At 43.2% G+C, this 57671-nt stretch carries 46 protein-coding genes, 2 pseudogenes and 2 riboswitches (1 of these 50 running past the window's edge); of the genes and pseudogenes, 29 read left to right on the top strand and 19 right to left on the bottom strand.

Going from position 1 to position 57671, the window contains the following annotated elements; translation table 11 throughout:
* From AAHF22_RS14765 to AAHF22_RS14750, 4 genes are all read right to left on the bottom strand, one after another.
* Positions 1-486: the 5' portion of a hypothetical protein gene (locus AAHF22_RS14765; RefSeq protein ID WP_347325786.1), read on the bottom strand. The gene continues 186 nt to the left of window position 1, outside the view; 486 of the gene's 672 nt are visible here — the first part of the coding sequence; its start codon is at positions 484-486; its stop codon lies beyond the left edge, outside the window.
* A gap of 123 nt (positions 487-609) precedes the next feature.
* Positions 610-2259: a DUF6138 family protein gene (locus AAHF22_RS14760; RefSeq protein WP_347325785.1), complete on the bottom strand. Its 1650-nt coding sequence runs from the start codon at positions 2257-2259 to the stop codon at positions 610-612.
* A gap of 142 nt (positions 2260-2401) precedes the next feature.
* Entirely contained in the window at positions 2402-2770 is a 369-nt protein-coding gene (locus AAHF22_RS14755) for a hypothetical protein (RefSeq protein ID WP_347325784.1), read from the bottom strand.
* A gap of 368 nt (positions 2771-3138) precedes the next feature.
* Entirely contained in the window at positions 3139-4716 is a 1578-nt protein-coding gene (locus AAHF22_RS14750; protein ID WP_347325783.1) for a methyl-accepting chemotaxis protein, read from the bottom strand.
* Between the two features lie 312 nt (positions 4717-5028).
* Here AAHF22_RS14750 and AAHF22_RS14745 point away from each other — a divergent pair, with 312 nt between their 5' ends.
* Positions 5029-5421 carry a hypothetical protein gene (locus tag AAHF22_RS14745; protein ID WP_347325782.1) on the top strand — a complete coding sequence of 131 codons (393 nt, stop codon included), beginning with the start codon at positions 5029-5031 and terminating at the stop codon, positions 5419-5421.
* A gap of 490 nt (positions 5422-5911) precedes the next feature.
* A complete protein-coding gene (locus AAHF22_RS14740) occupies positions 5912-6343 on the top strand; it encodes a hypothetical protein (RefSeq protein ID WP_347325781.1) in 432 nt (143 codons plus the stop codon).
* 214 nt (positions 6344-6557) lie between these two features.
* Here AAHF22_RS14740 and AAHF22_RS14735 read toward each other — a convergent pair whose 3' ends face one another.
* Complete coding sequence (locus AAHF22_RS14735) at positions 6558-6839, bottom strand: hypothetical protein (protein ID WP_347325780.1); 282 nt, start codon at positions 6837-6839, stop codon at positions 6558-6560.
* A gap of 323 nt (positions 6840-7162) precedes the next feature.
* Between AAHF22_RS14735 and AAHF22_RS14730 the strand changes: the two genes are divergently transcribed.
* The 11 genes and pseudogenes from AAHF22_RS14730 to AAHF22_RS23895 all read left to right on the top strand — a co-directional run bounded on the left by AAHF22_RS14730 (position 7163) and on the right by AAHF22_RS23895 (position 15025).
* Positions 7163-8284: a low temperature requirement protein A gene (locus AAHF22_RS14730; RefSeq protein WP_347325862.1), complete on the top strand. Its 1122-nt coding sequence runs from the start codon at positions 7163-7165 to the stop codon at positions 8282-8284.
* Between the two features lie 171 nt (positions 8285-8455).
* The gene (locus AAHF22_RS14725) at positions 8456-8893 is read left to right on the top strand and encodes a hypothetical protein (RefSeq protein ID WP_347325779.1); all 438 of its coding nucleotides are present in this window, start codon (positions 8456-8458) and stop codon (positions 8891-8893) included.
* 115 nt (positions 8894-9008) lie between these two features.
* Positions 9009-9332, top strand: coding sequence for a hypothetical protein (locus tag AAHF22_RS14720; RefSeq protein ID WP_347325778.1), 324 nt, complete (start codon positions 9009-9011; stop codon positions 9330-9332).
* A gap of 226 nt (positions 9333-9558) precedes the next feature.
* Positions 9559-9939, top strand: coding sequence for a hypothetical protein (locus AAHF22_RS14715; protein WP_347325777.1), 381 nt, complete (start codon positions 9559-9561; stop codon positions 9937-9939).
* A 430-nt stretch (positions 9940-10369) separates the two neighbouring features.
* Positions 10370-10837, top strand: coding sequence for a hypothetical protein (locus AAHF22_RS14710; protein WP_347325776.1), 468 nt, complete (start codon positions 10370-10372; stop codon positions 10835-10837).
* A gap of 64 nt (positions 10838-10901) precedes the next feature.
* Positions 10902-11426: a hypothetical protein gene (locus AAHF22_RS14705; RefSeq protein WP_347325775.1), complete on the top strand. Its 525-nt coding sequence runs from the start codon at positions 10902-10904 to the stop codon at positions 11424-11426.
* Between the two features lie 59 nt (positions 11427-11485).
* Entirely contained in the window at positions 11486-11866 is a 381-nt protein-coding gene (locus AAHF22_RS14700) for a hypothetical protein (RefSeq protein ID WP_347325774.1), read from the top strand.
* A gap of 34 nt (positions 11867-11900) precedes the next feature.
* Positions 11901-12737 (top strand): alpha/beta fold hydrolase, encoded by an 837-nt coding sequence (locus tag AAHF22_RS14695; protein ID WP_347325773.1) that lies wholly within the window; start codon positions 11901-11903, stop codon positions 12735-12737.
* Positions 12738-12992: 255 nt separating this feature from the next.
* A complete protein-coding gene (locus AAHF22_RS14690; protein WP_347325772.1) occupies positions 12993-14048 on the top strand; it encodes an ankyrin repeat domain-containing protein in 1056 nt (351 codons plus the stop codon).
* Positions 13991-14425, top strand: a pseudogene (locus AAHF22_RS23900) (GNAT family N-acetyltransferase); the annotation flags it as partial. The gene AAHF22_RS14690 and the pseudogene AAHF22_RS23900, both read left to right, overlap by 58 nt.
* 117 nt (positions 14426-14542) lie before the next feature.
* The gene (locus tag AAHF22_RS23895; RefSeq protein WP_371834075.1) at positions 14543-15025 is read left to right on the top strand and encodes a helicase; all 483 of its coding nucleotides are present in this window, start codon (positions 14543-14545) and stop codon (positions 15023-15025) included.
* Between the two features lie 733 nt (positions 15026-15758).
* Here the strand turns inward: AAHF22_RS23895 and AAHF22_RS14680 are convergent.
* Positions 15759-16991, bottom strand: a complete 1233-nt coding sequence (locus tag AAHF22_RS14680) for an FAD-dependent monooxygenase (protein ID WP_347325770.1) — start codon at positions 16989-16991, stop codon at positions 15759-15761.
* A 237-nt stretch (positions 16992-17228) separates the two neighbouring features.
* Here AAHF22_RS14680 and AAHF22_RS14675 point away from each other — a divergent pair, with 237 nt between their 5' ends.
* The 3 genes from AAHF22_RS14675 to AAHF22_RS14665 all read left to right on the top strand — a co-directional run bounded on the left by AAHF22_RS14675 (position 17229) and on the right by AAHF22_RS14665 (position 18730).
* On the top strand, positions 17229-17444 hold the full coding sequence (locus tag AAHF22_RS14675) for a hypothetical protein (protein ID WP_347325769.1): 216 nt from the start codon (positions 17229-17231) through the stop codon (positions 17442-17444).
* A gap of 129 nt (positions 17445-17573) precedes the next feature.
* Complete coding sequence (locus AAHF22_RS14670) at positions 17574-18002, top strand: NUDIX hydrolase (RefSeq protein WP_347325768.1); 429 nt, start codon at positions 17574-17576, stop codon at positions 18000-18002.
* A gap of 170 nt (positions 18003-18172) precedes the next feature.
* Positions 18173-18730, top strand: coding sequence for a hypothetical protein (locus AAHF22_RS14665; protein ID WP_347325767.1), 558 nt, complete (start codon positions 18173-18175; stop codon positions 18728-18730).
* A 233-nt stretch (positions 18731-18963) separates the two neighbouring features.
* Here AAHF22_RS14665 and AAHF22_RS14660 read toward each other — a convergent pair whose 3' ends face one another.
* Both AAHF22_RS14660 and AAHF22_RS14655 read right to left on the bottom strand, forming a co-directional pair.
* Positions 18964-19755, bottom strand: a complete 792-nt coding sequence (locus AAHF22_RS14660; protein WP_347325766.1) for an SDR family oxidoreductase — start codon at positions 19753-19755, stop codon at positions 18964-18966.
* A 119-nt stretch (positions 19756-19874) separates the two neighbouring features.
* Positions 19875-20255, bottom strand: a complete 381-nt coding sequence (locus tag AAHF22_RS14655; RefSeq protein WP_347325765.1) for a winged helix-turn-helix transcriptional regulator — start codon at positions 20253-20255, stop codon at positions 19875-19877.
* Between the two features lie 322 nt (positions 20256-20577).
* On the opposite strand from AAHF22_RS14655, the gene AAHF22_RS14650 reads away from it, so the two are divergent.
* The 3 genes from AAHF22_RS14650 (at position 20578) to AAHF22_RS14640 (ending at position 23328) form a co-directional block, all read left to right on the top strand.
* Positions 20578-21123 (top strand): NAD(P)H-dependent oxidoreductase, encoded by a 546-nt coding sequence (locus AAHF22_RS14650; protein ID WP_347325764.1) that lies wholly within the window; start codon positions 20578-20580, stop codon positions 21121-21123.
* A gap of 472 nt (positions 21124-21595) precedes the next feature.
* The gene (locus AAHF22_RS14645; RefSeq protein WP_347325763.1) at positions 21596-22117 is read left to right on the top strand and encodes a hypothetical protein; all 522 of its coding nucleotides are present in this window, start codon (positions 21596-21598) and stop codon (positions 22115-22117) included.
* A gap of 281 nt (positions 22118-22398) precedes the next feature.
* Positions 22399-23328 carry a VanZ family protein gene (locus AAHF22_RS14640; RefSeq protein WP_347325762.1) on the top strand — a complete coding sequence of 310 codons (930 nt, stop codon included), beginning with the start codon at positions 22399-22401 and terminating at the stop codon, positions 23326-23328.
* Positions 23329-23555: 227 nt separating this feature from the next.
* On the opposite strand, the pseudogene AAHF22_RS14635 reads toward AAHF22_RS14640, so the two are convergent.
* A pseudogene (locus tag AAHF22_RS14635) lies at positions 23556-23828 on the bottom strand (sulfurtransferase); the annotation flags it as partial.
* Positions 23829-23991: 163 nt separating this feature from the next.
* Here AAHF22_RS14635 and AAHF22_RS14630 point away from each other — a divergent pair.
* From AAHF22_RS14630 to AAHF22_RS14620, 3 genes are all read left to right on the top strand, one after another.
* A complete protein-coding gene (locus tag AAHF22_RS14630; protein ID WP_347325760.1) occupies positions 23992-24564 on the top strand; it encodes a hypothetical protein in 573 nt (190 codons plus the stop codon).
* Between the two features lie 150 nt (positions 24565-24714).
* Positions 24715-26187 (top strand): SIR2 family NAD-dependent protein deacylase, encoded by a 1473-nt coding sequence (locus AAHF22_RS14625; RefSeq protein ID WP_347325759.1) that lies wholly within the window; start codon positions 24715-24717, stop codon positions 26185-26187.
* A 196-nt stretch (positions 26188-26383) separates the two neighbouring features.
* The gene (locus tag AAHF22_RS14620; RefSeq protein WP_347325758.1) at positions 26384-27169 is read left to right on the top strand and encodes a hypothetical protein; all 786 of its coding nucleotides are present in this window, start codon (positions 26384-26386) and stop codon (positions 27167-27169) included.
* 278 nt (positions 27170-27447) lie between these two features.
* On the opposite strand, the gene AAHF22_RS14615 is transcribed toward AAHF22_RS14620, so the two are convergent.
* Positions 27448-28668, bottom strand: coding sequence for a hypothetical protein (locus AAHF22_RS14615; protein WP_347325757.1), 1221 nt, complete (start codon positions 28666-28668; stop codon positions 27448-27450).
* Between the two features lie 410 nt (positions 28669-29078).
* Entirely contained in the window at positions 29079-30011 is a 933-nt protein-coding gene (locus AAHF22_RS14610) for a sulfurtransferase (RefSeq protein WP_347325756.1), read from the bottom strand.
* Between the two features lie 894 nt (positions 30012-30905).
* Between AAHF22_RS14610 and AAHF22_RS14605 the strand changes: the two genes are divergently transcribed.
* Both AAHF22_RS14605 and AAHF22_RS14600 read left to right on the top strand, forming a co-directional pair.
* Positions 30906-32537: a hypothetical protein gene (locus AAHF22_RS14605; protein ID WP_347325755.1), complete on the top strand. Its 1632-nt coding sequence runs from the start codon at positions 30906-30908 to the stop codon at positions 32535-32537.
* A 442-nt stretch (positions 32538-32979) separates the two neighbouring features.
* Complete coding sequence (locus AAHF22_RS14600; RefSeq protein WP_347325754.1) at positions 32980-33603, top strand: restriction endonuclease; 624 nt, start codon at positions 32980-32982, stop codon at positions 33601-33603.
* A gap of 75 nt (positions 33604-33678) precedes the next feature.
* Here the strand turns inward: AAHF22_RS14600 and AAHF22_RS14595 are convergent, their stop codons facing one another.
* Complete coding sequence (locus AAHF22_RS14595) at positions 33679-34866, bottom strand: macrolide family glycosyltransferase (protein ID WP_347325753.1); 1188 nt, start codon at positions 34864-34866, stop codon at positions 33679-33681.
* A gap of 469 nt (positions 34867-35335) precedes the next feature.
* Here AAHF22_RS14595 and AAHF22_RS14590 point away from each other — a divergent pair, with 469 nt between their 5' ends.
* Together AAHF22_RS14590 and AAHF22_RS14585 are read left to right on the top strand one after the other, a co-directional pair.
* Complete coding sequence (locus AAHF22_RS14590; protein ID WP_347325752.1) at positions 35336-36331, top strand: ABC transporter substrate-binding protein; 996 nt, start codon at positions 35336-35338, stop codon at positions 36329-36331.
* The gene (locus tag AAHF22_RS14585) at positions 36328-38376 is read left to right on the top strand and encodes an iron ABC transporter permease (RefSeq protein WP_347325751.1); all 2049 of its coding nucleotides are present in this window, start codon (positions 36328-36330) and stop codon (positions 38374-38376) included. The genes AAHF22_RS14590 and AAHF22_RS14585 overlap by 4 nt, the downstream gene beginning before the upstream one ends.
* Before the next feature lie 161 nt (positions 38377-38537).
* Here AAHF22_RS14585 and AAHF22_RS14580 read toward each other — a convergent pair whose 3' ends face one another.
* On the bottom strand, positions 38538-39542 hold the full coding sequence (locus AAHF22_RS14580) for a DMT family transporter (protein ID WP_347325750.1): 1005 nt from the start codon (positions 39540-39542) through the stop codon (positions 38538-38540).
* 85 nt (positions 39543-39627) lie between these two features.
* Positions 39628-40329 carry a response regulator transcription factor gene (locus AAHF22_RS14575; RefSeq protein WP_347325749.1) on the bottom strand — a complete coding sequence of 234 codons (702 nt, stop codon included), beginning with the start codon at positions 40327-40329 and terminating at the stop codon, positions 39628-39630.
* Positions 40330-40907: 578 nt separating this feature from the next.
* On the opposite strand from AAHF22_RS14575, the gene AAHF22_RS14570 reads away from it, so the two are divergent.
* The 3 genes from AAHF22_RS14570 (at position 40908) to sdaAA (ending at position 45697) form a co-directional block, all read left to right on the top strand.
* The gene (locus AAHF22_RS14570; RefSeq protein WP_347325748.1) at positions 40908-43715 is read left to right on the top strand and encodes an ATP-binding protein; all 2808 of its coding nucleotides are present in this window, start codon (positions 40908-40910) and stop codon (positions 43713-43715) included.
* A 95-nt stretch (positions 43716-43810) separates the two neighbouring features.
* A riboswitch (glycine riboswitch) is annotated at positions 43811-43921 on the top strand.
* Positions 43922-43924: 3 nt separating this feature from the next.
* A riboswitch (glycine riboswitch) is annotated at positions 43925-44004 on the top strand.
* Positions 44005-44123: 119 nt separating this feature from the next.
* A complete protein-coding gene (gene sdaAB / locus AAHF22_RS14565; RefSeq protein WP_347325747.1) occupies positions 44124-44789 on the top strand; it encodes an L-serine ammonia-lyase, iron-sulfur-dependent subunit beta in 666 nt (221 codons plus the stop codon).
* 14 nt (positions 44790-44803) lie between these two features.
* Complete coding sequence (sdaAA, locus tag AAHF22_RS14560; RefSeq protein WP_347325746.1) at positions 44804-45697, top strand: L-serine ammonia-lyase, iron-sulfur-dependent, subunit alpha; 894 nt, start codon at positions 44804-44806, stop codon at positions 45695-45697.
* Between the two features lie 322 nt (positions 45698-46019).
* Here the strand turns inward: sdaAA and AAHF22_RS14555 are convergent, their stop codons facing one another.
* From AAHF22_RS14555 to AAHF22_RS14535, 5 genes are all read right to left on the bottom strand, one after another.
* Positions 46020-46994 (bottom strand): ring-cleaving dioxygenase, encoded by a 975-nt coding sequence (locus tag AAHF22_RS14555; RefSeq protein ID WP_347325745.1) that lies wholly within the window; start codon positions 46992-46994, stop codon positions 46020-46022.
* 609 nt (positions 46995-47603) lie between these two features.
* Positions 47604-50315 (bottom strand): right-handed parallel beta-helix repeat-containing protein, encoded by a 2712-nt coding sequence (locus AAHF22_RS14550; protein ID WP_347325744.1) that lies wholly within the window; start codon positions 50313-50315, stop codon positions 47604-47606.
* Positions 50316-50769: 454 nt separating this feature from the next.
* Positions 50770-53022: a right-handed parallel beta-helix repeat-containing protein gene (locus AAHF22_RS14545; protein ID WP_347325743.1), complete on the bottom strand. Its 2253-nt coding sequence runs from the start codon at positions 53020-53022 to the stop codon at positions 50770-50772.
* A gap of 450 nt (positions 53023-53472) precedes the next feature.
* Positions 53473-55782, bottom strand: coding sequence for a right-handed parallel beta-helix repeat-containing protein (locus AAHF22_RS14540; protein ID WP_347325742.1), 2310 nt, complete (start codon positions 55780-55782; stop codon positions 53473-53475).
* A gap of 1037 nt (positions 55783-56819) precedes the next feature.
* Positions 56820-57671: M42 family metallopeptidase (locus AAHF22_RS14535; RefSeq protein ID WP_347325741.1), on the bottom strand; the 852-nt coding region annotated here is incomplete at its 5' end.

Below are 57671 nucleotides of genomic sequence, written 5' to 3'. Positions count from 1 at the left end.
CTCTGCCAGCGATGCTGCTGCAAGTGCAGGCTTACCCGTGTCATACGCGACATAGATGGGTGTGCCGGGTGCAGACGTATCGGCAATGACGGGATCATCATTAAACGTAGCGATGACAACATACTCAGCACGCCAATTTTCCGATTCCTGTAGCTGATCCGGATCGCCCATCCCCACCCAGCGACGTCCTAATTGTAAATCATATAGATCCTCTGGAGCGGCAAAGAAAAGCAGGATACCGTCCCCGATTAAGACTGCCGCATTTTTCCGTGGATTCGCTCCGGGTTCCTTAGGATCGATCATCTCATAATGACTGTACCAGTATGTCAGCTCAGCGGAGAGCGGAATACGCTCATCGCTCTGAAAGGATGCAGCTTCTGTAAGAGCGACAATCCCATTTCCTTTAAATAATCCATACTTCTCATTGTATAGCTGATGCTGCTGAACAAAGGCAGAAGCAGCATCCTGTAGTGTCAACTGATTCATAATGGGACTCACTCCTTCGCCATAGATAGGATTATTTAGCCATAGACATCGTTGTACGGTTTATATTGGGTTAAATGTATTGGCAATTCTCGTCTCAAAATTTCAGTTTTCGCTTGCTATAACTTACGACTGTTCCGAACGTAATTGCTCCACAAATTTCGCATATTTATTCTGTTTGTTACCTTTGCCGAAAATCAAGTACAATAGCTGCTCACGTTCATAGGACTCATACTGTTGTAGCTGACGATCCAGTTCAACTGCCAGTTCGGGTTGCTCAAAATAGTCCGCCAGCCCTTTAACCGGCTTAGCGGATTGACCGCTCCCAGCGAGCGTGATCAGCAGAACCGGCACTAGTTCCGAAGCCAGTGGATACGTATCGATAAATGCCGTTACAAATCCATCATGCGCAGATTGATGCTCCGTATCGACAAGCCGCATATAATCGATCAATAGCGGAAAATACTGCTGATCCTGTAATGCAAGCCCCAGCACTGCATATGTGCCTGTCATGACTGATTTCTCACCAGGTTCCACATCGTTATAAAAGGCAAATTCCTTCATCGCCAGCCGTGCATAGTGTTCCAGCAAAGGGTGCAGCTCTCGATATTGCAGTGCATTGGCAAAAAAGCGATGTAGCGCTGATCTGGCAAGTGCTCGGACAGGAAGGAAGCACTTGATCTTGCTACCACTGAGCTTAAGTGTATACTCAACCGGGAAACCGTGCTGTAACAGATCACAGATGTATTGCAAACTATCCCGATAGCTATCGACTGTATCACCGGTTAATTTCAACTGAATCGTTTGCAAAATATCGTTTGCCTGTCCAAGCAAATGGGGTGTTTTGCGCTTACTTTCGATCTGTCCGCTGCCTTCTTTTAGAAACTGGATCGCCTGCTGCGAGCCAAGCTGAGCCGCACATTCCAAAAACTTCTGCCGCGTATACGTATCCTCACCGCCAATACGTAGTGCCGCATACACAAACAGTTCCAGTTGCTGTTCATCTGGCTGCGGACGCTGGTTCGCCGGCTTGAGTGGTAAATGGTACATATCGTCATCTGCAACATAAGGTGGCAGGAACTGCTCCTGCGCCCAAAATTTAAGCCCCATCCGCAAACTGCGTTTCCATTCCGCAAATAGCTTCGGTATAACACCCAGCTTCCGATCGGTTTGCTCACAAAGCTGGATGCGCTCTGCTGTCGATACAGGATTCACATCGGCATTGAGCACCAAGCGGCTATAAAAGAACAGATCGTTCTGCGCTGGATAATGGGGAAGAGGGGAAGCGATTTTATCAGCGATGAATTGCTGGAACACACGCTGAAGCTGTTCCAATTTAAACTGGTTGATCCAATTTTCCTGTGCCTCCAGATGATCCTTCACCTGCTCACGCTCGATCCATAGTCGGAACTCTAACCGATAATCGAAAAAGTGATCTCCATAGTGATCAGCTTCAAACGCAGCTCGTACACGCTGCCCCAGCGCAGGCCACCATTCGTACAGTAACTGTTCATCGGTAAGCTCGGTCAGATCCACCTCAGATTCCCATGTGTACGCGCTATCGCTCCATGAAAAAGGACGATCAATCTCTACAAACATTAGCCCTGCGCTGCTGCTGAATTTGCCTTTGCGATAACCAAAACGAATATAGTCATGCGGCCCTGCCTGTAGTTTACTTCGCTCACCGATCTCTTCCAAACGTTGTTGCTCGCGGCGACAAATCTGTTCGAGCTGTGCCCAACACTCCGTGAGTAGAAGGGTTACTGCTTCATTCATGAATAAACGCCCCTTTATATTATTCATATCGTTCATCAGCAGGTCATGCATTGCGCATTAGCATAGCTGATTTGTGATATATACGGTTCAGCTAATTTGTATCATTTATTGTAAATGTAGCCACTGAGGGTATACACACCACTCAATCTATAATATGTGTCTCTACAAATGTAAGAAAATCGCGCTGCATCGAGCCAAGTGTCAGGATCGTCCACATGATCTGGAATCGCCAGCTCGATCCGTTTACTTTAAACGACCATACCGCTCCCAGACCAACGCCAGATTTGAACTTCTGCTCTTGCAGATCGGCGATGGCGAGTTCGGATTGATGTACGACACGAGTAGAGAATAGATTTAGAAACAGAACGACCAGCTTTTCCTGATTTACGAGCAATAGGGCGCGAGTCGAATACGTATGCAGATGCTGTGGTGTCGCATAGCACATCAGCATACCTGGCTCACGATATGGCTCCGCCAGTCGGTTCAGTGCTTTTTTTCTAATGAATAGCATGTTGTGTGACCTCTCTTATGTAGGATAGTTGGATCATATATTCCTCATCAGTATACTAAATTTTGCCTGTAATCTGTAATAGGTGGCGTGGATAGCATCACCATTCTATAAAACTGTGCACATCGATACTCGCGTGAATGAGCAATGAATGAGCAGTGGATGAGCAATAAGAGAGCGGTGATAGCACGATAAAAGAGCAATAAACAAACAATAAACAAACAATAAAAAACAGTAATAGAGCAACAATAGCATAGCAAAAAGCCGCTCCTTTCAACGAAGCGGCTTCGAAAAAGTATATTTTAACTGTGACGCAAAACGACGATTTTGTTTAAAGCGTAGGCTATAGCCTATAAAGTGCCTGCTATAATTTACGCTACAGTTACGGTAGAAGAGGAATCGGGTTGAGCTACAGAGGTGCTATTCTGCTTACGACTCATAGTAGCATCCGCCTTCAGCTGGGGTGAAGCAGCAGTTGCTTTTGCCTGCGCATGATCTTCAGTCAGTACAAGATCATTCAATCCTTTAAACAAAACTTCAAGCTCGGCAAAGCTATTGACCATCTGTTGTGTCAAATGTTGCTGTTGCTCCATGCTTGCGAGAATTTCTTCAGCCGCTGCGCTTGATTGCTGGGTCATGCTGGAAATTTCGGTCACCTCATTCACTACACGTGACGATGAATCTTTCATCGTAGCCGAACTGCTCTCAATATCGGCGGCCTGGCTTAATACTTGCTGGGAACTCGTATTCACATCGCGGAATACATCAGCAGCAGATTGTACCGATATGCGACCTTCTTCCAGTGAGCTTTGAATACTATTAAAACGTTCGTTCAGATCGCGTGTACGAGCTTGCAGACGACTCAGAATTTCTGCAATATGCGTTGCGGATTGCCCTGAACTTTCTGCCAGCTTGCGCACTTCATCAGCGACTACGGCAAAGCCTTTGCCATGTTCACCAGCACGAGCCGATTCAATCGCTGCATTTAATGCGAGCAGGTTGGTCTGGCGTGCAATATCAGAAATGCTGTTTAGCATCGAACTCATCGACTGGCTTTCTTCATTGAACTTGTGCATATCCTGAGTTGCCTGATTGGTCATGTCATGCAGTTGACCCATCTGTGCGTTCAACTGCTCCATCCGCTGGCTACCGGATTCTGTACTGGTCGTCATCGTATCGGATAACTGCTTCATCTGGTAGGAGTATGCGGCCACATCCTGAATATGACGATCCGATACAGACAGCGATTCGGAAATTTCAAATACATTGCTGGCCTGTTGTTCCACACTGCGAGCGACTTGATTGAAGCCGGCAGTGACTTCGGTCGTGATCGTTCCCGTCTCATTCACCTTTTGCTTAAGCTGCTCGGTAAAGCGAGCTAGACCGCTCACCGACTGCTTCACCTGCTGCATCACAAGCTCCATCCGTGACTGAGATTGTTCAATTTCCACGCGGCGAACTTCACTCGCATGAAACAGCTTCCGATTGACATTAGATACCATAATGAAAATAATACCTGCCACCAAAAACATACTCAGGTTGATCAGATCCGTCATGACAAGTGTTGGTGTAGCTTCCGGAGCAACAATCGTGTGCAAAATAAAATAAACGAGCAAGGTCGAAAATGCAGTATTATAATAGCGGCTGTTCGGATAAAGCAGGAGCGGAGCAATAATCAGCAAGCCTTGCATCGTGCTAATCGATTCCAGACTTACATAAATACCGCTCGCAATGATGCTCACCGTCACAAACCACGGGATGAAATGGACTCCTCTTTTAGCAATCGTTAAGCCAGTAATAAGTAGTGCGACGATAATAGAAAGAAGAGTGGATATCCATAAAGTTGGAATCAGGAATGTAATGCCTGCACTAATGGCGGTAATGGCCCATAGCATATAGTTAATTAATTTGTTACGTTGCCAGAGGATCTCGGTGTTAGGGTTATTCATGTGTAGGTTGTCCTTTCTGTAAGTACGGTTAGGATGAAGTGGCTAGTGTGCTTAAAAAGGTGATTTAGCTACTGGTTTGATAAAATAGGTATATAGTAGCAATATCAACTAAATTTATATCGGACATAATTCCTAAAAATGAATAGATTATCAAAATTAGTTACTTAGTAGAAAATATGTTATCTAATGTGATTGAAAAGTAAGATTTTTGTTGCGATTAAATGGATATTCTTTTACGATAAAGTAAGCTGTGTAGCTATATAGCAAGCAATTGTTTTGAAATATATTTCGTTTAGGATAAGGAGTGTATATGTGGTTAAAAGACCGTGGATGATAACATTACTTTCGATCGTTCTTATGGCAAGCTCAGCGCTTCGGCTGATTCTTTATCTGCTTATACTGATACAGTCGTCTCTTACTCAAGGAACATCTAGCGAAGTCATTTCATCTGCTTTAACCATTACCATTATACTGGCTGGCGCATGTGTCTTATTAGCAGGTGGCGTATTATGCTTTATGGGGATAAACCTGGGCCGCTGGCTTATTATTGGTTGGGCCATCGTTGCGTTCATATTGCATCAGGATTATGTGATCTTTAGAATAGTTTGGTTGATTGTTGGTCTACTTATGCTATTCAACAAACCAGCCAATCGATTTTTTCGAGCTAAACGGGCAAAGCTAAGTTACCTGGAAGAAGTTCATTAACAGCTAACTTCATACATATCAACAATGAAAAAGGCTCTTTCACAGTGGCATAGGTATATGCTCTACTATGAAGAGTCTTTTTGTTTTTGATTGTATTATGGTACGTTCAAGTTACGCCTATATGGAAATAGCTCAATGTTGCAGGGATGTGTTTTTATTAGGCCATGTATGTAAACTGTTGTTGCTAGGATAGATACCACTCTAAGAGGGGATAAGCGGACGTCCCTCGGTCTTGCACAGGAATCTACGAAGTAGGAGATCATGGTAGATCTCGTGCTCAGAAGAGGAAAGATATATAGCTTTCGCAAAAATCACTTTTTCATTACACCCTGTCACCCTATGTTAGAAAATCGCTAACACTGGAAGTCGTCTTGTTCCCCTATATCCTTTACTCCATTCTTTACTGTTCAAGCCAGGGCATACTATGACTTGGATCATGCTCCATGTAAAATAGGATGTATCCCAACAGAGATGAGTTCCTGTTGTAATCATGGAGGTGAACCTGATTTCTATTTCAGCAATCATTACTGAGATTGAAACCGCCGCAGCAACTGGCCAACTGACAGACATAGAACGTTTCATTAACATGCTGGATGTATCGGATCAGCTAGAGCTACATAGTCATTTGAGCATGAACACGTTGCAAATAATCAAAAACCATCGACACGAACTGACGATCAGCGATGCCGTCAAAGAGCACATGCTATGGTATTACCTCAGCCAGCAGGAATGGTCAGACGATGTGCTAGCAGAAACGATAGCGATTTACATAGAGTCATCATTTATCGCGATGGAAAGTATCGTTATCGTTGCGCTGAAACAAAATCGAGTGACAGAGCAGCAGGTACAGCGTATTCGACAGGCGTTTGCTAGCAAAGAAGTAACCAGGCAGATCGAGCAGTGGAGAGAACGCTTCACTTGATGAAGCACTTGATAAAGTAAGATTCCGTTTGCATAAAGAAGGTGTATGAAAACAGCTATCGGATGGTGCAGTATGCTGTTATGTGGATTCGTTACTGCTTATGACAACGGTAATTCGCAGACTCCAGCTTCTAATCTATCTGTTACTGTGGATAGAATGAGTCCGTATAGTTCAGAGACAACATTAACTCCAGTTGCAACCGAACCATTCCATCCTATGCAGGCGGATGAGCCGAATCATAATCAATTAGTACCAGAAAGAAGCGTGGTGATACCGACACACTGCTTCTTTCGCCGCCCGGATTTTGTATGATCGCAGTATAATTGCCAAATGCGCCTACATATTCAACGTCTATAATACTTCGGTGCTCCTGTTGTCGTGCAAGGTAAAGCCATACACTTGTGTAGGCGACTTTCTTTTGCAAATAGGAACTTTGTGATACGATCCCTATCAGGATAAGGATGATGAATACGAACCGAATTGCTTTTCTTTTCATAGGGTGCTCTCCATATAGGTAGTATGTAAGTTTATAGCTCCATTTGTGTTAGCGATTTCTTAACCCGGAGTTCAATAAAAAGTGATGTTGCACAGTAACATATTTTACAGCTAAAGTATACAAATATAGCTTATCTGCGAACAACTATTGCGGATATCACAATTCTTCATAACGGCAAAATCGCAGCAAACACAACAGTAACACATGAAACGAATAGTATAACAAAAATAGCATTACTGCTCTACAATATCCCCTATAAAAACAGTAACGAATAACCTTCAAATTAGCTATAATGGGAAATAAAACAAAGAAGGTGACTTCAGATTACACACCACATTGCCCATAAAAAAGTAACCTGGCTCGAACTGTTCTACGATCTGATCTATGTGGCGGCAATCTCCATTACCGCGCATGTCCTCACCCATGCTCACCACGGCGCGATTGACGCGTCGATTATTTTGAAATACACACTGATTTTCGTACCGCTATGGTGGGCCTGGACGGGCTTTACCGTATATGTGAATCGTTTTGGCAAAGATGATACGGCGCAACGTATTAACTATTTTGTACAGATGGCATTTGTAATTGTGATGGCGGCGAGTATTAATGTCGATTTTGAAGCGTATTACCTGTATTTTATGATCGGCTATGTGGGGATTCGGCTGTCCACGGTATGGATGTATGCCCGTATATGGAAAAATGGAAAAAGTGAACCGAGGTCAATCGCGCGCTTTCTGACGTTGAGTTTTCTGGTCGGTGCGTTAATTAGCTTTAGCTCGGTGTTACTACCTGATGATTGGAAGTTTATTGCGCTGTATGCTGGGATTTTCCTTGATATTGTATTGCCGCTGATCGGTCGTCGCATTCTGGTCAGATTGCCTGTGCACCATCCGCATTTGTTGGAACGATATGGTCTGGTTACGATTATCCTGCTAGGTGAGATGATTCTCGTGATAGTCAACGGGCTGCGCGAGGAAACGGTTACGATAAGTACGGTCGTTGCTGCACTGATTGGCTTTGTGATGGCGGTCGCGATCTGGTGGCATTATTTTGAATCGTCTGAGCATACTGCTGAGGAAGAACAGAAAAATTCAGGTCAGCTCGTGATTTATGGGCATTTGTTTATGTATATGTCGCTTGGGATTATTGCGAGTGTTGTGCATTACGGATTTCATCATGATCTGAGTGTACGCAATTTTGGCTGGCTGGCATGGTCTGGGTTTGGATTGTACACGCTATCAGCAGCACTTGTGTTTCATCAACGTGCGAAGTCGAAGCGGCAGCGAGTGTTTGCTTTTTATATGCCGGCGGGATTGTTGGTTGTGGCTGCGGTGGTATTGTTGATGCTACCGACGGTGACGGCTGTGTATGCGGCGTTGGCTGGGTGTTTTGTGGTACAGGCGTTGCTCGTTGTGGTGGGGTTGAGAGGGAAGGGGCTGAGATAGAAGAGACGTATCCATCATTTAGGTTTGGCTAAGTGGTGGATATATCACTGCATCAAGTACATCATACAGCTCTAATCGTTTACGAGATTGTAGATATGTACTGATCTATGACATGCAGCAATACGTGTGAGAATATATTTGTAATCTGTGTTTGAAAGGAGAATCAAGCCCATGAAGCTAGCTGATCAGCAGCTACTATTCCAGCTCTTTCATGATGGAACTATAACTAAAATTAAAAAAGAAGAAAATGATTATACATTCTCCGTGGATATTGTTTACCTGGCAGCAAGAGTACATCCTCAATTTCGTTACTTTCAGATCCGGCTCGTAGGAACAACCGATTTTTATTTTGAAGATAGTGATTTTAAGCATGTTATTAAAGGGTTTAATGAAATTCAGCGATTGGAATTTGAAGTATTCAGCGTAGAATCGAAAGCAGATCACTTGAAAATATTTTGCAGTTCGGACGAAGGTGATCTCGGTTTTTTCGTTATTAAAACAGATCATATTATTGTGTACGATCAAGAGAGTCGTATATTGGAATTGGTTGAGATGGAAAGAATAGCTAGGGAGTATTGGAAAGATTTTGAGAAACGAGTGGGGCATTGAAAATAGATTGTAGAGAATATGGAGAAGATGGGCACATTAATCGGGGCAAATGCAAGATGTAATAAGTTGAAGAAGCTTTGTATACATACTCGCTTATTTAATCAAGGAGGATTACATGACTAAGAAAACATATCTAGTTAATGTAGCCTATCTTATTGATCTTACGGAAGAAGAGTATCAAGAGATTGGCGATAAACTTATAGGTTCAGTAGAAAATGAACTGGCATTGAATAAAAATCATAAACTAGAATGGGAAAGTAGTTCTACCATTTTATTAGATCCGGTAACAATGAATTGCGGTCGATGCTTCAATTGTAGTTGCTGGGTAACTGATCGAGAAAAACCGAATCCTATTGATGAACTGAATAATGGAGCAATTGTTGAAGGCAGATTGCTTTGTGACGAGTGTTTGCCTGAGAATCATCGCTGGGCGTTTTAATAAGATAGTCATAAATTCCGTTTATATCGAAATTTTATAGCACTAGATTAAATGAGTGTTTAAATAAATAACGAACGATGAGGATATTGAGTGAACGTTGACTTATTTTGATGAAAAAGGAGAAATCAAGCAGGCGAGCTTGGTATTGACCTAATAGATCAGTCATAGTTTAAAGTCTATATAAGATGTCGATTCAATTTCACTACATATATAAGGAGATTCCGTTATGAGACTTAAAGGAACTATGACTGAACAAACATACCGTAACGAGCTTCAACGTAGTTATGATTCTCTTTTTAAAACCGAATCAGGAAAAATGATGAGAATATGTATAGAACAAGCGGTTGGGCATTTCATTACCGCGTATATCCTACACTGGATACCCGAACAGGGTGCGGATTTTTTTACATTACTGGTAGATGGTCAAACGATTGTTCATATGGAGATTGAGTATGCACCATCTTCTAGTAGAGAAGAGAAAGCAAGTCCACAGCTAGTCGATTATACTAGCTATAAAATCCATGATTACACAAAAGGTTTAAGTAAAACTGATCAGATTAAGTTTGAAGTTGCCTTAGATATGTGCCATAGGGATATGAATCCATAGAAAGGAGAAAAATTATAAATAGATGAAAACATTAACCAATGCAGAAATCACTGTACAGCAATTTAAAAATTATATTAAAAGCGACTATAAGCATTTTATACACGTTGAAGTTCTGGACATAGGCGAGATGAAGCATGTATATTTAAGCAAAATTACGTTTGAAAATTGCGACTTTTTGCTTGATTTTACATAAACTTCGTTCATCGGAATGAAGTTTATGACCTGTAACTTGAAAACTTGTATTTTCAAAAGTACAGACTTACGTTGTTCTCAGTTTATGGATTGTGCTTTATGTTCCACTGATTTTAAAAATGTCAGAGTCGATCAAATCGTATTTGAGGGGAATTATTTTCATGCCTGTTTATTAGATCATACAGATTTGTATAGAATGGTTAAGGCAGGACGGTAGAGCAAGGAAGGTCATAAAGCAATGAATAGATTAGAAGTTATCAATAGGAAGAGTATGTATGTACCCCATGCACATCCAACCATAATGATCGATGGGATGCCATTAGATGAACTACTGCAAAAACTTTATCCTGATCAATTGCTACATGGACTCATTCCTGTGATCGTTGATTGGATGCACATTGAGCAAGAAGCAAAGATTGTTGTTGAACGTTTTTATTCCAATCATTCTCAAGTCATACTACCTATTCTCATGTGTCCAGATGATTGTGATTTATCGTGTACCATTGTTGTAGCAGAAGTCATTCAGTCTAATGATAAAATAATTTGGAACCGTATAGGATATGATCGTAGTGAATGTAATCAAACTGCGAGCACGATCAATATTGGAACTACAGTGAATTGGTTTGATGGAATCGATCGTATGATATTTGATAAAGAAGCGTATTATACTAGCCTGAAATCGATATACACACTTGATCGAAATTGAATATGTTACAGTTAGTTGCTTGCAGATTATAGTTGGAAATATTGTAATGGTTAGGAGTATAAACATGGGGAATACAATATCATTATCCGGACAGCTTCAACATATAGTAAAACCCCTACACATGTCGAACGGAATGACCTCTGTCTTTTTAGAAGTTCTAGTTTTAAGCGGATCGATCCTAGCGCAAACAAATCGAGAAAAAGAGCTGGTTATCTGGTTGGCTCAACACGATCAAGCTATTTTGGGCATTGGCACCGTTGGTTTTGAGATTGATGAAATGGCTTGGACTGTAGATGATTTCGAAGCGGAAAAGCATTTCATGTTACGAATCATTTGCAGTGCAATAGAAGGTTTAGGATGGGAAAGATTGGACTATAAGCCGAATCAAGAGCAGGTTGCTAGTTGCTTAAAGACGTTTGCAGACATGATATCTGTGTTTGAGCAAAAGTATGTTCAGATGGATAATTATTTAGAATGGTCTAAAGTTGAAGAAAATGAACAATACCCAACGATTTCTGTAGGGTATCCACAGTGTGAAATACATGGTATTTATCTATTTTGCTTTGGTTGTATGATTTGCAATAGCTAATCGTATATCCTACGTGATTTTATTGTTTCTAAGCATCTAGATATAAGGAGACAAAGTTTATGTTCAAAGATACGTGGAATCCAACACCTGAAGAAATCAAAAGATGGGCATATAGTAAAGACAAAATTCCGGAACAGGATTGGGAATTGGCAGTATACAGCGATGATAATATATCGATGATTTGTAGCTTTGTAGATGATCCCAAATGTATGCCTAAGCATAGACGTTTTTTTCTAAGATGTTTATATGTTTATACTGGCGACATAGTCAGAGGACAGCATTCTGAAAGTATGGCTAGCCTTTTGGATTTGTTAAATCAACTGGAGCAAACCGCCCGTTCACAAGAGTTGCAAGCATGGATTACACGCTCGAAAGAGCTAATTGAATCCCCTGAAAATTATACGTATGCGTATTGGGGATTGAGCAGCAAATATGTATAATAAAACATAGCAAAATTATTGGAGGACACTACATATGATCAACATCCACAGACATACGATACAACTGCGTGACGTGCAGTTATTTTATCTGGATACACATACGGACGCACCTGTCATTCTTTGCTTGCATGGACGTTACGGACGTGCGGAGACGTGGTATGACTTTATGCAGCAATACGGTGAGCGATACCGCATTATTGCGCCGGAGCATCGTGGGCATGGGCTGAGCGATAAGCCGTTAGGGAGCTATACAGCGGAAGAGTTGGCTGACGATGCGCATCAATTGCTGGAGGCGCTTGGTCTAACGTCGGTGATTGTGATCGGGCATTCACTCGGTGGACAGGTGGCTGCTTATTTGACAGCAGCGCATCCCGAAAAGGTGATTTCGCTGGCGATTTTGGATAAAGCGGCGTTTGGGCCAGATGAACGGGTTTGGATTCCGGTGGAAGAATTACCAGATGCTGATCCAGTGACCGCCGATTGGCCGTTGCCTTTTATGAGCCGCGCTGCGGCAGAGCAGTATTTACGGGAGACGCAGGACACGGAGATTAGCTGCCAGTATTTTATGAAAAGTCTGGTGGAGACGGAAGAAGGGGTTACTTTTTTATTCAGCCGACAGGCAATGGCGGCAAACATATTGCACAATGTGAGCTGGTATCATATTTTGGAGCAGATTACTTGTTTGACGTTGATCGTTCGGGCGCATCATAGTGAATCATTACCGGATGAAGAGTGGGAGAAGATGAAGCGTTGTCTGTCCTGTGTGATGCCTTATGAAATGACGACCGAGGATCATAATGTGCATTTGAGTGAGCCGGAATTGTTTTATCGTTATGTGGACAATTTCTTGAAAGTTTCGTTTAATGCTTGATTGATAGAAATAATGGAGAGCGTCGATATTTCGGTTGGGGATATGGGCGCTTTTTTAATGATTGGTTATGTGGAGAGGGGATGATTGTGTTCGATCTGTAATATTATTTTAGCTATTTATACAGTAAGCAAAAGGTATATAGCAAGCGCAAAACAGCAAAATTAGTACAGATTGCAGGGTTGTCGAACGATAAAGCGAATCGGATAATGAAATAGCATCCTACCGATCGTATTTCAGAATAAGGAGAGTATACATATGGCTAAAAAAAGAAAGACATTACCGAAAAATTTTGCTGAACTTGTTCAGGCTGGCGATTTGAATATGCTAGAAGAAGTATTCACCAGGAGTGACATCAATGCTTATGGTGGATATAGCAAAGAGCCGGCATTAAGTTTTTATGGAATGTCACCTGAATGGATTCGCTGGCTGGTTGAGCACGGGGCAGATATTGAAGCAAGAGATGAATACGGTAAAACGCCACTCCATAGTCATGCGCGAAGCTGGTGTGGACATGCGGAGTTACTAATTGAACTCGGTGCAGATACGGAAGCGGTCGACAGAAATTTAGAAACGCCATTATTTATGGCTGCCACGTCATTTCATCCGAACACGGTGCGTATGCTTGTCGCTAGAGGTGTAGGGGTGAATGTGCAAAATAAGTCGGGCCAAACACCACTGCAAGCCGCTTTATTTCGCTGTTCTAACATTGATATTCAGAAAATGGTTCCAATTGCAGAGACATTATTGGAAGCTGGAGCGATCCGAACACCGGATATGAAGGAATCTGTAGAGCGAATCGGTCAGAATTTTGAGTTTCATCGTGCAGGTTTTAATAAAGATGCGGTAGACGAGACCGATGCCGCTTTGCAACGTCTCTATGAAATCTTCGAAGTTGCACCTATAGCGAAACGCCAGATGCATGATGGAGTATCGCCCATCACCGTATCAGCGGCAACATGGCAGGAGCAACATGACGAGCTATGGGGCTTGCTCGTTCCATCTCAAGGAGCTGCACAAACGGTACAGGGTGAAGTCATTCGGGTAACGGGCAAAATCTCATATGAGATCATGAACAATGGCGGTGGAAACTGGGATCAGGATTTCCGCAAAATGGTGAAGGCATGTCTGCATTATGTAAGCCTGGGTGTACCGCTTGAGCCTGGCTTGCTGGATGAGGCAGCCATGTTAGCCAAACAGCTTCAGCACGGAAATGATGATGAAGCTCCGGCACGATTGTGCGAATTGGCTGTGAAATGGGTACTAGCGAATCCCGTGCCAATGGTATTGGAAAAGCCGGATTATCGGCGATAACGAAACGAGGGATAGTGTTGAACAGGGAATGGATTGATCTGAACATGTACCATGATCTTGATGCAGTCATAGAGTTATTATCTGATTGTATGTATGCCGACCAGGCAACTGTCCTCCGAGAAATTGAAAATTATCAAATGACTACATCAAGGCAATGGTATGGTAAATGCCATGCAGGGGAATGCATCGGATTGATCGGAGTAGAACATCTTTCTGAATGCGTGACAGAACTTAAGCATATATCTGTTCGATCTGATTACAGAAGATTGGGAATTGGACGTAATATGATAATGACATATGTAAGAGATCACAACATACAGACTCTAATTGCAGAAACAGATAAAGATGCTGTACATTTTTATAAAAAAGTTGGGTTCGATATTGTAAGTTTGGGTGAGAAGTATGCAGGAGTTGAACGGTTTCAATGTACATTGCATGTAGCGCTGGTTAATGACTTAAAAAGTATCTATCCTAATTGCCCTGTTACAGAGCGGATGGTCATAATAGATGGACTGAACAGAGAAGAGTTGATGAAGCAACTACAACAATCTTCCATTCATTTAAATGCCTACGCTGAAATGCTGCTCGCCGATGAGCGATTTATGATCTCGTCTACTCGCTATAGCTTACATACAGTAGAGCTTACAGCTCGCAATCTAGGCTTTCCAGATGGAGCGACAACGGAACAGATGTTTACAAAAGCCCAGCAGCTTGGTTTGAAACTATGCCCGCTTGAACTGGCACCTTATTTGAGAATGCAGTATATCGATCAGCCGGAAGATATGGAAGGAGAAGTGCGGCACAATCAAGCACCGTCTGGTTCTGTCACCGTAGCATCAGAACCGATCAGTGAAGAGGATACGTTCCCAAAAGGCTTTTATTTACGGCATATGCACGGCGAGCTGTGGTTACGTGGCTATTGTGCAGATGATTTGCATAGCTGGAATGCAAATGATCGATTCATTTTTGTGAAGTGAGACGGCAGCTATAACCGAGGATGGAGCACTAGTACATTGATCAGATTAAATATTATATGGGATCATATGCTGGCATGTTTATAGATTTGGATTGCAATCGGATGTAAAGTTAGCATGAATCTCGGTCAATGTACTGAAGTATGTATTTAAACTTGTTTTACAGGCAGTTCGTTGTCATTTGTTTTTATTAGAAAATTGTTATACATGCAGTTCTACTCGTTTGAAACTGGATTATTTTGATCGATAACATAATGAGGTTGACGGTTTGAAGACACCGCCTAGTTTGTTTATGGGCAGCGTTGGAGTAGACATAGTTAATTGGTTTATCGTTTTTGTATATGCATATCCTTTTATTCATATCCGTTCATGTATATCTGTTCGTATACACCTACTCATATACAGATAAACACATACAGATAAACACATACAGGTAAACACAAAAACACCATCATCCCTATACAAGATCAGCATATAAACGATGCGCTTGTCTCGTATAGGGGTGATGGTGTGGAATTAAAACAGAAAGCTTCGATCTTTGCATTTACCACTTGTTTGACTGGTGAGCGAATAGTCAGCGAATCTACTCAAGTGAAGTCTCATACAAGCTGAATGACGATGCTTACTGTAGCAAAGTATAGTTGAATATCAGCATAAACCCGTCGTTCTCATTTACACTGATACACACTTTCGCTTCCATAAATTCATGATCTGGTCATCCAGCCTACAGCCAGCATTATAAAGACGCTTGTGGAGTTGTTGCAGTCTGCGCCATTCGAATCTCAGGCAGTTCCTGCTTCGTGCGCGCAACATGACCGATGCGCGAAGCGAGTTTGCGGAATGGGCCAAAGCTGGCGATGCGGATAAAGGTTTGCATCGTGCCTACGCCCACTTTCGTTTGCGGGTAAAAGAGATCGGGTGTGCCAGGTGGTAAGCTTTGTGCTTTATCGACCATCGGACGCATCCACTGTTCATATTGATCGAGACCATTTGAAATGCTCGCCGACTCATTGGAATCTTGTTGAGACAAAAACGCCGCCAGCACATAGCCGCCAATCAATGCTAGAGAAGAGCCGCCACCGCCGATCGGTGTAACGCACCATGCTGCATCACCGGTCACGCATACGCTGCCTTCCGAATACGTGGACATTTTAATTTGTGTTAAATAATCAAAATACACATCCTTCGATGTTGCAAAGCCTTCAATGACACGTTTGTCCTGCCAGCCTGCACCAGCGAAAATGACCTTCAGTTCTGCAAGTGCCTGTTCATGGGGAAGAGACGCCAGATTATGCTTATCATCTTTAAAAGCAAGCATCGCTCGAATCGTGCCTTGATTATCCGGGCGAAGGGAGATTTGACGACCACCTGTTGCCGTATACCAGCGCCACCAGCGATCATCTCCTGTTTCTCGTTCGATCGTTCCGTACGCAATATTTAGACCTAACTCATTGCGTGATACACGGTCTCCAAATACTTGATCTCGTGTGCGAGAACGAATACCTTCCGCGATAATAAGTAAATCATACGTTTCGGTTTGACCGGAGTGGAGCTGAACGTCCACATGATCTGCATGATTCGATACCTGTTCGATCCAATCACCATAGCGAATATGAACATGCGGTGGAAGTGCCTCAATTACAACACGTGCCAGATCTCCGCGCAGAATCTCCAGCTCAGCCGTCATCCCGTCTGAACCTTCTACCGGAAAAGCACCGACAACCTGCCCTTTTTCATTGACAAATGCGGTTCCTTCCTCGGTCGTGGTTTGCTGGCGAACCTGATCTTCCAGCCCCATCTTTTGTAAAACTTCGCGTGCAATGCCCCGTACATCGACATTTTGTCCTCCATCTCGGAATGCACGGGCACGCTCGATCATCGTAACTTCCCAGCCTGCTTTACTTAACCAGAAAGCTGTGCTGAGTCCGGCAATGCTTGCACCTGAAATGAGTGCTTTGTGAACGTTCATGCTGTTGCTCCTCTCAGCACATCATTGTGCTTCTATAAATGATATCCATGAAAATAAGGTGAAACGTTATCATTGGCGGTGAGTCGTTGTTAGTCAGGGTTGATAATGTATGATCTTTAACTAGGGATGATTACAATTACCCGATGCAACCAAGTCGAAGCATTAATGCACGAGTATACGAAGTGATAGAGTGGATTTATGTATTTTACTTGTTTGGTAAATAGAGTAAAGTTGTAGATGAAAAGCGAGGCTTATTTGTACTATCGTTATCCGCTGTTCGTATGTTCATGGTGTAGGGATGAGGATTGCGGCTTTATCTCCGTCTTTGTGGAACGTAAACATAATCTAGTAACATGGCAGGATTTTAGAATCGAACCGGGTAATCGTTCCCTTCCACTGGGTCCGTTTACGTTTGAATGGGAAGAGTATGAGCGTGAATTACGGAGTGCATAGGATGAGAGCATAATAAGTACGTAGTACAGGTAAGCCATATAAGTAAGTGATATAAGCCTAACTCATTTGGTATGAAATAATGCTCGATTGCTATGCAGTTTATAGATTGATATGGAAAAGGAGATTATTATGATCAGAGTTAACGTAGTCTATTCCTTCATTACCGATGCAACACAATCTAAAGTATTAGCCGTGCGCAATATAGATCCTGCCGGTGATCGCTGGTCTTTGCCAGGTGGCGCGGTGGAAGATAATGAGTCTTTAGAACAAGCAGCCATTCGAGAGGCCAAAGAAGAAACCGGGCTGGATATTCGGGTTCATGGAATTGTAGCGATCCAGGAACGTGTCTTTTTAGAAAAGCAGGAGCATATGTTGTTTATGACATTCAAAGGTGAAATTGTCGGTGGTCAGCAAGAACGGGTTAGAGCAGATGAGATTGCCGAAATCGCCTGGTTGGATATCGAGCAGGCCGAGCGGTTGATGCCTTATTATGAGGATGGGTTAAGGGGATTTATAGCTGGAAAGGAGATAACGTATGATAATCAAGGTCGAAATTAAGGAGTGAGTAGATGGATTCGCCAGAAGAGTGGATCAAACATCGCAAGCAATTATAAATTGGTATGCAGCTCGTCAGGGCAGCAGTATGAATCGTTAGGATAACCTCTTTACATAAGTAGCTAGCCAAGTCAACGATAGCTCATGTCAACCTAATCGCAGAGGAGAATGGAATGGACGAATTAAAAGAGTTTCGGCGATTTTTACGATTTATGTTCTTATTGATGCCGACGATTTTGACGACGATGGTATTGATTGCATTTTTTCCCTATACAGGCTTAGGGAGAATTATAACGGTTCCGTTTACATTTTTGGTGAATATCATTATCGTTGGCATAGCGATGTTGATCACGTATCGTAAAAAGTGGTTTGTGATTACCAAAGTGAGTTTGACCATCATCATTACAACTTTCCTTACGATCTATATGTATCCACAAGAGTCTGGCCCATCGGTCGTTTGGCAAGTACGGCAAGCAACGCAAGCGATTAAACATATCGACAGTTTGGATCGAACGTACCTTCACTATGATTACGAGCACGAAGCAGAGTATGTCGTGGCATTGTACAAATTTAGAAATGAGATACCGATGGACGGTACATATCAGCTGTATGATAGAGATGAGCAGACGGTAAGCATGTATGACTACGCTATTCACAATATGAACGACATTCCTAAAAAGTTGAAAGGCTACCATAAGCTCATATGGATTCATATGATGATGTTTACGTGAAGAGGAACGAAGAATGTAAACGATAGTGCACTATAGCAAGCTACATCAGAGCATGCCATTTCTTATCGGACGGAATAAATAGTAGATCATACTAAATGACTCAAAAGCAAAACAGTGCCTTTTCGCCATTCCTTTATGTGCAAGGATATACGCGAAAAGGCACTGCTCATTTCAAAATAAGTTCATTCCCATTCCATATCTGCTAATCGATACATCTTATCTAGCTGCGTCCGTTACACCTGTTCTTCCCATAGCTTGGCCTGGTATTCCTTCACCTGTTTTTCAGAGGCTTCCGGATAGACGTTGCGGAATGGATGATGCTTGGCATCGATAATTTCGACCATTTTCTCAATCATATCGTGTGGATCAAATTGCTGGGCAAGCATTTGCTCGCCTTTTAGCAAATCCGCACGTTTGGTGAAATTGGTCTTTTCGTCATACCATTTTTCCTTCTCGGCAAACATCATATCGTTAAATCCGGTTTTGAAAGGACCCGGATTGATCGTAGCGACCTGTACGTTAAATTCCGCCAGCTCTTCCTTGAGTGCTTGTGCGATTGCTTCAACCGCATGCTTGGATGCGCAGTAAGGACCGAGATACGGCGTGACGCTCAGACCGGCGATGGAGCTAATAAAGATGATTTTGCCTTTTTTCTTCGACACCATCTGTTTGGCAACGAGCTGTACTAGCTCCAACGAACTGAATACATTCGTTTCAAAAATCTGGCGCAGATTCTCTACTGGCAATTCTGCTAGCGGCCCGCCCTGTCCGATCGCAGCATTGGCAACAAAGATATCGATATTGTATTTATCCACCTGAGCGCGATCAAGTGGATTGTTCACATCCAGCTTGAACACATCGATAGTTAAGCCCTCTTTTTTGGCATAGTCTTGCAATGGTGGAACCTGGGAGATCGTTTCAACGGTAGCAATAACGTGATGTCCTTTTTGTGCAAGTCCAATGGCAGCGCCTTTTCCGAGTCCGGTCCCTGCACCTGTGATGAAAATGGTCTTTTTCCCTAGCATGTCGTCATCCTCCTGTTCGTTGATCATTCTCATTCCTGCTCGTAGTGCATTTACCCGGAGGGGAAGGCGGTTAATCATGGGAGGAGGGGACATATTCGTAAAGGCACAGATCGGCTGAGCTATTTGGACAGGCGGATATCCAGCATATCTGACTCATTTTCCAATAATTCGATTTCTTCACCAGCTTGCTGCCGCATTTTAATATTTGCTGTTCCCCATGCGCACATGACTTCTACAATTTGAATGGCGGTGACACCGTATGGAGTCAGGCTATATTCGACGCGTGGCGGCATTTGTTCGTAGACTTTTCGTTCCACCAGACCATCGCGTTCTAGCTCACGCAGCTGCTGAATGAGTACCTTTTGTGAAATACCTGTAATGCTGCGTTCCAATTGACCGGTTCGTTTGACTCCGGTCATGAGTAGACAGACAATTAGCGCTTTCCACTTGCCGCCAATAATTTCGAGTGTAGCTTCAATGCCCAGATTATATTGTTTCATGATTTCATTCCTCTTCATTTCAGTTTGCCCATATAGATTGTATAGATATATGCATGCCGATGTCTGGAAAAAATAGATCTAACTTTATGGATAGACAGTTGAATGTCTGTTCATTCCACATAATACCATCACCTTAAACCTTTATTCTGGCACAGATGATGATTAACGTCCAGTACATACCTTCAGGTAAGTATCTTACTTCATTGTGTGTATTTTCATCCTGAACGGATGGTAGCATAATGGGAATATTCCGAAACGCAGGAAGACGCAGGATGAAGACAACTTAGCATCCATACAAAGAGACGGAGAAGGAGCATAAAATATGAGAAAAACACTGGTTATACTGGCACATCCGAATTTGGAGGCATCGCGCGTCAATCGCCGCTGGCGGCAGGAGTTAGTATTGCATCCGCAAGAGATCACTTTGCATGAATTATATAAAGAATATCCTGATTGGCAGATCGACGTAGCCCGTGAGCAGCAACTGCTGGAGCAATACGACCATATTATTTTACAATTCCCACTGTACTGGTACAGTTACCCACCACTGCTGAAAAAATGGCTGGATGAAGTGTTCGCTTACGGCTGGGCTTACGGATCGGCTGGAGATCGTTTGAAAGGCAAATATTTCAGCGTCGCCCTATCCATCGGCAATCACGAAATTAACTATTTGCCGGGTGGGTCTGTTCAGTTTACGGTAGAGCAAATTCTTGCTCCATTTAAAGCAAGTTTGCATCATGTCGGTGCGATTGAGCTGCCGTACTTTGCCTTTTTCGGTGCTTCATTTCAGGCAACGGATGAGCAGGTGGAGCAGAGTGCGGGGGAGTATGTAAGGTATATTTTGCAGAACGCTTATGCAGTTGAATAGAAATAAGCGTACAAACGCTCCGATACCTTGCGCACCGTATCCCATCTACGAGCATTCCCTGCCGTATACATGCTTCAAATGTTTTTGGTACGACGATGGGGTGTTCGTCGGTGACAGGGAAGCCTGCCTTTTTCCAAGGATGGATTACGTAAATGAATCATGAGCAAGGGTGTCCCTTATTAGGATCACGATAAAGATTGAGCTGCAAAGCTGACAGCTGAGATGTGAGGTAGAATGATAAAGCGTTTGGCAGAAATGAAGTGAACAGCATTACTATTCCGTATGTGGATAGTAGTGCTGTTTGTTTTATAACCATTTATCCCAAAAAATGTTACATTGAAAGTGTTCGTGATTCATTGATTTATATATAAAAACAAACCTAAAATGAGAACGCATGAGGAAAGAGGTGTGAGACTAACATGCTAGCATGATGAGCGCTAACGATTCTAACAAATAAAAGTGAGGAATAGTAATGAAATCATTCAAACCGCTAATGAAATCCTCCTCTATGCTGGCTTTGACTGTAGGTGTGTCATTGTCGCTATCTGCTTCTACTTCATCGACTGCTTTTGCGGAAAGCGCTGCAAGCGGTATACAGTCGAATACAAGCAGCATACAGGGCACGCCGATCACGATTCCCGAACCACCACAGCCGGGCGATCCTGTTCCGAATCTATCTTATTATGTTCTTGCTAGCTTTAATGCTGAATCGACGCCCCGTTCGACGATCAGTTTTGGTGCAGAAGGCATTACAGATGTTCAATTCACAGTATTTCCATTTCGGGGGCAAAATAAACAAATCGTCGTGTTCAGTCTGGAAGCCGAAACAGAGCACGGCTGGGAATCGGCATATGTCGCTACCTTCCAACCAAGTTCCAAAGTGCAAAAGCAAGCGATGAAATTACCTCGAAATGATTACAAGAAATTCCGTATTTTCATTTCAAGTAATAATCCGAACTATGCTGTGTTGGGCTATAAACAGTGGAGTAGCTGAGTAAGAGATGGCATGGGATGCACACTCAGTTGATACAATATGCAGATGAAGAGACAAACCGAATAACGACAAAACGAACAATAAGAAAATAGATAATGAGACAATGAATAATGGAGGGATTGGTCATGATATACGATCAATCCCTTTTTGCTGTATTGTGATTCGTTTGTACTTTTGGAATAGCGTACTTCCTATCTGGATTTCAGTACATGGATACAAAAAGGATAAACAGTCCGTCTTATATATAGACTGTTCAAACGCTTTGACTAAAGGAGATCATCATGTCAAAACAACGCAAGCTTCTTTTCACCGCAGCTACCATCTATACACTTTTGATTTTGTATCTTATGTTTTTTGCTTTCGGGCGGGGCGATTCCGAATCCGATCAGTATACGTTTATTTTTTTACCTGATAACTTTTTGAAATTGCCGAATCCTTGGGAACTGTTGCATCCGACGGTAATGGATGTAGTCAGTCTGGGGAATATGGCGGCATTCATCCCTTTTGGCATATTCATTCCATTGTTATATCGAACGACATTTGTGCGATTCATTGTAGGGTTTCTGGTATCCATCCTTTTGCTGGAAACGATACAAGCTTTGACTCTACGCGGAAGCTTTGATATAGACGATGTGTTAAAAAATGCATCTGGCACAGTAATTGGTTTCGCAGCTTACCGCATGGGAAATCGTGCCAAAAACATTTGGCAAAGTGTAGTGTCTATAGGTATTTCGATTGTCATTCTATTGATCATGACATGGGGAGTTGGTGCTGGCATTGATAAAGTCCTCGCTACATCTCCGGGACCATTTGTGGCTTTGAACGATTGGAAAACCAGCAGTGGAGTCGCATCGAAAACGGGAGAATTGCTGCCTTTTCAAGTAGACGGTCAAGAAGTAACGCCTCAATTTAACCTATACGATGCGAATAACAAGAAATCAGAGACATATAGCCACAAATTAGATGGCAAAGTTGCTTATCTTTATTTGCAATACGGCATTCCCGATCAAAGCGACTTTCAAGGAAGCATTAGCTTATCCGTAAATGTGCGAAAAATCTTAACCAACTCCCAAAAATATCAAGGGCATGGACCGGAGGTATTTGAGTGGCATTTTGAAGAGGGCACAGCCAACGAGATCACGATTAAGATAGAAGGAAACGAGAAAGCATGGGATGTTGGGTATCGGGAGATGAAGCATTTTTGGGAATGAGGTTAGACGGAATGGAAAAGAAGCGGCTCTAAGCGTTGGTTTTGGCCTGGAGTCGCTCTTTTTTTGATTTAAGAGAGTATAGTTTGATTGATCACTTTTTAAGATCAAAGGGATGGAAGAAAATAGGGATACTATATCAAGTAAATGAGGTAATAGCGAGAATAGATGATGCGAAGAAAAAAATAAGAAGTCCGTATCAAATATGGACTTCTCTAGTGCTAACTAGTTTATTTTTCCTCACCCGTCGCAATCGGATTTTCCTCATAGCTGATCCAATCACTCCAACTTCCCGGATACAGCTTCACATTCTCATACCCAATCTGCTTCAGACCAACCACATTCGGACAAGCTGAAACCCCAGACCCACAATACAAGATAATCTCCGCATCCTTATCTAACCCAGTAAAATGCTCTTCCAGCTGCTCCGCAGACTTCAAAGTTCCTGTCTCCGTGAGCACATCCTGCCAGAAGAAATTCACTGCCCCTGGAATATGTCCCGTTATATATTCTTTATTTTGGAATTTATGATAAAATAAAGGTTGTATATTCATATACTGGCTCACGTTTAAATCAATACGCATATAAGTTAAATTATTAGCACATATTCTTATGCAAGGTTTATAGTCAAATTCATTAAAAATAATGATAGAGGTGATGTAATGCATGAAAAACAGTACAAGTAAGAAACAATTTGCATTAGGATTGATTATTTTAATAATAATAGGCTTTTTAGTGTATTTTCTTTTTAAAGGATTATTTTTTGTTTTTAGTTCTATTCCTAAAGAAGTTGCTGCCCCCTTGATAGCTGCTTCGGCTACAATCATGGTTTCGGTTTTATCCATAGTTATAGCTAAGTATTATGAGAATAAACGGACAATTGAGTTAGAGCATAGAAATAAAAAAATTCCGATATATGAGGAATTTGTTGAGTTTTTATTTAAACTTTTGATGCATGAAAAAATTGAAGGAAAACCTATGGAGGAGCAAGAAGTTTTAAAGTTTATGAGTGTATTTACTCAAAAGCTACTTGTATGGGGTTCCGATGAAGTTATAGATCGCTGGTCAAATTATAGAAGTATGTTTATAAACGGCAAAGATATAGATGCCAATAAAGTAATGTTTCAAATGGAGGAGCTGTTAATTGCTATTAGAAAAGATACCGGACATAAAACTAAGGATTACAAAAAAGGAGATATTTTAAAGCTATTTATCAATGATGTTGAGAAATATATTTGATTTTCAAGAGAATTTATACAATTTTTTTGGATTGATATCTTATGAATATTAATTGAAAAATGTTGAAGAAAACTGCTACTTTATATAAATTCCTTCGAGTAGAAAGTATTGAAAAGCCATTAAATTATTAATAAAGGAGATTGAGCATAATTGACTAGATACGAAGAATATTTAAAAGATTCACTTTATAAAATTAGCACTTTGCTTAATGACAGTAATAGTCGGCCAATCCTTTTTGTTGGAGCAGGAATATCAAGAAGATATATCAAGTCGCCTAATTGGATTGGACTTCTTGAATATCTTATTGAAGCAAACTCAAATAAAAAATATCCGATTGGATATTATACTCAAGAAAGAATGGATAATTTGCCACAAGTAGGTTCTTTAATTGCGACTGAATATTATGATTACGCGTGGGAGAAACATTCAGAGAGTCTTTTTCCAAAAGAGTTATATAGTTTTACTCATTCTAGGAGTATTTTTTTGAAGCATCGTATTTCTGAGCATTTAATCTCACTGATAAATGATTTCTTTATAGAAAATCATCCATACAACGATGAGTTAGAAGCGCTAGCTCAAATCACGCCACACGTTGTAATAACCACCAATTATGATTTACTTATGGAGCATATTTTTCCCAACCACAGTCCCATTATTGGGCAACAAGTAATCAGAGCTAGAGAGTCCACCAACTACGGTCATTTATTAAAAATACACGGTTGCGTTTCGCAACCTTCTGAAATTGTAATATCAAACGAAGACTACAGTATATTCATGGAGAAGCAGAAATACCTAATTGCTAAATTGCTGACTTATTTTATGGAATATCCAATAATATTTTTAGGCTATGCTCTTGCAGATGAGAATATTAAGTCTATTCTTTCTGATGTTTCTGAAATTATTAAATCTGATGATGATGAGCCAGTAAGCAATATTTGGTTTATAGAATGGCAAGAAAACGATATATCAAGTGATGCAAAGCCTTCAACTGATAAAGTTGTTGATTTAGGAAATGGTAAAACAATAAGAATAAATTATCTTCTTGTCAACTCTTTTACAGAGTTGTTTAAAAGTTTACAACAAGATATAAATAAGGAGCCTGTAAACATTATCAGAGAATTAGAAAATAATGTTTATAATATTGTTAAGAGTAAAACATTTACTAATTTAGCAGTAGATAGAATTGATTTTAAGGCAATTACCGATATCAATACTTTGGCTAAACATTTGGGTTTTGAAGCTATTCAAGACATGAAAAATACCGAAAAAGTAAATGTAGCAGGTTTGGGGAATTTGACTAATCCAGAACAATTACTTTTACAATATCCTTATTCTTTAAATGATGTTGCAATTAATATGGGTTTGGACAGATGGCAATATTTAAATCCAATTATAAAAACGATTGAAAAAGAAACAGGTTATAAGATCAAACAAGAGACTAACCGATATCATGTAGATAGGGAGCAGGGTAGCGGGAGAGCTGCAAACCATCGTTATTCGCAAGAAGCTATTGAGCTGTTCACAAAAGTTTTAGAGAACAAAAGTTATGAAATTTACGATATTTTAGGTAACCTAATAGCTTCGACTCAAAAAGAAATTGAAGGTCATATTGAAATTTATTAATATGTATAGCTTTTTTTAGTGAAATCTACTCTAAAATTTCTGAAATTTGAAAGGAGTGTTTAAAATAAACAATAAAGGAATCTCACTAGTTCAAAATTATTGTTATATGTTTAAACAAGATCAGCTTAAGCAATTGAAGAAACAGTATGTGGATAAAGACAATTTTCACATTTATATGATCGGTAAGAGACCTCTTATGATGTTTAATGCGTCTTCCTATAATATTTCAGATTCGATTTTCAAAGGACAGATTTTGGTTGCCAGCGATATCAAATTTAAAAGCATAAATATCCAGATTCCTATGGGTGAAGCAATAATTAAAGTTAGTTTTTCTATGAATAATCAATACATTTTGATTGAAGATTCTACAGGAGGAATTTTTCAAGGTCATGCTGCACTAATACTGCAAGATTTTTTTGCTGAATCTGGGATGGATGCAGATATCTTAGATATTGAAGTACTGTATATTGGTCGATCTTACGGTTCACAAGAAATTCCTACTCGCAATGTTTTTGATCGCTTGCAGCACCATGAAACTGTACAAAAAATTTATAGTGAAAGTAGTTGGAATACTGATATTTGGTTGACAGCTTGGAAATTTAGTCCCAATTCAATTGCTTACTTTGATCCCAATGAACCGAATGATGGTATAAGAAATTATATTCATGATTTTGTTGAATCTAAAAAAAATAATACTGAGTTCCTGCGATTTTCTAAAATGCAAAATATTATCGTTGCAGAAGCGACTTTAATTAATTATTTTAAGCCGATTTATAATACTCAACTCAAAGATAAACTTTCTCCTTTAGTTTCTAAATACAATGAATTTTATGAACTAGACCTTGATTATATAATGTTAGAATTAGATACAAGCGCTTTAGGCTTTAGTCTTTGGAGTCAAGAAGTCAGGGTCAATAAAGAACATGTGATTAAATATGTTTTTGATTCTAAAAAAGATTTTGAAGATTTATTTCTTGAGTAGACTGAATTTTGACTTTAGAATTAATAAAAATGTTCTAATTGTTCTTACTTTATTACTCTTTTAAGTGTTCTAATGCAATAATAAATTGAAAATGCTTGATTATGCGAGAACTACACTTGTTCAATAAGCTGCTAAATTCTTGTTTTAACATTGATTGTTATTGACTTCAAATGAATTGGAATATTTACAATCACTAAGTTTAGTTACTAGCACATTATATTTTAAAGTTAGTAGCATAATAAAAAGCCCGCAAAGGAACGGACTTTTAACTGATAACTTTATTCTATCTTTAAAATCGATCTAATGTATGCCGCATTAGGTTCAGATAATTTTCTCTCTAGCATCACAAGGTATTCCTCTGGATACTTTACTAAAAGGGAGACTTCGTCGTAACTAATAGAAAGAACCAGAACAGCATTATCCTCCATGAATAAAATTTCAAATACCCATACTATATCTTCTAGCTTTACTGTGCAATTATATTCATTAATAGTTTTTGAAAGTTGGATTAATGATAAAAATGTTAGTTTAACTACCTCTAAACGATCACTATAAGTACTCTCAATTTCAATTTTAAAGTATGACTCACCTTCAACTTTATAAAGTAGATCATTAATCCTAACTGAATCACTTAGTTCAAATTTTGTAATTTTTGTTTCAAATTTTTCATAATAAGCATTAATGTCTATCATAGTCGTTTCAGGAACATATCTTGATTCCTCAATATACTCTGGAAATTTTATTTGTAATATATCAAGGCATAGATTTGTAACTGTTTTTACAAATATCCTTAAACTGTAAATTTCGGAAATTACAATATCTAACTCTTTTAATGAAATTGTTTTGGTCTTATTATTGCTATAAGCGATTTCAATCGTTTCATTTTTACATTCATAAGATGAATGTGCTGCTATATTTCTCCATTGATTTATCGATATATCTTTCAATTTATGTGAATCAATGTTTTTAAAATATTCAAATGGAAGTAGTAATAGCATTTGTATAGTGTCGTTTAAAGCTATATCTTTTTTTACATTTTCGACATTTGATACTTGAAAAGCAGCATATAATAAATATGCTTCACGTTTTAACATGTGTTCTGATATTTGATGGATCATAGAAAATCTATATGAAGTTTTTTTTCTAAATGATAAATTTTCGTCTTTAAGGAGCTTTGCTTTAGAATGGTACTCCCAGAAATGATATAATGCTTCATCTCGCTTTTTAAATGAAATTCTTACTAAATCATTCATGACTTCTGTATTTGAATCGTGAGTATCAACAATAAACTCAACAGTTTCTAACAATGAGTCAAGTATTAGTTCCCCTTTGTCTGCTTGCAAACAAAATAGTATTCTAAGCAATTGATATTGATGAAACGATCCTCTCATATCAATTTTGTAAACTGATTCAAAGTAATCTAATATAGTTTTTGTTATCGCTTTTGATAAATCGGTTACTTCTTTTGGGAAATCATAATCGTCTAATTGCTCGTTCATGTTCTGCCTCCTAATTTGTGTAAATATTTAGTTAGAATGAATTTTAGAGCAAATTCTTTGGGATTATTTCTTGAATATTTATGAATTATTGCATGTACATGATTTTAGTTTGATAAATATTTTATATAGGATATAAATGGATTATACATACCTTAATTCCCTAAATACTCTAGCACAATTGTACTGATGCTGGAGTAAACATATATATTGTGTCTAGTATGCTATGTATATAAATTAATTACTAGGGCACAAGTATGGCGATCTCACAACTTAGTGCTGTATTTGTTGCTTCGTTATTGAACTAATGTAAAAAAATCCTACATTTAATTTATAATTGTTTATTTCTAAGATCATTACAATAATTTAAGAAGCCCCTTTTAGAAAAAGGGGCTTCTTAAATTATTAATCCTTTATTTTTCCTCACCCGTCGCAATCACATGCTCCTCATAACTCACCCAATCACTCCAGCTTCCCGGATACAACTTCACATTCTCAAACCCAATCTGCGTCAACGCCACCACATTCGGACATGCCGACACACCAGACCCGCAATACACAATAATCTCCGCATTACGATCTAGTCCAGCAAAATGTTCCTCCAGCTGCTCCACCGACTTCAAACTTCCAGCCTCGGTCAACACATCCTGCCAGAAGAAATTCACCGCACCGGGAATATGTCCGGCTTTTTTGTCCATCGTTTCTTCCAATCCCAGATAGCGACTATGCGCGCGTGAGTCGATTAGCACGGTGGGAGAAGGGGAAGTTGAAGGGGACGAAGATGATGAAGAGACGGAAGGTACAGACGAATGAGCATCATCAGCCACTGCGCCCCTACCTGCACCAGTCAAGCGATCTGACACCTTCCTTACATCATCCACATCCACCACCATCTGCTGCTGTGTACGTGCTTCAAACGTCTTGGGCACCACAATCGGCTGCTCATCGGTCACTGGGAAGCCTGCCTGTTTCCAGGCGCTAAAATCCTGTTCCAATATGTACACCTGTGTATGTCCCATATACGTTAGCATCCACCACAGTCTTGCTGCGTACATGCCTTTATTATCGTCATAGATCACGATCCGATCGTCCTGACTGATGCCGGCGCGACCGAATGTTTTGGCGATCTGCTCAGGTTCAGGTAAAGGGTGACGTCCACCGTGGGTGCTAATTGGGGAAGACAGGTCTTCTTCCAGATCGAGGTAGATGGCACGCGGGATATGAGATTCGTTATATTTTTGGCGACCGGCCTGTGGGTTGTCTAGCCAGAAACGGCAATCGGCAACGATGAGATCGGGTTCATACAGGCGAGCGAGTAGCCATTTGATTGATACGGTGTTTTGCATAGGATGAAGCTCCTTTCGGTATGTAAAATAGAATGGTGAAATGCAGCAAATGGATCAGCACAGTTACAGTGAAGAGCATAAACAAAATAAAGAATATTAAGAGCATTAACGTCATTAAGAGCATTAAGAGCATTAAGAGCATTAAGAGCATTAAGAGCATTAAGAGCATTAAGAGCATTAAGAGCATTAAGAGCATTAAGAGCATTAAGAGCATTAAGAGCATTAAGAGCGTTAAGAGCATTAACAGCATTAACAGCATATTGTGTTTGCAGCTTGTGGTGAGCGTGAACAAAGCCAGATTCGTAAGATGGGCGAGCCAAAGGAGCATATGCTTGCAGCTATCACTAAGAAAATACAGAAGATAAGAATATGAAAAGTATGAAGAATACAAAGCTTCATACAAAGCCCCCATACATTTACCTTATCTTACACCTGAATTGTCCCAATAATCCAGACAGGAAGTATGAGAAAGTACGACGAATAGCAATTGCCTTCTGAAAATCGTTCTCTGTTCCGTTGTGATTCGCAATATCCTCTATTACAATAAATGCAAAGTGGTTATATTGGCATGGTTTCTCAAAGCGAGATCTGTCTAGCACAGGCTACAGGTACTATGGGCAGAGAGTGACGTGATTAAACCTTGCTATATTTCCAGACGTAACTTCGATCTGTACTATTCGACATGTACTCAATACGTAGTATTTTGCTAAAACCGTTTACATGTGAAACTCATTTAACCTGCTCTAACGCACAGACACCTGTGATAACAAATGTGTAGGCAATTCCTTTACATATCCACCATTCTAATGCAGTTTGATGTAGATGCAGCAACATCCGCAGCCATCATGATCGACGAATTGTACATCTATGTTCCAAAACGAGGAGGTAACGGCGATGAATACGAAACGTTATGAGAAGCTAAAATTAGCAGATATCCAACACAAACTGCCTGCCGATAGTTTGATCGCTGATTGGTTGGAACGGCGGCCGGATGAATATCGTGAGGAATGGGTGCTATATTGCGCTGGTGATTTGGAGCTGGATGTGCTCAATCTGGACAATCCTCTACATGACGACTGGTCAGCCGCAGAGGATACGGATGAAGCGCGCGAGAATGAGACCATTTTGCTCGTGCTGGTCGAAGGGCATTTGAAAGTGAATCGACTGATTGCGAATGATGAAACGGATGGAGCAACTGGACTGATCGTACTTGGCGATATGTCTGCTCCTTACATCTTGCTGGGTGGACAGGAAGTGTATGTGACCGGTAATCTGCGCGCTGAGCATTTGCTCTGGGGTGATTATAATCATGGTCTGCTCATCGTGCGTGGTGAGCTGTCAGGTGGGCTGCTTTTACAAACGGATCAGTATTCGGTAGAGGCGCGTGGTGAGCAGCATATGCAGCTGCACTGGGAAGGAATGGAGTCTCCTGACGCGTGGGCAGGTAGGGATCGTTTTGATGCGTTTGATACAGAATGTGTGATCGATGATGACGAACCGTTCTTATGGCGTAAGCAGATGATACGGATGATTTTGAAGGGGAAGCCTGTTTTACGGCATGAGTATTTGCGCCCTTTCGTCGTATCGGAAATTCCTTTTTTATTTGAAAATCCCGAGATTAATCCGGTTAATATTCGCCGAGCGACTGCGGCTTCTCTACTCTGTATGCGTCATCCGGAAGATACGGCGCCCTGTTATGAATTTTGGATGGATGGGGTGTTTATACGCGCGGTTGCTTACGGGCAGGAGAAGGAGGAAGGCTGCTTCCAGGGCATTTATATTCAAAATGACGATCGTCATGCGCTGCTGATTCGCAGTGAGCCAGTAGAGCAACCGCGTGATATTTTGCCTGGCGTTCTATCTGGTGACTCTACCTATCTCTGGCAAGTATCGATCAAATTTCGTTATCTGGAAGGCAATGATACGGAATGGCATACGCTGAATCGTCATGCCCCGCAAACATTTGTGCAGTTATGTCAGACAGGCTGGCGTGGGCTTTTGCATGCGGCATCTCATTATGAGTATGCACGTATGATGATTGCACCTAAAGAAATCCGCGAGTTGCTGGCATTGCCCATTGCGCAGCCGTATGATGATTTTTACGATGATGAACATCAAGGATTGTGGCTGGGCGATTTGTTTATCGCGTTCAGACAGCAGGGAGCCTTATTCCACGGTGAACCGCAAATGCCACTTATTCGGATCGGGCGCGAATATGAGGATGAGCAGGGCGATACGCTGCATGAAAATTATTTTTATTCAATCTCGGTGCATGCGGATGGGACAGAGAGTGTGCTGATTGGTTATAAGGCGGACGAGGATAATGATACACGTATACAGGTGAGTTATACAGGCGATGTGCAGCTACACTATGCGTTACCGCTGTTTCAAAAGGCGGTTCAGTTGTTGCATCGATATAATTCTTATTTGCTGACAGGTGAAGCACCGGAAGGCGCAGAGGAATTTGCATTGGATTATTGGCGTCAACGGGGCTGGCTTGATAATATTTCTTCGGGTAGTTACTAGAACGTGTCTTCAAACTTGTTTTATATAGGTAGTTCGAGGCCGTTTGTTTGCTTAGGTGATTATCGTACATGCAGTTATACTCACCTGAAACGGGATTGTTTTAACCGATAAAGGGATGAGATTGATGACTGGAGGGCGCTGTCTGGTGCTTGATCAGATTATATTTAAATGTTGAAGTGGATTTAAGGTTTGCATGATCGATATAAGCACCTAATCAAACTGATTGTGTAAAGTGGTTAACGAACTAGGCCGTGTACGCAAACTTATGTAAACTCATATACGTGTAAGCACTTTACTATAGGAAGAAAATAAGGTGAAAAACGATTCATCATGCTGGTAGTTTTCCAACATGAGTTTTGATAAGACGTAGTTTTGCGCAAGTCATGCCTATACAACCAACAAGACAAGACAAGATAAGACAGACAGAGAGGATACAGGCAACATGGCGCATGTGATGGATGGGATGAATCAACAGTGGGCAGCGTGGGGGATTGGGGCGCTGCTCGTATTACTGTTGTTATGGCTGGGCATGCGAGCGTTCAAGCGCTCCCGCATGCAGTTACGACGTGCACGGCTAGATCCGCGTAAAATGACGATTGCCGATATCGACGATATGGAAGGTGCTGAATTTGAGCGCTATTTGCACCGACTGTTTACTGAGCTTGGGTATGAGGATGCGGAAAAGACGAAGGACAGCAGTGATTTTGGCGCAGATCTTGTCTTTACCGATCGGCTCGGTGTGCGCAATGTGCTGCAAGCGAAACGTTATGGAGCGAATCAGGCGATTGGGTTGGATGCCGTGCAGGAAGTGTATGGCTCGATGCGCTATTACGATGCCGAACGGTGTATAGTGCTCACTTCGGCAGCGCGTTTTACAAGTTCATGTGTGACCCTTGCTGGTGTAAATGAAGTGAAGCTGCTAGGACGTGATGATCTGCTGTTCATTATTCGCTGCTTCAAAGCAGGCAAATATGATGAAGCAATGGAGCTGATCGAAAGCGAGGCGGAACTGGCGATGTCACCGTGGCAACAGGATGAGAAGCGGCAGCACCGATTGTACGACTAAACAAGTCTATATTTTCATATCAAGCTAAACAGGACAACGCCGACTTGCAGGTGTTGTCCTGTTTATCATACATAATTAAAGGGATTTAATTTTCAAAAATTCATCAATACGCGTGAGCGCTTCAGCAGGACCGCCGGATTGCTGGAAGCTGGCGTTGATTTTTTTAACATTTTCTTTGTACGCTGGGTTCGACAACACTTCATGAACGCCCATTCGGAGTGATTCGACATTGATCTGATCTTTGGTGATGCGATAGGCTGCTTCCAGCTCGACTAAGCGCTGTGCGACCATCGGCTGGTCTTTATCCTGAGGCAAAATGACCATCGGCACGTTAAAATGAATCGCTTCGTTGACACTGTTCATGCCACCGTGAGTGATCGTCACATCCGCAAGATTCAATACTTTTAATTGCGGCACATACGGTGCAATCATAAAGTGATCTGGAGCTGGATGGAGCTTGGACAGATCTGCCTTTTCCCCAGCAGCAATGACTACGATTCCGTCAAAATCGGCAAACGCTTCGATACAAGCATTGAAAAAATGCTCTACCTGATGCAATACGGTACCCATCGAAATATACAACACCTGCTGACCTTCTAAACGCTCCAATGGAAAATCAGAATGACCTACGCGCTCTGGAAAACTTGGCCCGATAAAGATACTCGTATCGTCAAACATTGCATTATTCGGCTGAAAGTATTTACTGGTATACACAATAGTCAGTGGTGCTTTATTATTCATAAATTGAAATGGATGTTTAGGGGAGACGCCATACTTTTGCTGTATCTGTGACAGTGAATCTTTCATTGGCTGATCCGGCTCAAATAATGACGCATCTTTATCCTTGAAAATCTTTTCAGCCATAGCGTTATTCGGAATGAGGAAGGAAGCAGAGGAGCTAATACCGGGCACATTCAAATATTCACTTACTAGCTCACCGGCTCCAAATTTATCAAAAATGATGACGTCGAAATGGATCGTTTGCTTCAATTGATCGGCAAGATCCAGAATAGCGAGCGAAATCTGAGCATGTAAATTTAAAAACTGTTTGACACCCTCAACGGAGCCAACGCTCACCTTCGCCATACGAATCAAATCGTCATGCAGATGGACAGTCGCGCCGACTGCTTCTATACGCTCTTTGTAATGTTCAGTCGTAATATAATGAACCTGATCGCCGCGCTCGGTAAATGCTTGTACTAATCCAAGCGTAGGATTGACATGACCTTCTGCTGGAAAACCGACGAATAGAATCTGAAGCATATCGTACCACTCCCACTTTTTTATAGTTGAATCTACATCGTTGCCCTGATTTTAAGCCTATGCAAGACGAAGTTAGAAGGTAAATGTACTTTCAGTTATACATGTTAATTGGAAGGAAAATCAACTTCATGCAAAAATAGTCTATTTTTATTCACATTTGCATCATGGAAAATAGGCATATTCTTCGTTATATCCTCGGTTGACTTATTTATAGTAATGAACAGGGTCTTTCCTTTTTAGCTGATGGAGTAACTTTCTTAGAAGGTAAAGTAACATTTTTAGATAGTAAAGTAATGTTTTTAGCTAGTGAAGTAATGCTGCCTCATTCTGCTTCATCGACAAGATCGTTCTCCTAAAAATTTTAGTTTTAGTAATTGCGATTGACAAAGTAACAAATAAACTTCATAATTCTTTATTGATAATGATTATCATTATCCGAATAAAGTTACATCTATAGGGGAGCGTACATATGAAAACAAGATGGGGTTATTTTATGTTGCCACTGGCGCTGGTACTCATACTGGCAGGCTGTGGAGCAGCAAACAATTCGGCACAGAATGGTTCATCTGCAACGAATACGACAACTGAAGGTGCAGCGGGAGCCATTACAGTTAAAGATAATCATGGTGAGGTAAAGCTGAATCAACCGGCGAAGCGTGTCGTCGTACTGGAATGGACATTTACCGAGGATATGGTCGCACTTGGTGTACAGCCAGTCGGTAATGCGGACAATGCGGGTTACAAGCAGTGGGTAACGTCCAATGCCGCACTGGATAGTAGCGTAACTGATGTAGGTACACGCTCCGAGCCAAATCTGGAAGCGATCGCTGCGCTCAAACCGGATTTGATTATTAAAACGTCGGATAATGTACCGGAATTGTACGATCAGCTTAAGGCGATTGCGCCGACGCTGGAGTTCAATATGTATCAAGGTAATGGATACGACTATGACCGTATGGTAGATGTATTCAACGAGATTGGTAAAGCTGTTGGTAAAGAAGATCAGGCGAAGCAAGTTCTGGCTGATCTGGATGCACATTACGAGCAAGCGAAAGAGAAATTAAAGGCAGCAGGCAAGGAAGGTATGCACTACGCGCTGACGCAAGCGTTCACTTCACAAAATGCAGCTAGCCTGCGTATGTTTACCGATAACTCGGTAGTCGTTGGCACGCTGGACAAAATCGGTATGGTCAATGACTGGAAATCAGAGCAAACGGATAAATACGGCTTTACTACAGTCGGCATCGAATCTCTCTCCAAAGTGCAGGATAGCAGTCTGATTTACATTGTACAGGCGGATGATGATGTGTTCGGTGCACCGATGAAAAATAATTCGGTATGGAATCAATTGAATTTTGTAAAAGAAAAACGTACGTATCCGTTGGATGGTTCCACATGGACGTTTGGCGGCCCGCTTTCTTCTAAAGCACTGGTCGATGGGGTGGTTGGAGCGGTTACAAAATGAGTTCGGTTTTGCGGGTTGAGCCGCTGCAACACTGGCGTATCGTAAGCATTTATGGGGGCGGTTTTGCCGCTCTCATCGTGCTTTTTTTTATAAGTTTATGTTATGGAGAAGCGGAAATCCCACTGCATACGGTAGTAGAAGCGTTAACTGAGCGCGATGCTACGCTGGAGCATAATATGGTGTGGGATTTGCGGATGCCGCGCACGATGATTGGCATGTTGTCTGGTGGAGCACTGGCGGTTGCCGGAGCGTTGTTGCAAACGATTACCCGTAATCCGCTGGCAGCATCGGATACGCTTGGTATTAATGCCGGAGCGTATTTTGTCGTTGTACTTGGAACGGTTCTGTTTCCTTCGTTATTGCATCAATCGCCTTTTTTATTCGCGTCATTAGGTGGTTTGCTGGCGGCAGGTATCGCTTATGTGATGGGTGGCGGACGCACATCCAGTCCGATTCGACTGGCACTGTCCGGTATGATCGTATCGATGTTGCTCGGTTCATTTACGAGTGCTTTACATATCTTTTTTGCTTTTGAAACGCAAGGGTTGTTCCTGTGGGGTTCTGGCTCACTTGTCCAAAATGATTGGAGCGGTGTGCAGTATGCCTGGCCGTGGATTATCGGGCTAGCGCTACTGGCGCTGCTATGTTCACGGCAATGGGACGTGCTGGATCTGGATGAATCGACCGCCTCTTCACTTGGACAAAATGTCGCCATCGCACGGGCTGGCGGTTTGCTGGTTGCGGTATTGCTGGCAGCGATGATCGTTAGTGTCGTTGGCCCGATTGGGTTTGTCGGTCTGGTCGTTCCGCATCTTGTACGGCTCAGCGGTGTACGCGCTCATCGCTGGCTGTTGCCGGCTACCTTTTTATGGGGAGCAGCACTGTTAACGGGAGCCGATGTACTTGCCAAAATGGTGCGCAACTCCAGTATGGAACTGCAAACCGGAGCGGTAATGGCTATCATTGGAGCACCGTGGCTGATCTGGCTAGTCATGACTCGTATGAAAGCAAGTGGCGCTGCTGCTACTTCATCGCTGAATACAGGTAGAGCGCTGCGCCGCTTACCGTTTCCAATCCTAGCGTCCGTGTTTATCGTATTGACTTTGCTCATTATCGTGGGAAGTACGATGTTTGGCGGCATGCGCATCCCGACCGCAGCGTTGTTTTCGTCGCTATTTGGCTCGGACGGATTGTATTCCGCGCTTATTCAATTACGTATTCCGCGTACACTCGTTGCTGCTGGAGCTGGAGCAGCACTGGCGATTAGTGGGACGCTGATTCAATTGGCTGTCCGCAATCCACTGGCAGATGCGTCGATTGTCGGTGTGTCATCTGGAGCGGGATTTGCAGCGATGCTGGTCATTATTGTCTTACCGGGTTTGCCGGTATACTGGATGCCGCTCGCCGCGATTATCGGAGCGATGGTGGCAGCGGTGTTAATCTTTTTGCTGTCGTGGAAAAAGGGGCTGAATCCATCATCTGTCATACTGATGGGGATTGCGATCTCGGCAATTGCGGGCGCAGGTATTCAGATTCTGATCGTGCGTGGTGCACTGTGGAACAATATGGGCTACATCTGGCTAACGGGTAGCACCTATGCACGTACATGGGAACAGGTATGGACGATTGGACTCTTTTTATTGATTCTGGTGCCGATTGCCTGGTGGCTGGCAAGACGATTTGAATTGCTTGTCTTTGATGATCAGAGTGCTGGCGGCTTTGGTCTTTCGGTACGACGCACGCGTTTATTATCGATGACGATCGGCGTCTTGCTTGCCGCAGGCGCAGTTGCTTGCGTTGGAACAGTCGGTTTTATCGGATTGATTGCACCGCACATGGTGCGCTTGCTGACCGGACATCATTTAAGACAGGCGATGTTTCTGTCGGCATTAACCGGTGCGCTGATGCTCGTGCTGGCCGATACGATCGGTCGCACGGTCATCGCACCAGCTGAAGTGCCGTCCGGTCTGCTGATTGCGTTGATCGGTACGCCATATTTCCTGTATTTGATGTACCGTTCGAACTGGCATCGACCGCTTAAATGATAATTCGTTGTAAATTGGATCGTACTCATGTGAATGGTTAAACGCAAAAAGCTTCCCCACCGCGATATGACGCGGAGAGGGAAGCTTTTTGCTATGGACACTCGTATTCGCCGGGGAAAAGGCTCCATATTAAACTCGTACCGTAGTTTTCGGTTTAGTTATTACTTTTTATCTGTTTGCGTGTGCAGCCGTGTCGTAGACGAGGGATGAGCAGAGGGAGAATCATCTCCGAGTTCATGCTCAGGTGCCATAATATCCGGCGGCACAAGCGTCTTTTCTTTTTCATTACCAAATCGAATAAATACCCATACGCCAATCAGAATCAGTGTACCGGCTCCAAGCTGTATCCCTGTTAGCGCTTCGCCTAGTAGCCAGAAAGCGAGGAGGGAGGAGAACACTGGCTCGCCCAGCACAGCCATCGATACAGCGCCTGCGTTCATATATTTAAGTAGCCAGTTGAATAAATAATGTCCAAACAGCGTAGGTACGAGCGCCAGCAACCAGAATACACCCCAGTCACGAGCTTCATAACCGGTAAAAGGAATGCCCTGAGCGATATTGTACAGCGCGAGCACAGTGGCTGCCATGAAGAATACCCAGAAATTATATACCAGTGCATCCATATAGGCACGAACTTGCTTGCTAATTAGCATATGAATCGCCACCGCGATCGTACCGAAAAAGGACAACATATCCCCCTGAAAAGCAGTGCCTGACACGGTAAAGTCACCCCAGCCAATCGCGACCGAGCCGATTACCGCAAGCGCCATCCCGATGATCATATACCGATTGGTACGTGTTTTAAACAGAAAATACGAACCGATCACGACCATGATCGGTTCTAGTGTCAAAATAACCGTTGAGCTGGCAACGGTCGTTAACCGGAGCGAACCCATCCAGAACAGAAAATGCAGCGCTAGCATCAATCCAGACAATGCCAGCATCAGCCATACACGCAGCGGAATATTCAACAGTGCACGATAATGCCGTAATGCTAGCGGCAATAGTAGCAGATCGGTAAAGTACAGACGGTACATCGCAATGACGGATACATTTGCATCAGACCAGCGAATAAAGATAGATGAAAAGGAAATGGCGATAATGCCGATCACGTAGAGGACTTCCAGCGGAATCCAGTGCTCGCGGGTGTGGATCGTTGTTTTCATTCGTTTGCTCTCCTATGTCGATATCCATGTCAGTCTAGTCAAAACGCAGGGTGATCACCATGATCACCCTGCGTTTACAGTTCACTTATTCAGCAACCTGTACATATTTATATCCAGTACCCCATACAGTCAAAATATGCTCCGGATTTTTCGGGTCGCGTTCGATCTTTTTACGCAGATTAGAAATATGCACATCGATCGTGCGATCCAGGTAAGCGCGGTCGCCCCCTTTAATGCGATCCATAAGCTCGTTACGGGTAAATACTTTACCCGGCGCATTATGAAGCTCTTTCATAATCGCAAACTCAATCTGAGTCACTTCGACCTCCTGATCATCGACAAACAAGCTATGCCGGTAATCATTTACCGAAATCCGATTCTGCGTCGTACTCGCTGATAGACTATAGCCATTCATCCGATGCAGCTCACTGCGCCGTAGCAGTGCTTTGATACGAGCATCCAGTTCTTTCAGGCTAAACGGTTTACATAAAAAATCGTCTGCACCGTTATCCAATGCTTTGAGCCGCTCATTTAACATCGTATTTGCCGATATCATTAATACCGGTACGGTAGATTGCTTGCGAATTTCCTGAACAAGCTCGCTGCCGCTCAGATCAGGTAGCATCAGATCGGTAACGATAATGTCAGGGCTGTATTCATCTAGCAGTGCCAGCGCTTCAGCAGCATCAGGGATTAGTTTCGTATCGTAGCCTTCTTCTTGAAGGAAAAAGGCGATCATATCGGCCAGGCTTTTCTCATCTTCGATCAATAACACTTTCGTAGGCATTGCTGTCACTCTCCTGTTTGAAAATTAGGGCTACATCAGCCAGTCGTCAATAGCTGACGCTGTGATGCTAAATTACGATCTTAAAGTAATCTTTTTTCGCCCGGGATGCGAATCTTGTGGTGTCAAATAGCTACAGGCTGATATGCAACGCTGGAAAATGTGCTTGCATGTGCAGTAGTCGGTACGTAATTAGCTTTTCCTCATTGCCTAAGACGGCAAGGATACAGGCAGTCTTTGCAAACCATGATCGTCTATTCACACGTATGTACATAAGACTGGTAGATGGTTGGATTTCCTTGAGGAAGCTCTTTATGATTCTCGGATCATGTATTTGCAGGTATAATGAATTTATCGTATTATCTTAATTACTTAGTCATTATCAATCGATGTGTCTGCCTGCTGGTAAATACGCATATATTGTACCATTGATAGACGATATGGGGGATATGGAATATTTTTGACAACACTATGAAATAGTCATTATAGTCGTCTGCATTATTAAGAATTGGGATCAAGTATGCTATGAATGCCAGATCGTTTGAAGTAGCTGCTGTTCGTGATGGAAAGGGCCGTTGGTTATGAAATACAAAATACTTCATTTGTTCAAGTCACCCTGGATCGGTACACTCCTTCTGACCATCTTAGGAATCATACTTAACGGACTGGTTTTAAACCTTTCGTTTGCGCTTGTATTTGTGTTTGGTAGCGCTGCGCTTTTGATTATTTTGCGATTGTATGGTATTTCGTTTGCCTGGCCAGCTATGTTGCTAATCAATTTGCCGTTCGTATTGTACCATGCGTATACGCAAACACTGGTTGTTCATACGTTTGAACTGGCATTCATAGCGATTGGTTTACGATATTTTCGCAATATTATGCTATTAAAGCTAGATATTTTATTTTGGATCACGCTCGCTTTACCGATTTATTATGTGATGAACTTATTTGTGTATCATGTGGAGATCAATACGAATCTGATCTGGTTACTGCTGATTAACCGCCTCCTTAATGGTATCGTAAACGCACTGATTGCGTCTACTGTTGTCGGTTTTTTACTCAAGCGTGTTCCGATTGGCAAGCAGCCGGTCTATATCATTTCGATACGAAGTGTTATTTTTAAATATTTGCTGGTGTTAATTATGGCTAGCTCGATTCTCATTTTGTTTGTTAATGGCAGCCAGCAATTTCATGATGTGATACGCTGGGGTTCGACGAATTTGGAACGCTCCTCGCGTATGTATATTGATCAGATGCAGGAGATCAATCAAAATGATTTCAAAACGCGCCAGCTCATGCAGGAGTATAAGCAGGATTTTACTGTGGATTCCATTCTGATCAGTCCAAAGGGAACCGTCATCGAATCGACGTTTACCTGGGATGAAGCTGCAAGCTTTGTCAATAATGGAGCATTATACAAGCAGACATTACTACTGAATCGCTATGGAGTGCAGGTGTACGAGCAGTATCCATTGCAAAGCGAGTATTTGCTGGAACGCTGGGAGCAATCCAATTTTGTACTGTATGCTTCATTACAGGACGGTAATAAGCTGATTATGGTGTTACCTTTTTCGTATTATTTGTATCCGATGTACAATTTCTATTTGCAAACGATGATTCGGATGTTATTTATTATTGTGATCGCTGCTTTGCTGGCGCAGCTCATTAGTCGCACGCTTGCGCGACCGCTGCAACTGTTAATTGAGGCGTCGGATCATATTCCGAGTCGATTAGGTAGCAGTGAACGGGTGAAGTGGCCGCAAAGTTATATTGTAGAAATTCGCCAGCTGATTCGCAATTTCCAGAGCATGGTCGATACGCTGGAAAAACAATTTGTACAGATTAAAAAGGATAAAGAATTGCTGGAAATACGGGTCGTTGAGCGTACATTTGATCTGGCAGAGAGCCAGGCACAAAAAAGAGCGATTTTGCGGCTTGCGGTAGATGGTATTATCTCCACCGATAGCAAACTTCGTATTACTGAAATGAATCCAGCTGCTGAACAGTTGCTTCAATGTGAGCTGACAGAGGTGACTGGCACACCATTATCTCAGTTTATTCAGATTGATGAACCCTCATCAGGCGGACAAAGCAGCACCGTGCTAGTGACTCGTACCGATGGCACTACATTTCGTGCCGAGCTGATGCGCAGTGAGATTCTAAATGAAGGTCAGGCGATGCATACCTTTTTCGTACATGATCTGACTGAACAGGAGCAGGCACAGCAAAAGTATAGTGAGCATGAGCGTCAGGTGAAGCAGCTGACGGATCGTTTGCTGGAGGAACAGGTAGCTGTAGAGAAGCAGAAGCAGATTACCGGTAATTTGTTGCAAAATGTACAGGAAGGCATTGTGATCGGAGATGTGCAGGGCAGCACATTGTTTATTAATCCGACGATGCAAATTTTGTTCAAATTAGAAGATAATACTGGTCACCCTGTATCAGAGCTGTTAGAGCAGGTGCAAGCGCAACTGGAACCAGATGCTTATTCATTATATGATCGCTTACAGCGTTATTTTGAAGGGCAGGAAGATTGGGAGCAGGATATGATCATTAAAAGCAGAAGCGGTCTGTTGTTATGTGTGCGTATGACACCGCTTGATGATCTGCAAACGAATGTTAGCCAGGGTTTCCTGCTCACTTTCCGCGATTGTACCGAAGAGCGCCGCATGAAGCAGCTGCAAAATGAGCTGATTGCTGTCGTATCCCATGAGCTGCGTACCCCACTGTCTGCGATTATGGGCTATATTGAAATGCTATCGATGTACGAAGATATTCCAGCAGCCAAGCGGCGTGAGTTTATGAATACGATTCAGTTTGAAGGGACACGTCTGTCGCGATTACTGGATGATTTCCTCGATAGTCAGCGGATCGATGCCGGACGCGTCGATTATATGATGGGACGTATCCGGTTAAATGAATTGTTACAGGTCGTTTGCTTTCAATGGGATATTCAGCAGCGCGATCGGTTACATTTATCCACGCCGGATCATGAAGTCTATATTGTAGGTGACCATAACCGGATGATTCAGGTGATTAGTAATCTGATTAGTAATGCGCTCAAATATTCAGCCGCAGAATTACCGATAGACATTCGTCTGCTTGAAAAGGAAGACAGCGTTATGATCGAGATTGAGGATTATGGTATCGGAATTGCCGAGTCGGATCAGCCGCGTATTTTTCAGAAATTTTTCCGTTCGGGTGTGGCAGAGGCAAGACGAATTGGAGGTACGGGTCTGGGACTGTATATTGCACAACGGATTATCGATGCACATCGTGGGAAATTAAGCTTTAAATCAGAGAGGGGGAAAGGCTCCATCTTCACGATTCAACTACCCGCAGCCGATGAACCGGGTGCGCCGGAAGCACATGATATGATTCGTCTATGAGTAAGCATTGACAGCTTTCATTCGCTGCATTAAGCTAGGAATGATTGGAAACATGTTCGGGAAACAGCAATGCTCCCGCGCATCATACAACGCGGATGAATAGAGCGGGAGAGTCTGCGGACGAATGTGGTCCGCCACCGAAGGAGCAAGCTGCCGGTTGCCAGCCGTCAGTTAATCTCTCAGGTAACAGGAACCGCTTTGGGACGCAACTCTGGAGAGAGCATAATAGCCACCCAAGGGGTATGACGGGATTTCGTTTCGTCCAAACTCTCAGGTAACGAGGACAGAGCATACAGGCCATGCAGGCTGTATTCTGTCCTTTTTTGGTGCGTGTTTTCAAATGGCATTACCTAAGGATAGAACAGCAGCATCTGCTCATACTATGCAGCAGCGGAAAAGGGGAAGCGTATGCGTTTTAAAAATGTATTTAACATTATCGGCCCATCTATGGTTGGTCCATCCAGCTCCCATACGGCAGGAGCGGCAAGACTCGGCAGAGCAGCTCGTCAGTTGCTTGGTCAGTTACCAGAACATGCGGACATTATATTATATGGTTCTTTTGCCGAAACGTACTGGGGTCATGGAACCGATCTGGCCCTTGTAGGCGGATTGCTTGATTATAGTACGGATGATCCGCGTTTACCGGATGCGGCAGAGATTGCCGATGAACAGGGCATGACGATTCAGTTTAGTAAAGGGTCAGGTAATTACCCGCATCCGAACTTTGTACGTTTACGTCTGAAGTGTGGTGAGCAGCAGGCTGAGCTGGCTGGAGCATCGATCGGGGGCGGCAATATTGAGATTCATGAGCTGAACGGCTTTGATGTCAAAGGCTCCGGTCAGTATCCAACGCTCGTTGTGGAGCATATGGATAGCAAAGGGGTACTGGCAGATATTACTCGCACGCTAAGTGAAGGCGAACTGAATATCGGTTTTATGGACGTGGATCGCAAATCACGTAGTGGTGAAGCGATGACATTGATCGAGCTAGATGGTGCGCCATCTGCATCTGTGTTGAAACAGATCGAAGCATTAACTCATGTGACACGTGCCATCGTCATCGATCTGGATTAGGAAGGAGGGATAGTATGCAATTTCGTACATTACAGGATATTGTACGCTTATGTGAGGAAAGACAATGCTCGATTGCTGAGCTGATGATTGTAGAACAGGTAAAAGAAACAGGGGTATCGCGTGAGCAAGTGGTGGAGCAGATGACCGCCTATTATGAAGTGATGAAAGAAGCGGTGCATCGTGGTATTCATGAAGATACCGTATCGCGCAGTGGCTTAACGGGCGGTGATGCGCGCCGGGTGTATGACTATCTAAACGGGGGCGAGACCGCCGCAGGCAGTCATTCGACGCGGGCGATGTCGTATGCGCTGGCAGTGTCCGAAGTGAACGCATCGATGGGACGCATTATCGCGACCCCTACCGCAGGTTCATGTGGAATTATTCCGGGTGTGTTTGTGAGTACACAGGAGCGATTTGGCTGGAGTGATGAGCAAATGGTGCTCGGTTTATTTGCAGCCGGTGCGATCGGTTATGTGATTGCGAATAACTCCTCGATTTCGGGAGCCGAAGGCGGTTGTCAGGCAGAGGTCGGTTCGGCGATCGGTATGGCGGCAGGCGCTGTTGTAGAGCTGCGTAACGGTACACCGCAGCAAGCCATGCATGCGGTCGGACTTGCCCTGAAAAATACACTCGGTCTGATCTGTGATCCAGTTGCAGGTCTGGTAGAGATTCCATGTATCGTGCGTAACGGCTTGGGTGCGGTGAATGCGCTGGCAGCGGCAGATATGGGGCTGGCTGGAGTACGGAGCGCGATTCCATCTGACGAGGTCGTTGATGTAATGCTACAGGTCGGTCGCTCGATGCCAAGTGAGCACCGCGAAACGGCGCGTGGCGGTCTCGCACAGACACCAACCGGGCGTAAAATTACTGAAGAGTTGCGACGTCGTCGGGAGAATCAAGGCGGCTAAGCATTTTATGTAAAAAGTATTCTTTTGTGTTTGAAATGATAGAAAGGGACGGTCTGCGGACAGTCCCTTTTTATTTTGCCTATAAAATATACATATTATGTTGCTGCTAATGTTCCATAAACCGAATCATAGCCTAACGTAGAATGAGAGCAAACTATTCTGCATAACGGTCAAAATCGTGCACCAAACGTATCCATAACAAAAGCATCTGCATGATACAATAGACAGCACACCACATATTACATATCACAGAAATCGAAAACAATCCCCTCCACTCTGTAGAATGAAGGGGATTGTTACTAGTCATCATGACCGCTAATCATTAATCGTTCAACACCAGCGGACGAAGTTTGGCTTCAATATCTGCACGGCGTCCTTCCAGAAATGGGGGCAGGGATAGCGTTTCGCCGAGTGAATCCATCGATTCATCTACATCGAATCCCGGTGTGTCTGTGGATAGTTCAAATAGAATACCATTAGGTTCACGGAAATACAGCGCACGGAAGTAGTGACGATCGACTTTACCCGAGTTTGGAATGCCGAGTCCAGTCAGGCGATTCGCCCATACGTCATATTCCGCTTCGTTCGGAACACGGAAAGCGACATGGTGCACACCGCCGCGCCCAAGCCGCGCGACTGGCAAATCTGGACGCGTCTCGATATGAACTTCAGCGCCCGCACCGCCTTCACCGGTTGCATACACTTCGATATCGGCATGCTGCTCACCGACAAGTGATGGATAGGAACCAACACGGCGGAAGCCAAGCACTTCTGTCAAAATCATTACTGTAGCATCAGGCTTTGCGACCGTCAGTGTGACCGGGCCGAGTCCAAGAATACCGTATGCGACAGGCACGTCTGAGCCGTTCCAAGCATGACCCGGTGCAACACCTTGCTCGTTATTGTCGGCAACAAGGATAATACGTGTTCCTTCAAAGTCTTGAAAAGCGAGCGTATCACGTCCTGCACGTTGTTTGATCTCTTCGTGACTGACATTGAACTCATCAAAGCGATCCGACCAGTATTGCAGTGCTGCTGTAGTAGCGACACGCAGCGCGGAAGCCGAAATGCTCGATACGCCCGGATAGCTTGGACCGATATGCGGGATATCAAAAAAAGTCAGCTCTGTACCTGGCGAAGCGACCGCATCCCCATAAAATAGATGATAGGACGTCGTATCATCTTGATTCACGCCTTTTTTCACGAGACGCATACCGAGCACTTTAGTATAAAATTCAAAGTTTTTCTCTGCTTTACCAGTCATAATCGATACATGGTGAATACCTTTAAGTTCCATCATAATCATCCTTTCGGGAATAAAATCATTTATATTCGTTATGGATATACATAGCGTTCGTTCACATTTTAAAGTGGAAAGAGATAGTTTGAAGTATTAAATCTTTAATTTAAGATAATTATAACATAGCCAGTATAAAATGCAATAGCAAGTGCTCACTCCTTATAAAAGAATCGTTATTACTGGTTATGACTATACATATAAGGGACAGATAGAGAGAAACAGTAGGGTTGATGCAAGCGATATCGTTTGATGCTCCTATCATTGTGGACTGCTCAGTGGATTGTTGGATCGGCATGATTAGTATTTTACTCCATGCTACAAGAGCATAGAAGAGGGCAGGAATAAGGATAAAAGTATGAGCAAATAGGTGAACAGAGGAAAAACATACGAGCCTAGGAAAAACATAAGAGCATTGGAACAAGTATAATAGTGTGTAAAAAGCTTGAAAAACCCCTGTCTCTAAAGGTAGACAGGGGCATGTTAAATAGATATTTAGTTTATGCAGTAAACGGTCTGTTATACTGCCAAAAATTACTGTGAGTGATGAAGACTCATTTTATGCAAACTATATCCATTCTTGCTATTCATCCGTAATTAGACCAGTCCTCAATGGTTAGACAAGCCGCGTGTTTCTTCGCGTGTGAGTACACGGATGCGGTACTCATCTTTTTGCAGACCGATTTTGGGGAATACATCGTTCAGATTAGGGAACTTCGCCAAAATTTTGGCATTGTCTGTGCGCAGATCCATTTTGTTGTAGTCATAGAAGCCAGCATCGCTCACATTGCTGATCGAATCGTTATTGGCTACTTTGACATCGCCCACTTTAGGTACGACGACATCCGGTGTATTCACCAGCATATTGTCGGTCATTTTCGTACCATTTGGATATTCAGGGTGCCAGTTTGGATCAAGAATGCTGCTCCATAGATCATGATCATAGCCATACGTATCCTGTAGCACTTTGCCATAGTTCGCCCACGGATTGCTACCTGGATTCATCTCACGCAGCTGATCTGCGAAAATGCTATTCACGCCATGACTTTTGCTGTCTCCACGCTGATCGACCTGAATCATATTGGAATCGATCACCAGATTGTTAGTCGCAATATTGTCATGACCATTCAGCAAAATCCCTTTGGTTGAGCCTTGAATAATATTGTAATGATAGTTGTCTCCACTGTCTGCGCCGTCGGAATAGAAGCCGTTAGAGCGTTTATTGTGGTGGATGAAGTTATAACGAAGTACATTTCCATACGACGCCCAGTCTTGAGCGGTATAAAAAGCGCCTGTATCGCCCTCGATTAGCGACGTATTATGCACTTCATTATATTCAAATGTCAAATTGTTGCTGTACACATAGCGTACCGCATCTTTCGGTACATCGTGCAGCAAGTTATGATCAAACTGGATGCCGACCGAGTCGCGTACTAGAAGCGGTTCCAGATGTGTAAGCTCGCCCACATTATGGATATGATTGTTGGTCACACGGCTGTTCGCTGGAATAAGCTTTTTGCGATCACCGGCGCTGTTCATACTAATACCGAAGCCACCGGTTTCGTAAATATCGTTACTCTGCAACAGATTATTTTTGCCGCCTACATCAAGTACGCCGCCGTTACCTAGATTACGCAGTGTATTACCAGCGAGTGTAATATGGTCGGTGTTTTTCAGCTCGATACCGTTACCCATACTCCCCTCGATCGTAAAGCCAATCAGTTGAATATGGGATGCGTTGTTAAGCGAAACGACTGGATTTTCATCATCCGCGATAATCATGTTCAAATCTTTGAGATTACCTTTTGGATAGTAATACAGTTTTTTATCTTTAAAATCGAGTGCCCATTCGCCCGGCTGATCGATCTCATCCAGATAGTTTAACGCCTGCCATTCCTCCGTACCTGTACCGATGCGATACGGCGCACGTATTTTAGCAATATAGCCAGAATCGTACACATCATCGCTCACCGAGTTAGTGGAGCTGTATACGTCATCCTGTACCGAGCCATAGGCATCGCTGGTGACGGATGAGTTATCCGCAGCCGCTTTCGTAGTTTCTTTTGTAGATTCCTGGTTAGCGGACGGTAAGCTGGATAGCTCAGCGCCTTTATCGGTTAATTTGACTGGCGTATTTTCCTCCGCATCCTTTTCTGGAGAAGAAGGCTTCGTTTCCAGCAGCGAATCATTACTCTGTTCTTCCTTGAGCGTCATCGTCTGAGCCGCACCGCCATCTTTATACACTAGATATGATTTACTGGATGTATCGTTATCATGCAAGGCATCGTCCTCAGAAGGTGGCGTCGTTTGTGCGGCTAACGATTGTCCGGTTTGGCCAGACTTAGCTGCGCTCGTACTGGAACGATAATCTTCGACCGCTTTGCTCCATTTAGAACCCATGCCACCATCAGGAATGTCCTTTAATGTGATCACGTGATGCTTTGTATCAATATGCTGAACGGAGCTGGTGATCGGACTCCAGACTGTACGCCAGAAGCCTTTGAGATAGAGGGGATGACCGGATTCCAATGACTTTTGCCAGCGTGCGGCACGGTTGGTGCCGTCCAGATCAAGTGTATCGGTCGTATCGCCATTTTCCGGAATACCACCTTCGCCATAATAGAATGACTTGGCATCGGCAGAGCCGTTCGCAGTCGTCCAGCCTTTACGGTGTTTGTTTACCGATTCACCGGGATTCGGCCATTGCGAAATCGGCTGACGTACACCATCTGCGATCAGATCGATAATGCCCCATTGCTCTGTGAACGATGTCCCTCCTGAAAAATGGTGAATATGCTGCAAGCCGAGCTTTTGCACATCTAGCTCGTACAAATCATCAGCATACACATCCGGGTGAACACGTGCAGCCGCATCTTTACCGAGCGGTTTCCAATCCGATGTATCAATATGCACACCGTTCGTTAGCGTGACCTGTTCACCGGAATAGGTTCGATACATGATCGGCTTATCGGCAGTACCCGAGTCTTCTGCTGTCAGCTCGAAGTTAGACAGCTCATATTCGCCGCCTTTGACCCATACGGTTACACCACCAGCGGGCAAGTCACCATGCAGTGCTCGGATCGCATCGCGCGCAGCAGTGAGTGTAGCGAATGGCTTGCTTTTGCTGCCATCACCGCTGCTATCGCTACCTGCTGAATCGACATACAGATTCAATCCAGTCTTGGCGGCTGCGCCGCTATCCAGTGTCACCACTTCACGGTTGTTCACCTGATCGGCAGCGGCGTACTCGCCAGGCTGAACCAGTGTAGTGCCCAGTGCCACGATCGCAGTCAGTGATATCATTTTTTGCAGCTTGTTCATACGTATGATTTCCCTCCATTCTCTGTACATGCCAGTTGCCAGGCTCCAATGACCCGGTCGTTTTACAAGATCATGCCATCCTATGGCGAAACGTAAACTCACCTCCTTGATAAAGTTATCTAGCAAATAAGTGCGTAAAGCTGCTGTCGTTGCTATTCCACAGAGGAATGCTTTGATACCATTTACCGACTTACCGGTATAAACTATATGCCGTATCATAAATTATTTTATGAAAATTAGCAAAAATAAACTTAATTAAATAATATTTGTAAATTTAATTTCATAATGTTTACCCATTGGTTGCTTTTTTGTAACTATTTCAGCATAGCCTGCAAAACTTTGTCAAGTTTGGGTGAGAAAAGGGCTATCCCACTCCTGCAAAAGATATACTTTGCAGGAAGTAACAGATAGCCCTTTTTTGCCAGATCGACGATATACATCGTCTAACAGACCTTTAATTGCTCGCATGATTGCGTAGTGCATCATACTCGTTACGCTTAAGTGGCTGTACGCGATAAGGATCTTTATACAGCCCGATTTCGGTAATCACACGATTGAGTGACGGGAATTTTTTCAAAATCATACTATTATTCGTGCGCAGATCCAGATTGCTGTAATTGTAAAATCCGGCTGCTTGCACCGTTTTGACCGTCACATTGCCTGTCGCGGACGTATCGCCTTTTTTCGGCAACGCAATTTTCGCCTGTCCGACGATGGCATTGTTATTCAATTTGCTGCCGTTAGGATACTGCGGTTTCCAGGCTGCACTAAGCACATGATTCCATAGATTGCCGGTTAAGCCATATTGCTTGGCAAGCTGCTCGCCGTATGTTTTCCATGCGCCTGACATCGGGTTTAATTTACGTAGACGCTGGGCGTATTCGCTATTCAATCCGTAGTTGAGCGAGCTGGAGCGATCATTAATTTCCATTGTGCCAATATGAATCAGCAAGTTGCCTGTAGCGACATTATGATGACCATTTTCAATAATAAAGGCGCGTTTCGTATCCTGAATAATATTGTTCTGATACGTGTTACCGCTACTGCCACCATCAGCGTAAAAGCCATTGGAGCGCTCGTTATGGTGAATCAGGTTGTAGCGCAGTACGTTACCGTATGAACCCCAATCCTGCGCGGTATAAAAGGCACCGGTATCCCCTTCAACCAGTCCGGTATTGTGCACTTCATTGTATTCAAACAGCAATTTGTTGCTGAACGTATACCGAACCGCGTCCTTTGGTACATCATGCAGCAGATTATGATCAATCCGCATCCCGACCGATTCACGAATGATTAACGGCTCCAGATGTACAAGTATGCCTGTGTTATAAATATGATTGTTCGTAATCCTCGTATTGGATGCGATCAACTTCGCTCGATTGCCTGCATTGCTCACACTAATACCGAAGCTGCCTGTATCGTAAATATCATTGCTTTGAATCATATTTTGCGAGCCGCCCTGATCGGTGATTCCGCCATTGCTCACATTGCGTATCGTTAGCCCGGCAAGCGTAATATGATTCGTATTTTGCATCGTAATGCCATTGCCCATCCCATTTTTCAATTCAAAACCGATCAGCTTCATATACGAAGCACCGTTGATGCGCACAATCGGATCGGTATTATCAGCGATCACGGTATGCGATTCATTTAATGGGCGAGCAGGGTAGTAATACAGCTTGCCATCTTTAAAGTCGAGTGCCCATTCACCAGGTTGATCGATTTCCTCCAGCAGATTGAGCAGTCTCCATTCCTCGCTGCCGTCTCCTACACGATACGGATTATGATCGGTTGCGTCTGCCGCAAAAGTGCTGAATTTAGAACCAATGCCGCCTTGAGGCGTTTTGGATAGCTCGATCGAACGCGAAGCAGACTGAATCTGTTGAATGCGAATCGTTACTGGACTCCAGACGGTGCGCCAGAAGCCTTGCAAATACACATCATGTCCACTTTGAATTGCCTTTTCCCAGCTAATCATGCGACTGGCGGCGCCTGTATTCTGATTTTGCTTCGGATCATAGAAAAAGGAGCGTGCATTCAAAATGCCCGATGCGACTGCCCAGCCTGGACGTGTCCCCTGACTGGCATCATTGCGATTCGGCCACTGAGAGATTGGCTGCATCGTATCATTCACAATCAACTGTAAAATGCCCCATTGCTCGGTAAACGAATCACCGCCAGCAAAGCCGGTACTGTTACGAAATCCGAGCTTACGCACATCCAGTTCAACGAGCTGATCAGGCTTAATCGCTGGATTCACACGGCTGCGTGCCTGTGCATCCAGTGGACGCCAATCGGCTGGATTGACGGTTTTCCCATTCGTTAGACTGACCTTTTCTCCCGAAAAAGTGCGATAGATGATAGGAGAGGTCGCTGTGCCGGAATCGGCTGCTGTCCATTCTAAGGTAGAGGCAAGAGTGTATTCGCCGCCTTTGACCCAGACTGTAATTCCACCTTGAGGTAACGGACGTTGCAGCTCGCGAATATAATCGCGCGCAGTTTCAATCGTCGTAAATGGATGTTGTTTGCTGCCATTTTGCCCACTTGCATTAGCGGAACGATCTACATATACATTGACTGGAGTTTGCGGATCAGGGCCGCTATCGAGCGAGCCAAGACGACTATCCGACCATCCAAAACGCCAGAGTGGAAATGTTAGCAACAAAACCAGACCAGCTGCGAGTAGGATATAGCGAATATTTTTCACCTCTAATGCCTGACCTCCCTATATCGTTATGTACACTCAGTATAGGAAGGAGGAAGAGGAAGTGTCAATTTTCTGGAAATGAATAGGTGAAAAAATGGTAAATAAAAAGCAGCACGTCTCGGCGAAAGTTTGCCTGAAGCGTGCTGCTTTTTTACCTGAAGCATGCTGCTATCGTGTATCTATTGAAGTGAAAAGGAGAAAATGATGCGCGATGAAGTTTGCATAATAAAGCTTATAGAAGCTTATCTAAAGTCCAAAATCGTAAGCTAGAACAGTAAAATAGAGCCATGTTGTTGTATACGAATGTGCATGCCTTACTCAATATGCAAGTACGTGCAAGTAGACAAGTAGAACAGATGCCGGCGCATCACTGAACTGAATGTACAAGTCAGACAGATGCATAACTATTGCTGAATGCGCCACACGATATATACAAGTTGCAACATTCAATTAATGGTTCGTCAGACCGCCTGTTTCCGCGCGAGTAACGACACGGATACGATACGCATCTTGCTGCAAACCAATTTGCGGGAAAATACTGTTCAGATTCGGGAACTGTGCCAGAATCTCCGCATTGTTCGTGCGCATATCCATTTTGTTGTAGTTGTAGAAGCTAGCTGCCGCTACTGTGTCAAGCACAGTATTGTTGCTAACGCTATAGTTACCGTATTTAGGCTTAATGATGGTGCCTACTTGAACAAGCGCATTGTTATTAATGGCAGAGCCGTTCGAGTATTCCGGGCGCCAGTTTGGATCGAGAATATCAGACCATAGGTTATCGGTATAGCCGTATTTCGTTTTGAGTTTAGCGGCATAATCCAGCCATGCACCGGATGTTGGATTTTTGGAACGTAGTGTATCCGCCAGTGTGCTATCTACGCCATAGCTTTTGGAAACGGCGAGCGATTGATCTTTAGTGTCACTGCGATTTTCGATTCGTACGCTATTGGAAGCGACAACGACATTATTTTTGGCGATATTATGGTGTCCGTTAAGTTGCAACGCACGATCCGAGCCTTGAATAATATTGTTGTAATAGTTGTCGCCAGCGTCACTGCCGTCCGCATAAAATCCATTGGAACGACGGTTATGGTGAATAAAGTTGTAACGCAGATCATTGCCATACGAAGACCAGTCCTGTGCTGTATAAAATGCACCTGTATCGGTTTCTTCCAGCGCGGTATTGTGTACTTCATTAAATTCAAACGTCAGATTGTTATTTCGTTCATAACGGATCGCATCACGCGGTACATCATGAATGAGATTATGATCGACCCAGATGCCGACCGAGTCGCGGATGACGATGCCTGCGAGATGGGCATGTTCGCCGATATTGTGAATATGGTTGTTGGTGATGCGTGTGTTAGCACCTGTCAGTGTAGCGCGGTCGCCTTGATTACCTACACTAATCCCGAAGCCGCCTGTATCGTAAATGTCATTACTTTTAATAACGTTGGAATAACCGCCGGTATCGATAATTCCGCCATTGCCTACATTTAGTACGGTATTGCCAGCAATCGTAATATGATGACTGTTTTGCATATCGATCCCGTTCCCCATGCTGTCTTCTACATTGAAGCCGAAAAACGAAATGTAGGAGGCGTTTGTTAATTTGACGACAGCACTTGTTTTGTCGGCAATCTCAACATCTTTGTCCATCATGCTTGTGCCATTTTTAGGATAGTAATAAATTTTGCCGTCTTTAAAATCAAGTGCCCATTCGCCCGGTTGGTCAATCTCATCGAGCAGGTTTAGTGCACGCCATTCTTCTTTACCACTGCCTGTGCGATAGACCGGATTGGAGCCGATGATTTGCTTGCTAAATTTGTCGCCCATTCCGCCGGATGGCATATCCAGTAATGTGATGCTGTTGCTGCCCGAGTTAATGCTCTGTACTTTGCTCATAGCAGGTGCCCATGCGGTTCTCCAGAACCCTTGCAAATACAGATCATGACCGGCAGCGATACTTTTTTGCCAGCGTTGTGCGCGATTAGTGCCGTCTGCATTCAGTGCATCAGTCGTATCGCCATCAGCAGGAATACCGCCTGTACCATAATAGAAGGAACTTGCATCAGCCGAGCCGTTTGCGGTTGTCCAGCCTGGGCGATTATTGCCTGCGGTTTCGTCCGCATTAGGCCACTGTGAAACAGGCTGACGTTCATGATCAACGATCAGGTCAACGATGCCCCATTTATCTGAAAAGGAAGTACCGCCTGGATATTCGTTAATATTGCTCAAGCCAAGTGCTTTAGCATCCAGCTCGACCAGATTGGACGCGCTGATTTTAGGGTTGACGCGTTTTTGAGCATCGGCGTTTAGCGGTTGCCACATCGATGGATCGACGCCTACACCATTGGACAGAATTACTTTTTCGCCTGGAAATGTACGGTAGACGATCGTTTTGCCAGCAGAGCCGGAATCGGAAGCATTCAATTCAAAGGTGTAAGGGAACTTGTACGTTCCGCCTTTGACCCAGACGGTAATTCCGCCTGCTGGTAAAGCTCCGTTTTTGGCGCGAATCGCATCGCGTACTTGAGTCATTGTTTTGTAAGGTGCATCTTTGGAACCATCGCCGCCCGTGGCGACAGAACCGTCAACATAAAGGTCTAGTCCTGTATTGGTAGTAGGACCGCTGCTAAGTGTAGTCACGATACTGCCATCGGCAAGCTTGTCGGCTTTGGCAGGAGCAGGTGACCAGATACCTCCAGTCACAAGCAAGCTTGCCACAGCGAGCGCTATGACTGATTTTTTTACGAACATTATAATACTCCCTTTCTGAATTATCATTGGTTTCACACTGTATCGGTTAGTTCAATGCATCTCCGTTTGCTATTAGAATGAAGTAGTCTTTATGTGCTAGTTATTTTGTCGGATAGTTTGATCTAATTATTAATATTTATAGATAAAAATGGGTAATTAAAAACAAAAAACGACGATTTTCGCACGATTTGGTATAAAAAAGTTAAGATGTAGTCTGGAATGAGTGGTAGCGTGCATAGGGTAAAAGAAAAAGCGAGGAGTGAGCAACAAACGCTGCGAATATGAGTATAAAGATGTAGATTTATCGTAATACCGTGGTCGATAGCAACCCTTCTGTCGGTAACGAAAAAAGTAACGGCTGCCCGTTTTCAAACGGATACGGGCAGCCTGAGATGGAAGACTGACAGGGCTGCGAAATAAAAATAAAGCGGAGAAGGTGAGAGCAAGCAGTTCATGGATAACGGCTCGCGGAAGTAGTGGCACCCGGATCAATATCGTAACGGATTAGGAACGATCATGGAGGTATGAAGTAAGGAACGATCATTGCTGACAATAAGCTTAATGAATCATTTTCTCTGGGGACATGATTCAGTATAATACAGCGACAAGTACGATGTAATCGCCAAAAATTCTTATTTGCAGCAACAAGTTTATAGTTAATTAATGGAAGAATAGGAAACGTTATAGCCCTTACTTCCTATTCCGCTTATCGTTATACATTATTCATTAGTAAAGATGATATGATGTGTCGGGTATGATAAAATGAACTACTCGATCGGGTAGCTTACACACCAATACAGCAACGTATGTATAAAAGGTTACAATTTTTTAAAAAAATATGCCGTTTGCCCCGTTGTTACTGGATTGAAGCAGGGAACTGGCGGGTTATACATTAATAACACACTGCTCATGAGTAACATTTGTAATGGACAGCATAAAGGCATCACAGCTGCTCATACTGTAAGTGAGAAATGAAGCAGCCCATGTCGTTCTCCATATAACAATAGAGAGAACACATGGGCCGCAAGTCGTGCTACTCAAGCACGTTCGATAAGTGTTTGATAGGTAGAGGCATTCATACCTTTAACTAGTTCGATCAGCAATTGCTTGGCTGCATCGTAGTCGTCGGTATGAATGATCGAAGAGGAAGTATGGATGTATCTGGCGCAAATGCCGATCACACTGGACGGAATCCCGATTCCACTCTGATGTACGGCACCCGCATCTGTACCCCCTTGCGAAATATAATATTGTACCGGAATATGATTGGTGCTGGCGGTATCCTGAATATATTCAATCATACCGCGATGGGTAAACATCGTTGGATCATAGATGCGTAGTAATGCGCCTTTACCGATATGACCAAATGCATTGCGATCACCCGTCATATCATTGGCAGCACTACAGTCCAATCCAAAGAAAATGTCTGGCTGAATGAGCTGTGTTGCTGTACGTGCTCCGCGCAAGCCCAATTCTTCTTGAACGGTAGCGCCCGTATAGAGAGTTCCACCAAGCGGCTGCTTGTGCAGTGCTTCCAGCAGTTCGATGGCAAGACCGACACCGTAACGATTGTCCCATGCTTTAGCCATAATCTTTTTCGGGTTCGCCATCGGTGTGAATTCACATACAGGTACGATCTGAAGACCCGGACGAATACCCATTGCTTCCGCTTCCGCACGATCATCGGCACCAATATCGATGTACATGCTGCGAATGTCGATCGCTTTGTTACGATCTTCCTGACTGAGCAAATGAACAGGTGTTGAGCCAACAACGCCTGTAATGGTTCCTTGATCAGTAACAATATGGAGCCGCTGTGCTAGCACCACCTGGTTAGACCAACCACCGAGTGGCTGAAAGCGTATAAGCCCCTGATCTGTAATACCTGA

Source organism: Paenibacillus wenxiniae, assembly GCF_039822605.1.
GTDB lineage: Bacteria > Bacillota > Bacilli > Paenibacillales > Paenibacillaceae > Saccharibacillus > Saccharibacillus wenxiniae.
This window is presented reverse-complemented; position numbering and strand designations above follow the sequence as displayed.

What these genes read in the sequence shown, in the direction of transcription:
- AAHF22_RS14595 (WP_347325753.1), bottom strand. Translation starts at nt 34,866, where the DNA reads ATGCTTCAGATTCTATTCGTCGGTTTTCCAGCAGAAGGTCATGTCAAT.
- AAHF22_RS14675 (WP_347325769.1), top strand. Translation starts at nt 17,229, where the DNA reads ATGAAAAGCGAGGCTTATTTGTACTATCGTTATCCGCTGTTCGTATGT.
- AAHF22_RS14670 (WP_347325768.1), top strand. Translation starts at nt 17,574, where the DNA reads ATGATCAGAGTTAACGTAGTCTATTCCTTCATTACCGATGCAACACAA.
- AAHF22_RS14760 (WP_347325785.1), bottom strand. Translation starts at nt 2,259, where the DNA reads ATGAATGAAGCAGTAACCCTTCTACTCACGGAGTGTTGGGCACAGCTC.
- AAHF22_RS14735 (WP_347325780.1), bottom strand. Translation starts at nt 6,839, where the DNA reads ATGAAAAGAAAAGCAATTCGGTTCGTATTCATCATCCTTATCCTGATA.
- AAHF22_RS14720 (WP_347325778.1), top strand. Translation starts at nt 9,009, where the DNA reads ATGACTAAGAAAACATATCTAGTTAATGTAGCCTATCTTATTGATCTT.
- AAHF22_RS14695 (WP_347325773.1), top strand. Translation starts at nt 11,901, where the DNA reads ATGATCAACATCCACAGACATACGATACAACTGCGTGACGTGCAGTTA.
- AAHF22_RS14715 (WP_347325777.1), top strand. Translation starts at nt 9,559, where the DNA reads ATGAGACTTAAAGGAACTATGACTGAACAAACATACCGTAACGAGCTT.
- AAHF22_RS14640 (WP_347325762.1), top strand. Translation starts at nt 22,399, where the DNA reads ATGTCAAAACAACGCAAGCTTCTTTTCACCGCAGCTACCATCTATACA.
- sdaAB (WP_347325747.1), top strand. Translation starts at nt 44,124, where the DNA reads ATGCGTTTTAAAAATGTATTTAACATTATCGGCCCATCTATGGTTGGT.
- AAHF22_RS14615 (WP_347325757.1), bottom strand. Translation starts at nt 28,668, where the DNA reads ATGAACGAGCAATTAGACGATTATGATTTCCCAAAAGAAGTAACCGAT.
- AAHF22_RS14630 (WP_347325760.1), top strand. Translation starts at nt 23,992, where the DNA reads ATGAAAAACAGTACAAGTAAGAAACAATTTGCATTAGGATTGATTATT.
- AAHF22_RS14645 (WP_347325763.1), top strand. Translation starts at nt 21,596, where the DNA reads ATGAAATCATTCAAACCGCTAATGAAATCCTCCTCTATGCTGGCTTTG.
- AAHF22_RS14660 (WP_347325766.1), bottom strand. Translation starts at nt 19,755, where the DNA reads ATGCTAGGGAAAAAGACCATTTTCATCACAGGTGCAGGGACCGGACTC.
- sdaAA (WP_347325746.1), top strand. Translation starts at nt 44,804, where the DNA reads ATGCAATTTCGTACATTACAGGATATTGTACGCTTATGTGAGGAAAGA.
- AAHF22_RS14580 (WP_347325750.1), bottom strand. Translation starts at nt 39,542, where the DNA reads ATGAAAACAACGATCCACACCCGCGAGCACTGGATTCCGCTGGAAGTC.
- AAHF22_RS14710 (WP_347325776.1), top strand. Translation starts at nt 10,370, where the DNA reads ATGAATAGATTAGAAGTTATCAATAGGAAGAGTATGTATGTACCCCAT.
- AAHF22_RS14620 (WP_347325758.1), top strand. Translation starts at nt 26,384, where the DNA reads ATGATGTTTAATGCGTCTTCCTATAATATTTCAGATTCGATTTTCAAA.
- AAHF22_RS14750 (WP_347325783.1), bottom strand. Translation starts at nt 4,716, where the DNA reads ATGAATAACCCTAACACCGAGATCCTCTGGCAACGTAACAAATTAATT.
- AAHF22_RS14665 (WP_347325767.1), top strand. Translation starts at nt 18,173, where the DNA reads ATGGACGAATTAAAAGAGTTTCGGCGATTTTTACGATTTATGTTCTTA.
- AAHF22_RS14590 (WP_347325752.1), top strand. Translation starts at nt 35,336, where the DNA reads ATGAAAACAAGATGGGGTTATTTTATGTTGCCACTGGCGCTGGTACTC.
- AAHF22_RS14585 (WP_347325751.1), top strand. Translation starts at nt 36,328, where the DNA reads ATGAGTTCGGTTTTGCGGGTTGAGCCGCTGCAACACTGGCGTATCGTA.
- AAHF22_RS14725 (WP_347325779.1), top strand. Translation starts at nt 8,456, where the DNA reads ATGAAGCTAGCTGATCAGCAGCTACTATTCCAGCTCTTTCATGATGGA.
- AAHF22_RS14680 (WP_347325770.1), bottom strand. Translation starts at nt 16,991, where the DNA reads ATGAACGTTCACAAAGCACTCATTTCAGGTGCAAGCATTGCCGGACTC.
- AAHF22_RS14570 (WP_347325748.1), top strand. Translation starts at nt 40,908, where the DNA reads ATGAAATACAAAATACTTCATTTGTTCAAGTCACCCTGGATCGGTACA.
- AAHF22_RS14540 (WP_347325742.1), bottom strand. Translation starts at nt 55,782, where the DNA reads ATGTTCGTAAAAAAATCAGTCATAGCGCTCGCTGTGGCAAGCTTGCTT.
- AAHF22_RS14550 (WP_347325744.1), bottom strand. Translation starts at nt 50,315, where the DNA reads ATGAACAAGCTGCAAAAAATGATATCACTGACTGCGATCGTGGCACTG.
- AAHF22_RS14755 (WP_347325784.1), bottom strand. Translation starts at nt 2,770, where the DNA reads ATGCTATTCATTAGAAAAAAAGCACTGAACCGACTGGCGGAGCCATAT.
- AAHF22_RS14740 (WP_347325781.1), top strand. Translation starts at nt 5,912, where the DNA reads ATGGAGGTGAACCTGATTTCTATTTCAGCAATCATTACTGAGATTGAA.
- AAHF22_RS14705 (WP_347325775.1), top strand. Translation starts at nt 10,902, where the DNA reads ATGGGGAATACAATATCATTATCCGGACAGCTTCAACATATAGTAAAA.
- AAHF22_RS14600 (WP_347325754.1), top strand. Translation starts at nt 32,980, where the DNA reads ATGGCGCATGTGATGGATGGGATGAATCAACAGTGGGCAGCGTGGGGG.
- AAHF22_RS14610 (WP_347325756.1), bottom strand. Translation starts at nt 30,011, where the DNA reads ATGCAAAACACCGTATCAATCAAATGGCTACTCGCTCGCCTGTATGAA.
- AAHF22_RS14555 (WP_347325745.1), bottom strand. Translation starts at nt 46,994, where the DNA reads ATGGAACTTAAAGGTATTCACCATGTATCGATTATGACTGGTAAAGCA.
- AAHF22_RS23895 (WP_371834075.1), top strand. Translation starts at nt 14,543, where the DNA reads ATGGTCATAATAGATGGACTGAACAGAGAAGAGTTGATGAAGCAACTA.
- AAHF22_RS14690 (WP_347325772.1), top strand. Translation starts at nt 12,993, where the DNA reads ATGGCTAAAAAAAGAAAGACATTACCGAAAAATTTTGCTGAACTTGTT.
- AAHF22_RS14605 (WP_347325755.1), top strand. Translation starts at nt 30,906, where the DNA reads ATGAATACGAAACGTTATGAGAAGCTAAAATTAGCAGATATCCAACAC.
- AAHF22_RS14650 (WP_347325764.1), top strand. Translation starts at nt 20,578, where the DNA reads ATGAGAAAAACACTGGTTATACTGGCACATCCGAATTTGGAGGCATCG.
- AAHF22_RS14575 (WP_347325749.1), bottom strand. Translation starts at nt 40,329, where the DNA reads ATGCCTACGAAAGTGTTATTGATCGAAGATGAGAAAAGCCTGGCCGAT.
- AAHF22_RS14655 (WP_347325765.1), bottom strand. Translation starts at nt 20,255, where the DNA reads ATGAAACAATATAATCTGGGCATTGAAGCTACACTCGAAATTATTGGC.
- AAHF22_RS14700 (WP_347325774.1), top strand. Translation starts at nt 11,486, where the DNA reads ATGTTCAAAGATACGTGGAATCCAACACCTGAAGAAATCAAAAGATGG.